Raw genomic sequence first — 44,787 nt, 5'->3', positions numbered from 1 at the left:
GGAAGACGTCCCGGTGAGCGGCCGCGCGGGCCTGCGCCGGGCGGCGTCCCGCCAGTGATCGCCCGGGCCTGCCCGGGAAGGCGTCCCGGTGAGCGGCCACCCGGGCCTGCGCGGGAAGACGTCCCGGTGAGCGGCCGCGCGGGCCTGCGCCGGGCGGCGTCCCGCCAGTGATCGCCCGGGCCTGCCCGGGAAGGCGTCCCGGTGAGCGGTCGCGCGGGCCTGCGCCGGGCGGCGTTCCGTCAGTGGTCGCCCAGCGAGTCCAGGAACGGCTCGATGGCGGCGCGCCAGGCCTCCGGCTGGTCGTAGTGCACCAGGTGGCCGGCGTCCGCCACTTCCGCGTACTGGCCGCGGGGCAGGACCCGGACCATCTCCTGGGCCTCGGCACGGCCCAGCTCGCCGTCCAGACCGCGCACGACCAGGGCGGGGCAGCGGACCTGGGCCAGTTCCTCCCAGTGCGCGTCGTACACCCACGTCTCGCGGGAGCGGAGCATCTGTTCCGGTTCGAAGACCGGGCGCCAGCCGTCCGGGGACTCGGCCATCACCTCGGCGTAGAACTCGCCACGGGCCGGATTGGGCCGCTCCACCCAGGGGTCGTCCTCGCCGAAGAACCTGCGGACGTCGGCGAGCGTGGCGAAGGGCAGCGGCCAGGAGTCGAACCACTGGCCCCACTCGCGCTGCGAGGCGGCTCCGAGCGCGGAGGCCCGCATGTCGCAGATGACCAGCCCGCGGACCAGGTCGGGACGCTTGGCGGCGAGCTGCCAGGCGGTCAGCGCGCCCATGGCGTGGCCGATGAGGACGACCGGGGCGAGGCCGAGCTGCTCCAGGGCGGCCTCCGCGTCGTCGACGTAGGCGTCACGGGTGAAGGCGCCCTGCGGGGGTTTGTCGCTGCGGCCGTGGCCGCGCTGGTCGAGGGCGACCGCGCGGTAGCGCGCGGACAGCCAGCGGGCGGTGGACGCCCAGTGCGAGGCGCGGCCCATGAGGCCGTGCAGTAACAGCACGCCAGGCGAGCCCTCCGGCGCGGTGTGCCCGTCGTGCGCCCCCTGTCCGTCCCGCACGTCCTGCGCCGGATCACTCTTGGGCGGGTCGCCGAACTCCCAGGCCGCCAGGCGTACGCCGCCCGTCCCGGTCACGTCGATGCGTCGCGCCATGTCTGGCACCCCCCAAGCTTCGCGCGGACCGCGGCTCCCTCGAGCCGGCCGGTCCTGTGAACCGTGTTCTGCCTGCTGTGCCTTCTGCCGTGCTGCCTGCCGTACCCGTCGGTGCAAGTGTGCCGTGCGCCGCCCGCAGACTATCGAATGCGCATTCGAGGATGAGGTTCTCGCGGGCAACACCCCTCGTTCGAGTGACCACCCTCGGGGATTGATCGCCGCTGTCGAGGGGAGATCTTCAGCGGGAGGCGGACCGCTCGGGGAAACCGGTCCGCAGGGGATGACCCTGAGAGCTCGGGGCTCCGGGTCAGCACAGGGGAGGACAGGCCCCGGCGCCACACGGCGCCGGGGCCCTCCGCGTCTTCACGGCACATCCTCCCGCCCCCTCCCCGGCCGGGCGGCATCGTTGTCGAGCCGCGGCCAAGAGCCCCTCAGGTCATATGCCTCACGCGACAGCGTCGCACGGGAAGCGGGCGAGCGCTGCGATTCGGCGGACTGGACGCCGGATTCGGCCCGGATCACGCCAAGAGACCACCACCGCCACAACAGACGCCCCCACATATGGAGTTGGCGACTGCCCCCGGCGCGACGGCGCGACGGCGCGACGGGCTCAGGGCTTGGCGACGAACACGTGGGAGGCGATGTCGGACTCCAGCTCGGCCGCCTCGCCGCCGCTGCCCACCAGCACCCCGCCCGCCGACTCGGTCACACTCACCACCGAGCCGGGCTGCACGCCCGCCCGCCGCAGCGTGTACATCAGCTGCGCGTCCGTCTGGATCGGCTCGCCGATCCGGCGCACCACGACCGTCTTGCCCTCGGCGCCCGGGTCGAGGCTGGCCAGCGACACCATGCCCTCGTCCAGGAACGGGTCGGCGCCGTCCTTCTCGCCCAGCTCCTCCAGACCCGGGATCGGGTTGCCGTACGGCGACTCCGTCGGGTGCCGCAGCAGCTCCAGGACGCGGCGCTCCACGGCCTCGCTCATCACGTGCTCCCAGCGGCACGCCTCCGCGTGGACCTGCTCCCACTCCAGACCGATCACGTCGACGAGCAGACACTCGGCGAGGCGGTGCTTGCGCATCACGCGCGTGGCCAGCCGACGGCCCTCGTCGGTCAGCTCCAGGTGCCGGTCGCTGGCGACGGACACCAGGCCGTCGCGCTCCATCCGCGCCACGGTCTGGCTGACGGTCGGCCCGCTCTGGTCCAGCCGCTCGGCGATACGGGCGCGCATGGGGACCACACCCTCTTCCTCCAGCTCGAGGATGGTGCGGAGATACATCTCCGTGGTGTCGATCAGTCCGGACATACGTGCCCCTCGAATGAGATCTGCCGGAGGCTGGACGGCTCACCGGCGTGTGCGCTGGCCCTGCACCCAATTCTGCCGGATACCACCGACAACCGTGCCGCGGGAGGCGAAGCGGAGGATTACCCGGCCGCGCGCCAGGGTACGGACCTCCCCTTCGGGGACGTCCCGGCGCTCGGCGCACGCGCCGCACGGCCGTATTGACACCGCACTGGTCCAGACCGCACCGTGATGCGCGACACAAGCCGCGAGGCCTGCCCGAAGGGACCCCGTATGAGCGACCGCGTGCCGGCCGGCCAGTTCCTCGACGCCGCGATCGGCCTGCTGGGGCGCCTCCGCGACGAGGAGACCGACAGCATCACCGCGGCCGGGACGCTCCTCGCCGACACCGTCGCGGCCGGCGGCAGGCTCTTCGCCTTCGGCGCCGGGCACTCCTCCCTCGCCGCCCAGGACCTCGTCTACCGTGCCGGCGGCCTCGCGCTGATGAACCTGCTCGCCGTGCCCGGCGTCGTCGGCGTCGACGTCATGCCCGCGCCGCTCGGCTCCGCGCTCGAACGCGTCGACGGCCTCGCGACCGCCGTCCTCGACAGCTCCCCGCTCCGCGAGGGCGACGCCCTGCTGATCATCTCCCTGTCCGGGCGCAACGCCCTGCCCGTGGAGATGGCCGTGAACGCCCGGGCCCTGGGCGTGAAGGTCATCGGCGTGACCTCGGTGGCCTACGCCTCGGAGACGACGTCACGGCACGCCTCCGGGACGTATCTGAAGGACCACTGCGACCTCGTCCTCGACTCGAAGATCGCGGTCGGCGACGCGGAACTCACCCACGACGCCATCCCGGCCCCCTTCGCCCCCGCCTCGACGGTCGTCACCTCCGCTCTCCTCCAGGCCGTCATGGCGACGACCGCCACCGCCCTCGCCGCCCGCGGCATCGAGCCGCCCCTGCTGCGCTCCGGAAACGTCGATGGCGGCCACGACTGGAACGCCCGGGTCATGGAGCAGTACCGCGACCGGATCTTCTACCGGCACTGAAGGCACAGCGGACCGTGTCCGCGTCGCCCACCGGCATCGATGAGGGGCGGCAGTATCGGGCCCGCGTCATCAACCGGCACCGCAACGGGCCGCCGGACCGGGTACGTCCGCCACCGGCACTCACCGGGCCCGCGCCGGGCCCCTCTCACTCCCCGCCCGGGCGGCCCGCTCACTCCCCGCCCGACAACCCCGCCAGATCCAGCGCAGCGGCGATCCGGACCGCCACGTCCTCCGCGTACAGGGCGTCGGAACGCTCGAAGGCGCTGCGGCCCGCGCCCCGCAGGAACGTCACGACGCCCAGGGTCCGGCCCCGGCTGCGCAGCACCGCGCACAGGGCGTGCACCGCGTCCGCGGGCCACTGGCGGGCCAGGGCCCACTCCCGGGCCGCCTCCGGCCGGGCCGCGCCCGCACTCGCGCGCAGCGCCCCCGCCCGCTCCACGCACTGCAGGGCCGGGTGCCCCTCGGCGTAGCGGACGGGCAGGCTCGCGTGTCCGGACAGCCGGGTCGGCCCGGGCGCGCCGGAGGGGGTGGCGGCGACCCGGACCAGCCGGACGGGCCCCTCGGCCTCCGCGTCGGTCAGTGCCCCGCCGGCGACCCGGTCGATCAGGCCGTGGTCGGCGAAACCGGCCAGGGCGAAGTCCAGGTGGACCGTCGCCGCCTCGGCCGGGTCCTCGCACTCGGCCGCCGCCCGCGACGCCCGGTGCAGCTGCTGTGTACGGAAACGCAGCAGGGAGGCCTCCTGCTCGGCCTGCTTGGCCTCCGTCACGTCCTGGAACAGCCAGCCCACACCCAGCGGAACGGGCTCCTCCGCGAGCGGCGAGGCCAGCCGCAGGAAGCCGCTGCGCCAGCACCGCCGCCGCTCCCCCTCCGGCGTCCGCACACTCACCCACACCTCGGCGGGCGCCGGGGGCGCACCCTCCGCCAGCACGTGCTGCAGCGCGCTCTCCAGCTCCTCCACGCCCTGCGACAGCAACTCCCCGAGCGGCCGTCCCAGCACCGCCGTACGCCCCGTGCCCAGCGCCCGGGCCGCGTGCGCGTTCACCACCGCCGGCCGCAGGTCCACGTCCACCAGCACGACACCCCAGCCGGCGTCCTCGAACAGCGCCTCGCTCAGCGCGATCGACCGCTCCAGATCGATCTGCGCGTGCACCTCGCTGAACGCGCAGTACACACCCGCCGGCTTCCCGTCGGGCCCGCGCACCGCCGCCGACTGCGTCCGCACGAGCACCCGGCCGCCGTCCTTCGTGAGCAGCGCGAACTCGTGCACCTGCCTGCCGGGGGCGTGCATCGACGACAGCAGGCGGCCCTCGACCTCCTCGGCGTCAGCGGTGCGCACGGCCCACCCGGCCAGCCCGCGCCGCCCCACGGCCTCGTCCGCACTCCACCCGAGGATCCGCTCGGCCTCGCGGTTCCAGTGCGTCACGACACCGTCGGCGTCGAACGCGCACAGCGCCGCGTCCATCCCGTCCAGCAAAGCGGCAAGCAGATCCGAACCATCCGAACCGTCCCGCTCGGGCTCGTCCGGCCCCAGCTCGTCGGTGGTCCCACTACGCCGGGAAGCACTCACCTGGACCCCCTGCAGGCTGCGTCCGCACGTACGGCACGTCGGTTCGCTCCTTGCAATCATTCAACTCGAACGTGACCCAGCACACACCGAGTTCCCACAACATTGAAGGAATCGTTGTACTGCGGCAATGCCCACGTCAACGCAACAGAAACGTTCATCCGACGAGGCCGGCGGCCCGTGGGGTCGAGGTCTCAGAAAACCGGTTGATCGGAGGCGGAACGGTTTCTTAGTGTTCAGGTACACGAGAGAGGAGGTGGTTCGGCAGATGTATGGAAACCGGACGCGTGAGGTGGCTGCGGGCTAGCGGCCCGTCACCACTCAGTGCGGTGCCGAGCCAGCGCGTGAGCGAGCGTGCAGCCGGCCCAATCTCAAGCAGTCACCCGACCCGCGAGTCGCCGGTACGTCCGGCCGGCTCCTCTCCGGAGGAACCAGACTCGCGGGTCGTCTGCGTTTTTCTGGAGCGCTCGGGGAGGGCGACGGCGGTGGGTGGGTGGCGTGAGGACCGGATCGGGAGCGCCCTGCGCGGTGAGAACCCGGCGGTGATGCGGCGGCTGGACTCCGGGTTCGCGGTGATCGGTGACGTGCAGTTCCTGCCCGGCTATTCGGTGCTGCTCACCGATGATCCCGGCGTCCAGCGGTTGTCGGAGCTGCCGCGGAGCGCCCGGCTGGCGTTCCTCGCCGACATGGACCGGCTCGGGGAGGCCGTCGAGCGGGCCTGCCGGCGGGTGGAGCCGGGGTTCCGGCGGGTCAATCTGGAGATCCTCGGGAACACCGACGCGTTCCTGCACGCGCATGTGTGGCCGCGCTACGACTGGGAGCCCGAGGAGCTCGTACGGCTGCCCGTGTGGCTCTACCCGCGGCAGCGGTGGAGCGAGGAGCGGTACGCGCTCGGGCCCCGGCACGACCGGCTGCGGGAGGCCGTCGGCGAGGAGCTGGACCGGCTGACGGGGTGAGGCACACGCCACGGCCCCACCCCGGGTCGGATGGGGCCGTGGGTCGGCCGCGTCAGTGGGCGATGTCCTCGTAGCCCTCGATCTCGCGGGGGTTGCGGGTGCCCGGGCCCACGTAGCGGGCCGAGGGGCGGACCAGGCGGCCCGTGCGCTTCTGCTCCAGGATGTGGGCCGACCAGCCGGCCGTGCGGGCGCAGGTGAACATGGACGTGAACATGTGGGCCGGGACCTCGGCGAAGTCCAGCACGATGGCCGCCCAGAACTCGACGTTCGTGGCGAGGACGCGGTCGGGGCGGCGGGCGTGGAGTTCCGCGAGGGCCGCCTTCTCCAGGGCCTCGGCGACCTCGAAGCGGGGGGCGCCCAGTTCGCGGGCGGTGCGGCGCAGGACCCGGGCGCGGGGGTCCTCGGCGCGGTAGACGCGGTGGCCGAAGCCCATCAGGCGCTCGCCCTTGTCGAGCGCGTTCTTCACGTAGGCCTCCGCGTCGCCCGTGCGCTCGATCTCCTCGATCATGCCGAGCACACGGGAGGGGGCGCCGCCGTGGAGCGGGCCGGACATCGCGCCCACCGCTCCGGAGAGCGCCGCTGCCACGTCCGCGCCGGTCGAGGCGATCACGCGGGCCGTGAACGTGGAGGCGTTCATGCCGTGCTCCGCGGCGCTCGTCCAGTACGCGTCGACCGCCGCCACATGCTTGGGGTCCGGCTCGCCGCGCCAGCGGATCATGAAGCGTTCGACGACGGACTGCGCCTTGTCGATCTCCCGCTGCGGAACCATCGGCAGGCCCTGCCCGCGGGCGGACTGGGCGACGTAGGACAGGGCCATGACGGCCGCGCGGGCGAGGTCCTCGCGGGCCTCCTCGGCGTCGATGTCGAGGAGGGGTTTCAGGCCCCAGACGGGCGCGAGCATGGCGAGGGCGGACTGGACGTCCACGCGGATGTCGCCGGAGTGCACGGGGATGGGGAAGGGCTCGGCGGGGGGCAGGCCGGGATTGAAGGCGCCGTCGACGAGGAGGCCCCAGACGTTGCCGAACGAGACGTGGCCGACGAGGTCCTCGATGTCGACGCCGCGGTACCGGAGCGCGCCGCCCTCCTTGTCGGGTTCGGCGATCTCCGTCTCGAACGCGACGATTCCCTCGAGCCCGGGTACGAAGTCGGACATCAGGCGGCTCCTCGTGATGTAAGTGACAGATGGTGTTGATGTGGTGTGGGGCGTACGACCATGTGTCGGTGAGCTGGCGAAGCGGGCGCCGTCCAGTGGATCCACGGTCGTGTACGGCGACTCGCGGTCCTGGCCGGTTGCCCCTGTGATGCCCCGTACGGCAGGCGGTCACCCAACCGGAACAGCACGGAAACGATATCCCCGAGTGCCACGCTTGGGGAGGGTTCACGGCACTCAGTGCCATGCAGTGACGAAGGACACCGTCGGTACGGCAAGATGACCGGGTGACCGACCGCGACGACGTCCCCTTCGATCTGGCCTCGATGCGCAAGCAGTACCGGGCCGAGGGGCTCTCCGAGACCGAGCTCGCCGCCACGCCCGTCGAGCAGTTCGCGCGCTGGTTCAAGCAGGCCGCGACGGACGGCGGGCTGTTCGAGCCGAACGCCATGATCGTGTCGACGGCCGACGCGGAGGGGCGGACGAGCGCCCGCACGGTGCTGCTGAAGCACTTCGACGAGCAGGGTTTCGTCTTCTACACGAACTACGACTCGCGCAAGGCGCGTGACCTGGCGGAGAACCCGTACGTCTCGCTGCTGTTCCCCTGGCATCCGATGGCACGGCAGGTCATCGTGACCGGGGTCGCCCGGCGGACCGGCCGGGACGAGACGGCGGCGTATTTCCGCACCCGGCCGCACGGCTCGCAGCTGGGGGCGTGGGCCAGTGCCCAGTCCTCGGTGATCTCCACCCGGGCCGACATCGACGCCGCGTACGCCGAGCTGGCAGCCCGCTACCCGGAGGGCGAGCAGGTGCCGGTGCCGCCGCACTGGGGTGGTTTCCGGGTGGCCCCGCAGGCGGTGGAGTTCTGGCAGGGCCGGGAGAACCGGCTGCACGACCGGTTGCGGTACGTGGAGCAGGCCGACGGGAGCTGGCGGGTGGAGCGGCTCAGTCCGTGAGGCTCACATGCCGATGAGCCGGACACGGTCGCCGCAGAGCCGCGCCATGTCGTCGACATCGGACGTCAGCACGGCCACCGGGCCCGGCTGCCGCAGTGCCACCTCGGCGACCGTCGCGTCGATCGCGTACGTGTGGCCGTGCAGCCCGGCGGCCTTCAGCAGTTCCGCGGATGCCTTCGCGGCGGCCTCGGTCACCGGCTCGACCTTGACCCGCGAGAGCGCCCACTGCAGTCGAGGCATGTTCACCCGCGCATGGCTGACTTCCACGATGGTGTTGGCGCCGATGACGAAATCGGCGCCCATGGCGTGCAGCACCTGGAACATCGCCAGGATCTTGCGGTCCTGGGCGATCCAGGCGGAGAGCCCCTGAGAGTCCAGGACGGCCGTCTCGACGTGGTCCATCACGCAGTACTCGCCGATCCGCCGGTATCCGTCGTGCCGAAGATCCTCGCGCGGGCCTCGGCCAGTTCCTCCTCGGTGAAGGCTCCGTACTCCTCCTGGTGACGCATCAGGTCGGCGCCGAGCAGCTGATGCCGCAGCTGGCGTGCCACCGCCTCGGCGACATAGCCGGAGATGTTGTCGGTGAGCTTCCTGAGTTCGGCGACCTGGTCGGCCGGCAGTGTCACCGTGATGCGTGTCGTGTCCGCCATGCTCCGAGCATACTGCGGTATGCGCATCCCGAGTCCGCGCTGACACCTGCTCTCTCAGCCCAGCGTCTCCTCCAGCAGCCCCGCCCACTGCGCCACCACCCGTTCCCGGCGGGCCGCGTCGTCCGTGAGGAGGTTGGCGAGGCCCAGGCCGCGGGCCATGTCGAGGAGGCCCTGGACGGTCTCGCGGACGCCGGGGAGGGATTCGTCCGCGGCGAGGAGGTCGACGGCTATGCGGTGGGTCTCGCGGCCGACGCGGGATTCGAGTTCGGTGACGCGGGGCCGGAGCTGCTCCTCGTTGGAGGCGGCGACCCAGAGGTGGAGGGCCGCGCGGAACAGCGGCCCCGTGTAGAGGTCGACGAGGGCGGCGACGACGGCGTGCCGGTCGCCCGCGGCGCCCTCGGGGAACAGGGCGCGCAGGGCCGTGGAGCGTTCCTCGGCGACGTATTCGACGGCCGCGGTGAAGAGGTCCTCGCGGGTCGGGAAGTGGTGCTGGGCGGCGCCCCGGGAGACGCCGGCGCGTTCGGCGACGACGGAGACGGTGGATCCCGCCCAGCCGTGTTCGGCGAGGCAGGACACGGCGGCTTCCAGGAGCCGCTGCCGGGTGGCCCGGCTGCGGTCCTGCTTGGGGACTCTCTCCGCACGGTCGACCGTGCTCACACCACCCATGCCGGATCCCGTCGTTCGAGGAAGGCCGTCATCCCCTCGCGGGCCTGCGGGGAGGAGAACAGCCGGGCCGAGAGCGCGGTCAGGTCGGCGGCGTCCCGGTCGAAGGCCTCCAGCACCTTAGCCGTGAGCAGCCGTTTCGTCTCGGCCAGGGCGTCGGGGGCGGAGCGGCGCAGACCGTCGAGGAGGGGGTCGAGGGCCTGGTCGACATCGCTGTCACATGTGGTGAGCAGGCCCGTTGCCACGGCCTGCGGGGCTGTGAAGCGTTCGCCGGTGAGGTAGTGGCGGGCGAGGGCGCGGGGGTCGGCGCGGGGCAGGATCGGCAGGGAGATGACGGCGGGGGCGACCCCGATGCGGACCTCGGTGAAGGCGAAGGTGGCGTCCGTGGAGGCGGCGGCGATGTCGCAGGCGGCCAGGAGGCCGAGGCCGCCCGCGCGGACGTGGCCGGTGACCCGGGCGAGGACCGGTTTGGGCAGCTCGATGATCTGCCGCAGCAGGGCGACCAGGGCCTGCGGCGACGGGGGGTCCTTGAGATCGGCGCCCGCGCTGAAGGTGTTGCCGGTGTGGGTGAGGACGATCGCGCGGACGCCGGGGTCCTTGCCGGCGGCGGTGAGAGCGTCGGCCAGGTCGCCGACGAGGGCCGCCGAGAGGGCGTTGCGGTTGTGCGGGGAGTCGAGGGTCAGGGTTTCCACGGCTCGCGCGCGGGTGCGGGCGATCAGCGTCATGCGCTCTCCCTGAGCTGTCGGCGGAGGATCTTGCCGGAGGCCGCGCGGGGGACGCCGACGATGAAGGTGACGCGGCGTATCCGCTTGTAGGGGGCGACGCGTTCGGCGACGTACATCATGATCTCGGCCTCGGTGAGGTCGGCGGCGGACGGCTGGCGGACGACGTAGGCGTGCGGGGCCTCGTTGCCGTCGTCGTCGTACCGGCCGATGACGGCGGCGTCGGCGATACCCGGGTGGGTGAGGAGCAGGGCCTCCAGTTCTGCGGGGGCCACCTGGAAGCCCTTGTACTTGATGAGTTCCTTGACGCGGTCGACGACGAACAGCCAGCCCTCGTCGTCCACATGCCCCACGTCCCCGGTGTGCAGCCAGCCGTCGGGGTCGATCATCGCGGTGGTGGCGTCGGGGCGGCCGAGGTAGCCCTTCATGATCTGGGGGCCGCGGATGAGGATCTCGCCGGATTCCCCGGCGGGGAGGTCCTTGCCGGGGTCGTCGAGGGAGACGATGCGCATCTCGGTGCCGGCGATGAGCTTGCCGACGGTTCCGGGCGGGGCGTCGTTCATGGCGTCCAGGGGGACGACGTGGGTGCCGGGTGACAGTTCCGTCATGCCGTAGGCCTGGCCGACGGGCGGCAGGCCGAGGCGCTGGGAGCAGGCGTCGGCGAGCCGGGCGTCCAGGGGTGCGGCGGCGCTGATGATGTACCGCAGGGACGACAGGTCGTACTGGGCGACGGCCGGGTGTTTGGCGAGGGCCAGGACGATCGGCGGGGCGACGTAGAGGGCCGTGATGCGGTGGTTCTGGATGGCCGCGAGGAACTGTTCCAGGTCGAAGCGGGGCAGGACGACGACGGTGGCGCCCTGCCGCAGGGGCGCGTTCATCAGGGCCGTGAGGCCGTATATGTGGAAGAAGGGGAGAACCGCCAGGACCCGGTCTCCCGGGCCCGCGGGTACCGCCGGGTGGAGTTGCGCGAGGTTGGTGGCGATCTGCCGGTGGGTGAGCATCACGCCCTTGGGGATGCCGGTGGTGCCGGAGGAGTACGGCAGGGCGGCGACGTCCTCGGCGGGGTCGATGGCGACCTGCGGCTCCGGGGCCGTGGAGGCCAGCATGTCGATCAGGGAGCGGTGGCCGCTCGCGCCGTCGCACACGAAGATCTCGCGTACGCCGCCCGCGAGTTCGGCGGCCCGGCGGGCGGCGTCCAGCAGCGGTGACACGGTGACGATCCAACGGGCCGCCGAGTCCCGCAGCTGTTTGGCGAACTCCTCGGCGGTGGCGAGCGGGTGCACGGTCGTGACGGTGGCGCCCGCGCGCGTGGCCGCGTAGAAGGCGGTCGGGAAGGCGACGGTGTTGGGGCTGTGCAGGGCGAGGACGTCGCCCTTGCGGACACCGGCCTCGGCGAGGGCGGCGGCGACGCGCCGGTGGAAGCGGTCGACCTGCTCGTAGGTGAGGGTGGTGCCGTCGGTGCCGTCGATCAGCGCCGGGATGTCGCCGAACTCGGCGGCCCGGGCCAGGACCGCGTCGTGGATGGGCAGGTCGACGGGCGGGACGTCTGCGTACTCGCTGCGGAACATGGCGGGTTCCTCCTCGCGGCGCGGGCCGTCTCAGGGTCCTCAGTACGACTTGGGCAGGCCCAGGGTCTGGTGGGAGACGTAGTTGAGAATCATCTCCCGGCTCACCGGGGCGATACGAGCCACGCGCGCGGCCGTTATCAGCCGGGCCAGGCCGTACTCGCGGGTGAGGCCGTTGCCGCCGAGGGTGTGCACGGCCTGGTCGACGGCCTTCACGCAGGCTTCCCCGGCGGCGTACTTGGCCATGTTGGCGGCCTCTCCGGCGGCCATGTCGTCACCCGCGTCGTAGAGGGCGGCGGCCTTCTGCATCATCAGGCGGGCGAGTTCGAGGTCGATGTGCGCCGCGGCCAGGGGGTGGGCGATGGCCTGGTGGGCGCCGATGGGGGCGTTCCAGACGGTGCGGTCGCGGGCGTACTCGACGGCCTTGGCGAGGGCGTGGCGGCCCATGCCGATCGCGAAGGCGGCGGTCATGACGCGTTCGGGGTTGAGGCCGGCGAAGAGCTGGAGGAGGCCCGCGTCCTCGTCGCCGACCAGGGCGTCGGCGGACAGCCGTACGTCGTCCAGGACCAGTTCGAACTGCTTCTCCGCGGCCTCCAGTTCCATGTCGATGGGGCGGCGGGTGAAGCCGGGGGTGTCGCGCGGGACGATGAAGAGGCAGGGCTTGAGGCGGCCGGTGCGGGCGTCCTCGGTGCGGCCGACGACGAGGGTCGCGTCCGCGATGTCCACGCCGGAGATGAAGACCTTGCGGCCGGTGAGGAGCCAGTCGGTGCCGTCCCTGCGGGCCGTGGTGGTGATGCGGTGGCTGTTGGAGCCGGCGTCGGGTTCGGTGATGCCGAAGGCCATCCGGCGGGTGCCGTCGGACAGGCCGGGGAGCCACTGTCGTTTCTGTTGTTCCGTGCCGAAGCGGGCTATGACGGTGCCGCAGATCGCCGGTGAGACGACCAGCATGAGGAGGGGGCAGCCGGCCGCGCCGAGCTCTTCGAGGACGATGGAGAGTTCGGAGATGCCGCCACCGCCTCCTCCGTGCTCCTCGGGGAGGTTGACTCCGAGGTAACCGAGTCTCCCGGCGTCGGACCAGAGTCGGGTGGGGTCGCTGCCGGGGCCGTGGCGTTTACCGAGGGCGGAGACGGCTTCTCGTAGGGCTTTGTGGTCTTCGGTGTCCATGGTCGTCCTCTCGGGTGCGGGCCGGATGTGGCGTGTCGCGCAGTTCCCCGCGCCCCTTACGGGGCTTCCTTCACCACCGCCAAGAGCACGCCCGGCTCCACCTGCTGCCCTGGTGCGACGCACAGGTCGGTCAGCGTTCCCGTCACCGGCGCCGTGACCTTGTGCTGCATCTTCATCGCCTCCAGCCAGAGGAGGGGGTCCCCCGCCTTCACGGGCACGCCCGTCGCCAGGCCGTCGGCGACCCGGACGACCGTGCCCGGCATGGGGGCCAGGAGGGAGCCGGGGGCGTGCTGGGCGGTGGGGTCGGGGAAGCGGGGCAGGGTGGTCAGGGCCGTGGTGTTGACGTAGACGTGGTGTCCGTAGCGGGCGACCTCGTACTTCCGCTGCACCCCGTCCACGTCGAGGATCACGAGACGCGCGTCGGCGTGCACCACCCGCACCCCGTCCGCCTCCAGGCCCTCCCTCGTGTGCCGGTAGCGGGCCTCGTACTCCTCGCCCGCCATCAGGTAGCGCTTGGTCTGCGGCTGTGAGGGGACGTTGCGCCAGCCGCCGAATCCGGGCCGGGAGCGGGCCCGGGCGTCGGCGAGGGCGGCGGCCAGAGGGGCGTGCGGGTCGGGGGACGGCTCGGTCAGGTCCGGCAGGTGGCGGTCGTAGAAGCCGGTGTCCATGCGGGCCGCGGTGAACTCGGGGTGGCGCAGGGAGCGGACCAGGAGGTCGCGGTTGGTGACGGGGCCGTGGATCTCGGCGCGTTCCAGGGCGGAGGCGAGTCGGCGGAGGGCCTCCGCGCGGGTCGGGGCGTGGGCCACCACCTTGGCGAGCATGGGGTCGTAGTGGACGCCGATGTCGTCGCCGTCCGTGTAGCCGGTGTCCAGGCGGACGGACCCGGGGACGGACAGGCGGTGCAGGGTGCCGGTCTGCGGGGACCAGTCGCGGGCGGGGTCCTCGGCGTACAGGCGGGCCTCGACGGCGTGACCACGCACGCGGGGCGGTTCGGCGGCCAGGGGGTGGCCCTCGGCGATCCGGATCTGTTCCGCGACCAGGTCGACGCCGAACACGGCCTCGGTGACGGGGTGTTCGACCTGGAGGCGGGTGTTCATCTCCAGGAAGTGCGCCCTGCCGTCGGCGACGAGGAACTCGACCGTGCCGGCGCCCGCGTAGTCGACGGCCCGGGCGGCCCGTACGGCGAGGGCGCGGACCTCCTCGTCGAGTTCCGGGGACAGGCCGGGAGCCGGGGCCTCCTCGATCACCTTCTGGTGGCGGCGCTGCAGGGAGCAGTCGCGGGTGCCGAGGGGCCAGACCGTTCCGTGGCTGTCGGCGAGGATCTGCACCTCGACGTGCCGGCCGTTCTCCACGTACGGCTCGACGAAGACCTCGCCGTCGCCGAAGGCGCTCGCGGCCTCGGCCCGGGCCGCGGCCAACTCGGCTTCCAGGTGAGCGAGTCGGCGCACGACCCGCATGCCGCGGCCGCCGCCGCCCGCCGCCGCCTTCACCAGCACGGGCAGGTCGGCCTCCGTGACGTCGGTGAGGGGCTCGATGCCCATGAGCTGCTTGGCGCGGGTCTTGGACGCCATGGCCTCGATGGCGGCCGGGGGCGGGCCGATCCAGCGCAGGCCCGCGTCCAGGACGGCCCGGGCGAAGCCGGCGTTCTCGGAGAGGAAGCCGTAACCGGGGTGCACGGCGTCCGCCCCGGCGGCCAGGGCGGCCTTCACGATCAGGTCGCCGCGCAGATAGGTGTCGGCGGGCGCCTCCCCCGGAAGTCGTACGCTCACGTCGGCCGTGCGCGTGTGGAGGGCGTTCGCGTCGGCGTCCGAGTGCACGGCGACGGTACGGATGCCCAGGTCGTGGCAGGTGCGGAAGACGCGGCAGGCGATCTCGCCCCGGTTGGCGACCAGCACAGAAGTGATCACGGAAGGTTCCTCACATCCGGAAGACGCCGAAGCCGCCGCGCGCGCCCTCGTAGGGGGCGGTGTGGATCGCGGAGAGGCACAGGCCGAGGACGGTGCGGGTGTCGCGCGGGTCGATGACGCCGTCGTCGTACAGCCGCCCGGACAGGAACATCGGCAGCGACTCGGACTCGATCTGCTGCTCGACCATGGCCCGCAGCGCCGCGTCCGCCTCCTCGTCGTAGGGCCGGCCCTTGGCGGCGGCCGACTGGCGGGCGACGATCGACAGCACGCCCGCGAGCTGCTGCGGGCCCATGACGGCCGATTTGGCGCTGGGCCAGGCGAAGAGGAAGCGGGGGTCGTAGGCGCGGCCGCACATGCCGTAGTGGCCGGCGCCGTAGGAGGCGCCCATGAGGACGGAGAGGTGGGGCACGCGGCTGTTGCTGACGGCGTTGATCATCATCGCGCCGTGTTTGATGATGCCGCCCTGCTCGTACTCCCTGCCGACCATGTAGCCGGTGGTGTTGTGCAGGAACAGCAGCGGGATGTCGCGCTGGTTGGCGAGCTGGATGAACTGGGCGGCCTTCTGGGACTCCTCGCTGAAGAGGACCCCTCGGGCGTTCGCCAGCACCCCCACGGGATAGCCGTGGAGCGTGGCCCAGCCGGTCGTCAGGCTCGTCCCGTAGAGCGGTTTGAACTCGTCGAAGTCGGAGGCGTCGACGATGCGGGCGATGACCTCGCGCGGGTCGAAGGGGCTCTTCAGGTCGCCGGGAACGATGCCCAGCAGCTCCTCCGCGTCATACTTGGGCGGCTCGGCGGGCCCCGGGTCCTGGTACGCCTTGCGGTGGTTGAGGCGGGCGACCACGCGCCGGGCCTGCCGGAGGGCGTCCGGCTCGTCGACGGCGAAGTAATCGGCGAGGCCCGAGGTGCGCGCGTGCATCTCGGCGCCGCCCAGGGACTCGTCGTCGCTCTCCTCCCCGGTGGCCATCTTCACCAGCGGCGGACCGCCGAGGAACACCTTCGCCCGCTCCTTGACCATGATCACGTGGTCGGACATGCCGGGGATGTAGGCGCCGCCGGCGGTGGAGTTGCCGAAGACGACGGCGACGGTGGGGATTCCGGCGGCCGACAGCCGGGTGAGGTCGCGGAAGATCGCGCCGCCGGGGATGAAGATCTCCTTCTGGGACGGCAGGTCGGCGCCCCCGGACTCCACCAGGCTGATGCAGGGCAGCCGGTTGGCGAGCGCGATGTCGTTGGCGCGCAGGGCCTTCTTCAGCGACCAGGGATTGCTCGCTCCGCCGCGCACGGTGGGGTCGTTGGCGGTGATCAGGCACTCCACGCCCCCGACGACCCCGATGCCGGTGACGAGGGACGCGCCGACGGTGTGGTCACTGCCCCAGGCGGCGAGCGGGGACAGCTCCAGGAAGGGCGTGTCGGGGTCGAGGAGCAGCTCGATGCGCTCGCGGGCGAGGAGCTTGCCGCGCGCCCGGTGGCGTGCGACGTACTTCTCGCCGCCGCCCGCGAGGGCTTTGGCGTGCTCGGCGTCGAGGGCGGCGAGCCTGGCGAGCATGGCCTCGCGGTTGGCCGCGTAGTCCGGGCCGTCGGTGTCGAGCCCGGAGGTCAGGACGGTCACAGCAGTGCCTCCGGTATGTCCAGGTGGCGGGAGCGCAGCCATTCGCCGAGGGCCTTGGCCTGCGGGTCGAAGCGGTGCCGCGCGGCGACACCGGCGCCGAGGATCCCCTCGACGACGAAGTCGAGGGCGCGCAGATTCGGCAGCACGTGCCGTACGACGGTCAGCTCGCGGCTCTCGGGGATCAGCTCCCGGAACCGGTCGGCGGTCAGCTCGTGCGCGAGCCATCGCCAGGCGTCGTCCGTGCGCGCCCACACCCCGACGTTGGCGTTGCCGCCCTTGTCCCCGCTGCGGGCGCCCGCCACGAGGCCGAGGGGAGCCCTGGTGACCGGTCCGGGCGGCAGCGGCTCGGGCAGCGGAGGCTCCGGGACGTCGTCGAGAGCGCGAGTGTCCTGGGGCGGCGGAACCGGAATCCGCCGCCCGTCGTGGAGGACCGCCCCATGGTCGACTCCCCCATGGGGGACGTACACATCCTCGAAGACCCCATACGGCGAACCCTTTCCGGGTGGGGCGAGCACATGGAAGCCGGGGTAGCTGGCCAGGGCCAGCTCCACCGCCGCCCCGCTCAGCGCCCGTCCGGCCACTTCCTGGTCGGGGTCCCGTACGACGAGCCGCAGCAACGCGCTCGCCGTCTCCTCGGTGGGCGCGTCGGGGCGGTCGGTGCGAGCCAGTTCCCAACGCACGTCGGACACTTCGGCGAGGGCCGGTTCCAGCTGCTCCCGCACCAGGGCGGCCTTGGCCTCGACGTCGAGGCCGGTGAGTACGAAGACCACCTCGTTGCGGAAGCCGCCGAGCCGGTTGAGGCCGACTTTGAGGGTGGGCGGCGGTGCCTCGCCGCGCACGCCCTCGATCCGCACCCGGTCGGGCCCCTCCTGGCTCAGCCGCACGGTGTCCAGCCGGGTCGTGACGTCCGGGCCCGCGTACCGGGCGCCGGCCGTCTCGTACAGCAGCTGCGCGGTGACCGTGCCGACGTCGACGAAGCCGCCGGTGCCGGGGTGCTTGGTGATGACGCAGCCGCCGTCCTCGTGCAGCTCGGCGAGCGGGAAGCCGGGGCGGCGGACGTCGCCGTCCCGGAAGAACGCGTAGTTGCCGCCGGTGGCCTGCGCCCCGCACTCCAGGACGTGCCCCGCGACCACCGCGCCCGCGAGCCGGTCGTGGTCCTGCGGCGTCCAGCCGAAGTGCGCGGCGGCGGGCCCGGTGACCAGGGCGGCGTCCGTCACCCGCCCCGTGACGACGACGTCGGCGCCCGCCCGCAGGCCCTCCGCGATGCCGAAGCCGCCGAGGTAGGCGTGGGCGGCGAGAGTACCGGGGTAGGCGGCGGTGAGGTCGTCGCCCGTCACATGGGCGACGCGTACGGGGATGCCCAGCCGGCCGGCCAACTGCGTCACGGCGTCGGCGAGTCCGGCCGGGTTGAGCCCTCCCGCGTTGGTGACGATCCTGACACCCCGCTCGTGTGCGAGCCCCAGGCACTCCTCCAACTGCCGCAGGAACGTACGGGCGTATCCGGCGGCCGGGTCCTTCAGTCGGTCCCGGCCGAGGATGAGCATGGTCAGCTCGGCGAGGTAGTCACCGGTGAGGACGTCGAGTTCGCCGCCGGTGAGCATCTCGCGCATCGCGTCGAAGCGGTCGCCGTAGAAGCCGGAGGCGTTGCCGATGCGGAGGGGCGTCACGAGACCGCCTCCGAGCCGCCGCGCCCGGGCGTCACGAGCCGGGCCCCGCCACCGCGCACGGGCGTCACGAGACCGGCCCCTTCGGCGGGCGTCCGTCGCCCGGCGGTCCCGCGAAGGCCTGCGCGAGGCCGAGCCAGCGGTCGGCGTCGGGGCCCTCGGCGCGCAGGGCGAGGTCGGAGCGGTGGGCGCGCTGGGTGACGAGGAGGCAGAAGTCGAGGGCGGGCCCGGTGACGCGCTGCTGAGCGTCCTCGGGGCCGTAGGTCCACAGGTCGCCGGAGGGGGCTTGGAGTTCGACGCGGAACGGGTCGGCCGGCGGGGTCAGGCCGTGCACGCCGTAGGCGAAGTCCCGGGTCCGGACCCCGAGCCGCACCACATGCCGCAGCCGGTCGGTGGGTGGGCGCACCACACCCAGGGTGTCGGCCACGTCCTGGCCGTGGGCCCAGGTCTCCATGAGGCGGGCCGTCGCCATGGAGGCGGCCGACATGGGTGGGCCGTACCAGGGGAAGCGTGCCTTCGGCGGAGCGGCCCGCAGCGCCTCCTCCAGTGCCGTACGCCCGTCACGCCACCGGGCGAGGAGCTCGCCGGGCGGGAGTACCGCGCCCTCCTCGGCGCCCTGGTCGACGAAGGAGTCCGGCGCGGCGAGGGCCTTCTCGACCAGCGTGCGGAAGCCGTCGGCGTCGGTGACGGCGAGCAGGGCCGAGCGGTCCGTCCAGGCGAGATGGGCGATCTGGTGGGCCACGGTCCAGCCGGGCGCGGGGGTCGCGAGCGACCATCGCTGTGGGGCCGACGCGGCCACGAGGCGGTCGAGTTCCTCGCTCTCCTCGCGCAGATCGTCGATCACGGGCATCGGATCGGACACGGGCGCTCCCCTCGGGGCACGGCGGTGTGCGGGGTGGTGCGGTGCGGGGTGGTGCGGCGTGCTGAGGAGCATGGCAGCGGCGCCAGAAACAATCAAGCGTGCTTGCATGATTTCTTCTTCGGGAGTGTGACGCAGTCGAGCGGCGCCCGGCCGACACTCCCGCGCGCGGCCCCTCGCTCCCGCCCGGCCCCGCCCGCCGCGCGGAGATTCAGGCGCCCCGGTCCGCCGCCCTCGCCGCCTCCTCCAGCCGGAGCCGATGGGCCTCCCACATCGCCCGGTCCCCCGGCGGCACGCTGTTCTTGCCCTGCGTCAGCCCGACCGAGCCGTCGATGAGTTCGCGCACGATGTCGGCGTGGCCGGCGTGACGGCTGGTGTCGGCGATCACGCGCACGAGGAGGTGGTGGAGCGTGGTCTCCCGCCGCTCCTCGGGCCACCAGGGGACGTGCCCGGTCGCGTCCAGCGGCAGCGCCGCGATCGTGCCGTCCGCGTGCCGCCACGCCCTGCGGTACAGGCCGGTGATGTCCTCGCGCGACTCGTCCGGGGTGGCCCACATGTCGGCGTTGGGTTCGGCGTCCTGCGTGTACCACCAGGGCGGCGGGTCCCCGGCGAAGAACGGCCGGCCGAACGCGTCCCCGAAGTACCCCAGCTCCACCCCGGCGGTGTGCTTGACCAGGCCCAGCAGATTCGTGCCGGTCGGAGTCAGGGGGCGGCGGACGTCGTACTCCGAGAGCCCGTCGAGCTTCCACAGCAGGGCCTCACGGGCGTCCTGCAGATAGCGGAGCAGGTCCGCCTTGGGGTCGGGTGCGGTCATGCGGGCAGTCTCGCACCCGGCTCCGACAACGGGGCCGGACGGCAACCGGCACCCCACCCGGCCCTCGGGCCCTACCCCTCCAGTCCCGTGCTCTCCAACGCCGCCTTCTTCCTCCGCCCCGGCCCCACCTGGGTGCGCACCGCCCCCATGCTCGCCGCGACGACGAGGGCGATCGCGGCGGCCTCGGCGGCGCTGAGGGCCTGGTCGAGGATGAGGAAACCGGCCGTCGCGGCGATGGCCGGTTCGAGGCTCATCAGGATCGCGAAGGTGGAGGCGGGCAGGCGGCGCAGGGCGAGGAGTTCGAGCGTGTAGGGCAGGACCGAGGAGAGCAGGGCGACCGCCGCGCCCAGACCCAGCGTCACCGGGTCGAGCAGCTTCGTGCCCGACTCGGCGATGCCCAGGGGCAGGAACAGCACCGCCCCCACCGCCATCGCGAGGGCCAGCCCGTCCGCCTGCGGGAAGCGGCGGCCCGTACGGGCGCTGAAGACGATGTAGGCCGCCCACATGGCGCCGGCCCCCAGGGCGAAGGCCGCTCCGGTGGGATCGAGGCCACTGAAGCCGCCCCCGCCCAGGAGGAAGACACCGGCCAGGGCCAGCGCCGCCCAGACGAGGTTGATCGCGCGGCGGGAGGCGAACACCGAGAGGGCGAGCGGGCCGAGGACCTCCAGCGTGACCGCGGGGCCCAGCGGGATGCGCGCGACGGCCTGGTAGAAGAGGCCGTTCATGGCGGCCATGGTGATGCCGAAGACGACCACCGTGCCCCAGTCGGTGCGCGAGTGGCCGCGCAGCCGCGGACGGCAGACCAGGAGCAGCACGACGGCCGCGACCAGCAGGCGCAGCGCCACGACCCCGAGGGCGCCCGCCCTGGGCATCAGCGTCACCGCCAGGGCGCCGCCGAACTGCACGGAGATGCCACCCGCGAGCACCAGGCCCACGGGCCCGAGCGAGCCGAGCCGGCCCGGGCCGGCCGCGGGTGCGGCGGCGCCGGTCGTGGGCTGGGGTGTGGCGGTGGTCTCCGGCGTGGTCACGGGCGGGTCCTGGGCTCGGGGGGCGGTGTCCGGGGTCGGACGGCGTGTGCGGTGCGCGCACCCGGACCTACGCGACGTACATCCCGATGCACTGCACAGTCCATGGTAATGGACTTGGCCAGGTGCGTGAACCCCTTTTGCCTCTGTCCCGCGGCGTGAGACGTCAGCGCCGGGAGAGGTAGAGCTCGAACGCCTTGTGGAGCAGCCGGTTGAGCGGGTAGTCCCATTCGCCGAGGTACTCCACGGCCTCGCCGCCGGTGCCCACCTTGAAGCGGAGCAGGCCCAGCAGGTGGCTGGACTCCTCCAGGGTGTCGGTGATGCCGCGCAGGTCGTAGACGGCGGCGCCCCCTTCGTGCGCGTCGGTCATCATGCGCCACTGCAGGGCGCTGCTCGGCTGGACCTCGCGGCGGCGGCTCGTGGAGGCGCCGTAGGAGTACCAGACGTGGTCCCCGACGGTCAGCATCGTGGCGGCGGCGAGCACCTCGCCGTCGTGGTGGGCGAGATAGAGCCGCATCCGGTCCGGGTGTTCGGCGGTCAGCGCGCTCCACATGCGCTGGAAGTACGGCAGGGGGCGCGGGACGAAGCGGTCCCGTTCGGCGGTCTCGCAGTACAGCTCGTGGAAGGCCGGCAGGTCCGCCAGGTCGCCGCGCACGACCTTCACCCCGGCTTTCTCCGCCTTCTTGATGTTGCGGCGCCATTGCTGATTGAGGCCGTTGTGGATGTCCTGGAGCGACCGGCCGGCGAAGGGCACCTGGAAGACGTAGCGGGGCTGCCCCGCGGCGAAGCCGTCCCCGCCGGAGACCTCCGACCGCCGCCAGCCCATCCGGCGCAGGCGGTCCGCGACCTGACCGGCCCGCGGTTCGTACGACGTCGCCCGCACGTCGCGCAGCCGCCGGGCGGCCGGGTCCGCGATCGCCGCCTTGACCGCGTCGGCGCTCCAGCGACGCACCACGACCGGCGGGCCCATGCGCACCGCGAAAGCGCCCCGGCGTCTCAAGTGCGCGATCATCGGCTCCAGCAGGCGGTCGAGGCCGGGCTCGTCCCAGTCGAGCAGCGGGCCCTCGGGCAGATAGGCGAAGCAGTGCGGCAGTCCGGGCAGCCGCGGCCCGGGCAGGGGACGCAGCAGCACCAGTCCCGCGCCGACGAGCTGCCCGCCGTCGTCGAACCAGCCGAGGCTCTCCGCCTTCCAGTCGGGCTTCACCTCGCCCCAGGACGGGACCTGGGTGTGGCTGGCGGAGGGGCGGGCCGTGACGAACGCGAGGTGCTCGTCACGGGTGATCGGCTGGACGCGGACGCTCATGCGCGGGCTCCTTCGAGCAGCGGCCCTGGACGGGCGGTGACTGGTCCCGCGAGCCTAGGAGCGGCGTCGGCCCTCCCCCGGTTCAGACACTCGGGGCACCCGCCCCATGGCCCGAACGCCCCACGCCGCGGGCCCGCCGACCCCACAGCCCGCAGCCCGCAGCCATCCGGCCGTCGGCCCGGCAGCCCGCAGCCACCCGGCCGCCGACCCCACAACCCACCGCCACCCGGCCCGCCGACCCCACACCCCACAGCCACCCAGCCGCCGACCCCACACCCCACAGCCACCCAGCCGCCGACCCCACAACCCACCGCCACCCGGCCCACCGACCCCACAACCCACAGCCACGGGCCCACCGACCCCACAACCCACAGCCACCCAGCCGCCGACCCCACAGCCCACCGCCACCCGGCCCACCGACCCCACAGCCATCCGGCCCACCGACCCCACAACCCACAGCCACCCGGCCCACCGACCCCACAACCCACAGCCACCCGGCCCACCGACCCCACAGCCATCCGGCCGTCGGCCACGCAGGCCGCAGCCCCCAGCCACCCGGCCGTCGGCCACGCAGGCCTCAGCCCACAGCCACCCGGCCCACCGACACGTGACCCGAACGCCTCACCCCCCGTCCCACCGGCCCTTCTCGCCCTCCGCTCCGTCCTCCGTTCCGTCCAGCGCCTCGGCCAGCACCTCCGCCAGGTGCCTGCCCCGTACACCCGCCAGCTGTTCCAGCTGGGTGCGGCAGGAGAAGCCGTCCGCCAGGACCACCGTGCCGTCCGGGGCGTCCCGCACCGAGGGCAGGAGCTGTTCCTCCGCGCAGGCGGTGGACACCTCCCAGTGGCCCTTCTCGAAGCCGAAGTTCCCCGCGAGGCCGCAGCAGCCGCCGCTCAGTTCACCGGTGAGCCGGGCCGCCTCCCGCAGCCGGCGGTCGGCGGCGTCGCCGAGCACCGCCTGCTGGTGGCAGTGGGTCTGCCCGGCCACCGGACGGTCCACGCGCGGCGGCGCCCAGCCGGGCGCGTGGCGCTCCAGCGTCTCCGCGAAGGTGAGCACACGCCCGGCGAGGCGGGCCGCGCGCGGGTCGTCGTGCAGCAGCTCGGGGACATCGGTGCGCAGGGCCGCGGCACAGCTCGGCTCCAGCACCACGACCGGCGCGTCCGTCTCCAGCACCGGTTCCATCAGATCCAGCGTGCGGCGCATGACGGTCCGGGCACGGTCCAGCTGGCCCGTCGACACGTACGTCAGCCCGCAGCAGACCCGGCCGCGGCCGCGCAACAGGGACAGCGGATCGAGGGCGACGGTCCTGCCGTCCCCCACGGGCGGTTTCGCCAGCCGCACGGTCGGCGGCAGCGCCACCCGCAGCCCGGCCGCCTCCAGGACCCGTACGGCGGCCTGCCCGACGGAGGGCGAGAGGTGCTCGGTGAAGGTGTCCGGCCACAGCACGACGAGGTCGCCGCGGACAGCGGCCCTCTCACCCCGCCGTCGCTCCCACCAGCGGCTGAACGTCCGCGACGCCACCCTGGGGATCTCCCGCTCGGGCGTGATCCCGCCCAGCCGCTTCGCCGCCCGGGCGAGCGGCCCTGCCGCGGACAGCGCGTTGACCAGCCATGCCGTGCGGGTGCGGGACACCGCCCGGAGCCACACCGGCAGCCGGCCCATCGAGTGGTGCGCGGCGGGCCGGCGCCGCCCGGCGTAGTGGTGGTGCAGGAACTCCGCCTTGTACGTGGCCATGTCGACCCCGACCGGGCAGTCCGACCGGCAGCCCTTGCAGGACAGGCACAGGTCGAGCGCGTCCCGGACCTCGGCCGAGCGCCAGCCGTCCGTCACCACCTCGCCGGCGAGCATCTCGTGCAGCAGCCGGGCCCGCCCGCGCGTGGAGTGCTCCTCCTCGCCCGTCGCCCGGAAGGACGGGCACATGACGCCCGAGCCGGACACCGACGCCGTACGGCACTTGGCCACGCCCACGCAGCGCCGCACCGCCGCCCGGAAGTCGCCGCCGTCGGTGGGATAACCGAAGGCCACGTCGACCGGTTCGCGGGGCAGGACCGAGAAACGCAGGCCGGCGTCGAGGGGCGCGGGGCGCACGAGCATCCCGGGGTTGAGCAGGTCGTCCGGGTCCCACACGCCCTTGACCCGCCCGAACAGACCGACCATCTCCGGGCCGTACATCCTCGGCAGCAGCTCCGCCCGCGCCTGCCCGTCGCCGTGCTCCCCGGACAGCGACCCGCCGTGCGCCACCACCAGCTCCGCGAGCTCCTCCGAGAAGCGGCGGAAGCGGGCGACACCGGCCTCGGTGAGGAGGTCGAAGTCGATGCGGACGTGGATGCAGCCGTCCCCGAAGTGCCCGTAGGGCGTGCCGCGCAGTCCGTGCGCCGCCATCAGGGCCCGGAAGTCCCGCAGGTACGCGCCGAGCCGGGCGGGCGGTACCGCGCAGTCCTCCCAGCCCGGCCACGCCTCGGTCCCGTCCGGCATGCGCGTGGCCGTACCGCTGGCGTCCTCCCGGATCCGCCACAGGGCACGCTGCCCCGCCGGGTCGGTGACCAGGAGCGCGTCCAGGACGTCGGCGGCCCGCACGATCGCCTCCGCACGCGCGCGTGCCTCGCCCGCCGACTCCCCGCCGGTCTCCACGAACAGCCAGGCCCCGCCCCGCGGCAGCGCCTCCGGGAACGGCACCAGGTCCGCCGCCATGCCCTCCACCGTCAGCGGGCCGAACGGCAGCAGCCCGGCCGCCGCCTCCGCCGCCGCGCTCTCGTCGGCGTAGCCGAGCACGGCCAGCGCACGCGCGCGTGGCGCCTCGACCAGACGTACGACCGCCTCGGTCAGCACACCGAGGGTGCCCTCGGAGCCGCAGAAGGAGCGGGCCACGTCGGCGCCGCGCTCGGGCAGCAGGGCGTCCAGCGCGTATCCGGAGATGCGGCGGGGCAGGTCGGGGAAGCCGGTGCGCAGGCGCGCCAGTTCCCCCTCGGCCAGGGCGCGCAGCCCGTCCGGCGCGCCGGCCCAGTCCTGCCCGAGCCGCAGGCGCTCGCCGCGTGCGGTGACGACGTCCAGTTCGCGCACACTGTCCGCGGTCGTGCCCCATGCCACGGAGTGCGAGCCGCACGAGTTGTTGCCGATCATGCCGCCGAGCGTGCAGCGGCTGTGGGTGGAGGGGTCGGGGCCGAACCGCAGGCCGTGCGGGGCGGCGGCCTCCTGGAGCCGGTCGAGGACGAGGCCGGGCTGGACGACGGCGGTGCGGGTCTCCGGATCGAGCGACAGCAGCCGGTTCATGTGCCGGGTGAAGTCCAGGACGACACCGGTGCCGGTGGCCTGTCCGGCGATGGAGGTGCCTCCGCCCCGGGCGACCACGGGCACCCCGTGCTCCCGGCACACCGCGAGCGCCGCCGCCACGTCGTCGGCGTCACGCGGAGCGACCACGCCCGCCGGGACCCGACGGTAGTTGGACGCGTCCATGGTCGTCAGCGCCCGGGAGGTGACGTCGAACCCGACGTCACCCCGGACGACGGCACGCAACCGCGCTTCGAGATCCGTCATGCGTCCAGCATGCCCCCGGGGAGTCTCAGCCCTTGACGGCGGAGCTGGCCACGCCCTCGACGAACCAGCGCTGGAAGAACGCGAACACGATCAGCACGGGCAGCACCAGCAGCACGCCGAAGGCGAGGATCTGGCCCCAGTCCGGCGGCTGCTGGCCCTGGAAGACGCTCATCTCCAGCGGCAGCGGGCGCACGGACGGGTCGGACACCATCAGCACCGGCCACAGGAAGGAGCCCCACTGGATGAGGAAGGTGAGGATCGCGACCGAGGCGAACACCGGCCGGGACATCGGCACGATGATCGCGAAGAAGGTGCGCCAGGGGCCCGCGCCGTCCAGCCGGGCCGCCTCCTCGATGCTCGGCGGGATCTTCTTGAAGAAGGTGTGGAACTGGTAGATCGCGAAGGCGTTGGCGACGAACGGCAGCGCCTGGATGAACAGGGTGTTGCGCTGGCCGTTGAACATGTAGAACAGCGGCACCGCCACCGACTCGAACGGGATCAGCATCAGCAGCAGGACGAGGGTGAACACCGCGTTCTGCCCCCGCCACTTCAGCCGCGTCAGCCCGTAGGCCGCCATCGAGTTGACGATCAGGCCGCCCGCCACCACCACGAACGACAGCAGCACCGACACGCCCATGAACTGCCAGAAGTAGCCGGTGCTGTCGGAGTTCAGGCTGTCGAGGACGGCCGCGTAGTTGTCGAAGGAGAGGTGGGTGGGCAGGAAGCCGGACAGGCCGTTCAGGACCTCGTCCGACGGCTTGAGGCTGCCGAGGAAGAGGTAGAGCGCGGGGAGGGCGAAGACGAACGCCAGGACGCTCAGGACGGTGTAGTCCAGGACGCGGCGCACGGGCGTACGGGTCATGGCCATGGGTGGGTCAGTCCTCGTTGTCGGGCCGGACGACGCGGCGCTGGACGATGGTCAGGGCGACGACGATCAGGAAGAACACCACGGTGACGGCCGAGGCCTGGCCGATGTTGTTCTGGTCGAAGGCCGTGGTGACGGCCTGGTACATCACCGTGCGGGTGGCGTCCTCGTCCAGGCCGCCGCCGCGGATGAGGATGTACACCTGGTCGAAGACCCGGAAGGACAGCACCGAGGTCAGCATCGCGACGAAGACGAGGGTGCCGCGGATGCCGGGCAGGGTGACGTGCCGGAACTGCTGCCAACGGGAGGCCCGGTCCAGCTGGGAGGCCTCGTAGAGCTCGCCGGGGATCTGCTGGAGGCCGGCCAGCAGGATGACCATCTGGAAGCCGACGCCCTGCCACACCGACAGCACGATGATCGAGCCCATCGCGGTGAGGCCGTCGCCGAGCCAGTCGAAGGCGCCCCAGTTGCCGAACGTGACCATGTCCAGCGCGGAGTTGAGCATGCCCTGCTCGCTGCGGGCGAGGATCAGCCGCCAGATCACGGCGACCAGCGCCATCGGGAAGACCACCGGCATGAAGAAGAAGGACCGGAACACGCCGATGGCCTTCAGCTTGCGGTTGAGCAGGATCGCCAGCGCCAGCGCCAGACCCGTCTGGAGCGGTACGACGACCACGGCGAAGGTCAGGTTGTTCAGCAGCGCCCGCAGGAACGGGCCGGACAGGTCGGGGTCGGTGAACAGCCGCCGGTAGTGCTCCACGCCGAAGAAGGTGGGCTCCAGCGGCGATCCGAGACGGACGTTGTAGAAGGAGAGCACCACGGCGTAGCCGAACGGGATGCCGACGAAGGCGATCAGCCCGCTGACGGCCGGGGCGGCCATGAGCAGCCCGTGCAGCCGGTCACGGTTACCGCGCGCGGGACGCGGGGGCTTCGCGGGGGGTGCGGACGAGACGGCCTGCGCCCGGTCTCGGGCCGCGGCGTGCGCGGGTTCCACGGTTTTCACGGGAGGGTCCTCTTCCCGGCGGGGCGGGCGCGGTCGGTACGTGGCGGTGTCACCACGTCGACGGCGGCCGCCCGGGCCGATGCGTCCTGCGGGTTACGGGATCTCGTAACCGGCGTTGTCGGTGAAGTCCCGGTCGATGGCGCGGGCGGCCTTCTTCAGGGCTTCCTCGGGGTCGGCGCCGCCGTAGACCGAGTTGAGGGCCGTGCTGAACTTGGCGGTGACGGTGGGGTATCCGGCGGTCACCGGGCGGGTGACGGCGACGCAGGAGCTGCTGATGTCGCTGTCGCCGCACGGCTTGGCCAGCTGGTCGGCGAAGAGCTGGAGCGGGCCGCCCTTCTTGTACAGCTCGCTCTTGGCGAGCGCGGTCTTGGTGGCGGGCACCGCGCCGTTGGCCTTCGTCATCGCGCCGACGTTGGTGTCGTTCAGCAGGTAGTCCAGGAAGACGCCCGCGGCCTTGCCGTTCTTGCTCTTGGCGCCGATGCCCCAGGCCCACGAGCCCTGGCCGGCCTTGGGGCCGTTGCCGAAGTCCGGCAGCGGCACGACGGCGAGGTCGTCACCGAGGGCCTCGCTGTAGGCGGGGTAGTTCCAGTGGCCGACCCAGCTCAGCGCCACCTTGCCCTGGGCGAAGGCGTTGCCGTCGGTGTTGGGGTCGACGTAGGGCTTCCAGGACTGGAAGGTCTTCATCGCGGAGACGACCTTCGGGCTGTCCAGGGCGCCCTCTGCCTTGCCGTCCTTCAGCAGGCCGCCGCCGGCCGAGAAGACGATCGGGGAGAAGCCGAAGGTGCCCCACTCGGAGGCCAGGCCGTACTGCTCCGATATGTCGAGGACCTTGCCGTCGGAGTCCTTGCCCTTCAGCGCCTTGAGGGCCTTGCCGAACTCCTCGGCCGTCCAGGCGTCTTCCAGGCCTGTCGGGTACTTCACACCGGCCGCGTCCAGCAGCTTCTTGTTGGCGTACAGGCCGAGCCCGGCGTCGAACATGCCGAGGCCGTAGTGCTTGCCGTCGATCTCGCCCTGCGCCTTGATCGCGTCGGTGGCGTTGCCGAGGGTCTTGGCGGAGACGTGGCCGTCGACCGGGGCGAGCTTGCTGTTGTAGACGAAGTTCGCCATCGTCGGGCCGTCGAACTCCAGCACGTCCGGCAGCTCGGAGGCGTTCGTGGCGGTGATGGTCTTCGTGTAGTCCTTCTCCGGTATGAGCTTCAGCTCGGCCTTGACGTCGCTCTGCGAGGAGTTGAAGGACTTCACCGCGTTCTGCAGCGCGGTCGCCTCGCCCGCCTGGCCCTGGTGGGCCCAGACGCTGATGGTGCCCTTGCCGCTGCCCTGTTCGGCTGAGGTGTCGCTGCCGCCGCCCCCGCCGCCGCAGGCGGCCAGCGCGGCCAGGGGCAGCAGGGCGAGGGCCGTCAGGCCCGTACGGCGGTGTCGTCCGTGGCCGGTGATCATGGTGGTGCCTCCGAGCGGGTGTGCGGTGGGTACGCGGGCGAGGGGAAGAGCGGGGGGGACGGAACGGGTGGGAGAGCTATCGCTGCCGACCGGTGTGCGGCGGAGCGGTGGTCTCGCGCAGGACGAGGCGGATGGGCATCTCGACGGGCTCCGGTGACCCGGCGTCCGGTTCGTCGAGGTGCGTCAGCAGCAGCCGGGCCGCCTCCCGGCCCTGGGCCGCGACCGGCTGGGCCACGGTGGTCAGCCCGACCACCTCGGACAGCTCGTGATCGTCGAAGCCGACCACGGACACGTCCTCGGGAACCCTCAGCCGGTGGCGGCGCAGGGCGCGCAGCGCGCCCATCGCCATCTCGTCGGACTGGGCGAACACGGCGGTCGGCGGGTGGCGCAGCGCCAGCAGTTCGGTCATGGCCCGCTCGCCGCCCTCGACCGTGTAGCCGCCGTCCGCCTCCAGGGCGGGGTCGGGCTCGATCCCGGAGTCGGCCAGCACGTCCAGGTAGCCCTGCCGGCGGTCGAGGGGGGTGGTCCAGTGCAGCGGCTCGCTGGCGCCGGAGATCATGCCGATCCGCCGGTGGCCGAGGTTCACCAGGTGCCGTACGGCGCTTTGCGCCCCGCCCCGGTCGTCGATGCCGACCACCGTGAAACCGGGCCGGGCGCCGCCGACCGTCGTCGCCAGCGGCACGCCGAGGGAGCACAGGGCGGCCGCCTCCTCGGGGTCCGGGATCAGCAGGGACAGCACGGCGTCGACCCGCTTGCGGATCGGCAGCTTGGTGAAGAAACGCTTGCGCGCCTCCGGTGAGCCGAGGTTGTACAGCAGGACGTCGTACCCGGCGGCGCTGAAGACCTTCTCGGCGGCGTCCAGCACCGTGCCGAAGAACCAGCGGCCGACGTACGGGACGACGACGCCGATGGTGTAGGTGCGTCCGCTGGCCAGGCTGGAGGCCGAGCGCGAGGCGGTGTAGCCGAGTTCGGCGGCGGCCGCGACGATCCGGGCCCGCATCTCCTCCGACACTCCCGAACGGCCGCGCAGGGCGCGGGACACGGTGGACGCCGAGACGCCGGTTGCCTCGGCGACATCGGTGATGCTGACCGTCACGGGACGCTCCTTGATCGGGTGCACGCCGCGCGGCGGGGGTCCGGAGCACGTCGGCGGGAGGGGGAGTGACGAGACCGTAAACCCGCACACCTGGTTGCGCAAGCGTTTGCGTTCAGATTTACTTCGGCTGACTCCCAGAGGAACTCCCCCCAGCAAGATCACAGCGCACGCGTTTGAGTGCCGCTGTCGGCAGACAGGACCTGTCCATGCGATACGCGCCGCCCGGCCTCTGCGTGAACGACTTCGACCTCCTGCGCCACGCGGACGGCACCTACACCGCGCTGCACCTGCAGGGGCCGTGGACGGCCGAGTTCGACCACCTGCGCATGGAGACCTCCTACGGCCGGGCCACCTCCACCGACCTGGTCCGCTGGGAGCCGCAGGGCACGGCCTTCGGCAACGGCCTGCCGGGCCGCTTCGACCAGCAGGCGGTGTGGACCATGCACGCCTTCCCGCACGGGTCCGGCATGGCGATGCTCTACACCGCCGTCTCCGGGCTCACCGCGGGCGGCTGGCCCCTGCAGTCGATCGGCCTGGCCCGCTCCGAGCGCACCGACGGCACCGGCTGGCGCCGCCACGGCACGGGTCCGGTCGTCGAGGCGGACGGGCGCTGGTACCGCACGGCCGAGCGCATGGGCTGGCGCGACCCCTTCGTCGTACGCGACGACGAGTCCGACGGCTGGGTGATGGTGGTCTGCGCCGCCGACGCCTCCCTGCCCGTCGAGGTCGGCGGGTGCGTCGCCTGGGCGACCTCCGACGACCTGGAGCACTGGACGGTCCACCCGCCGCTGCTCTCCCCCGGCGACGTCGACGAGTTCGAGTGCCCGGTCCTCGAACGCCTCGACGACGGCAGCTGGCTGCTGCTCGGCTCGATCGGCGCCACCCGGGGCTTCGAGGCGTGGACCGCCCCGCGCCTGCGCGGCCCGTGGACCCGCCGCGGCCCGCTCGGCCCGACCGGCGCGTACGCCCCGCGCGTGGTGGCAGCCCCCGACGGCTCCCGGGTCGTGCTGCACACCACCCCGCGCCGCGTCGGCCTCAGCGACACCGGCGAGCGCTGCCGCGGCATGCTCACCCAGCCCAAGTCCCTCGTGGTACCCGAGGATTCCGCGCCCCGCCTGGAATGGTGGCCGGGCCTGGACCCCTGGCTCGGCGAGGAGACGTACGACGCCCCGCTGCACGCGGTCGGTGACGTCGGCCTCCGCGGCCGCACCGAGATCACCCTGCGCACACACGTCGCCGACGGGGACCGGCCCGCGCTCACGGTCGGCTGCGACGGCAAGAACCTCCGGGTCACCGGCCCGGACGGCGACCTGCTCGGCGAGACCCTCCTGAGGGAACCCGCCGCCTCACTGCGCATCCTCACCGTCGGTGAGTACGTCGAGGTCTACGCCGACGGCGTCTTCGTCCTCACCACCCTGTGCTACTCCGGCCGCCCCGCCCCCTGGACGGCCACCACCGAGGGCGGGGCCCGGCCGGTCGCCGTCCGCCCCCTCCTGCTGCCGGACCCCCACCGCGACGACGCCTCGGCCGTCTGGCCCGGCCCGCAGCCGCACTGACCCGTCCACGCCCCGTCTCACCCGACGGACGACGTTTCGCCCACGTTTCCGGAAACGGCTACGCTCCCCTTCGTGGCTGAGATCCAGATTCCTGCTGACATCAAGCCCGCCGACGGTCGATTCGGCGCTGGCCCCTCCAAGGTGCGGGTGGAGGCGCTGGACGCCCTGGCCGCCACCGGCACGTCCCTGCTCGGCACCTCCCACCGTCAGGCCCCCGTCAAGAACCTGGTCGGCCAGGTGCGCGAGGGCATCAGCGAGCTGTTCCAGCTCCCCGACGGCTACGAGGTGGTCCTGGGCAACGGCGGCTCGACCGCGTTCTGGGACATCGCGACGCACGGCCTGATCGAGAACAGGTCGCAGCACCTCACCTTCGGCGAGTTCTCGTCCAAGTTCGCCAAGGCCGCCAAGCTCGCGCCCTGGCTGGCCGAGCCGGACGTCATCTCCGCCGACCCGGGCACCCACCCGGAGGCGGTCGCCGAGGCAGGTGTGGACGTCTACGCGTTCACCCACAACGAGACCTCGACCGGTGTCGCCATGCCGATCAAGCGCGTGGCCGGTGCCGACGAGGGCGCGCTGGTCCTGGTGGACGCCACCTCCGGCGCGGGCGGCCTGCCGGTCGACATCGCCGAGACGGACGTCTACTACTTCGCCCCGCAGAAGTCCTTCGCCTCCGACGGCGGCCTGTGGATCGGCGTCTTCTCCCCGGCCGCGATCGAGCGCGCCGAGCGGGTCCACGCCTCCGGCCGCCACGTCCCGGAGTTCTTCTCGCTCCCGACGGCGATCGACAACTCCCGCAAGAACCAGACGTACAACACCCCGGCGCTGGCCACCCTCTTCCTGCTGAACCAGCAGCTGGAGTGGATCAACGGCCAGGGCGGCCTGGACTGGTCGGTCCGGCGCACCGCCACCTCCGCCCGGACCCTCTACGGCTGGGCCGAGGACATCAAGTACGCCAACCCGTTCGTCACCGACCCGGCCAAGCGCTCGCAGGTCATCGGGACGATCGACTTCACCGACGAGGTCGACGCGGCCGCCGTCGCCAAGGTGCTGCGCGCCAACGGCATCGTCGACACCGAGCCCTACCGCAAGCTCGGCCGCAACCAGCTGCGCGTCGCGATGTTCCCGGCGATCGACCCGGCGGACATCGAGGCGCTCACGAAGTGCGTCGACTACGTGATCGAGAAGCTCTGACCTTCTCGCGTACGTGAGTGTCGAGGGCGTCCCGCCCGTGCGGGGCGCCCTCTCGCGTGCTCAGGCCCGCATCGTTCGCACGGCCCCCGGAACCGAGCGCGCCACCCGGAACCCCACGTCGTCGATCCGGAACGTCGGATGGCTCCGGCGGCGTACCGAGGCGCGGCAGCTCCAGTGCTCGTCGGACCAGCCGCCGCCCCGCAGCACCCGGTAGGTGCCGTAGACCTCGGCGTCGTAGAGGTCCCAGCACCAGTCCCAGGTGTTGCCCAGCATGTCGTACAGGCCCCAGGCGTTGGGCTGCTTGCCGCCCACCGGGTGGATACGGTCGTCCGCGTTGCCGCGGTACCAGGCGATCTCGTCGAGCGGGCCGTAGCGCGGGCCGGTGCTGCCTGCGCGGCAGGCGTGCTCCCACTCCGCCTCGGTCGGCAGCCGGTACCCGTCGGCGGTGGTGTCCCAGCGGGCCTCCCCGTCCCCGGGCCGCACCTCGTACGAGGGGGTCAGGCCCTCGCGCACGGACAGGGCGTTGCAGAACCGGATCGCGTCCCACCAGGACACGCCCTCGACGGGCAGCCGGTCGCCCCGGGCCGAGCTCGGGCACTCGCCGGTGACCTCGGCGTACCAGGCCTGCGTGACCGGGAACGCCGACATCCAAAACGAGCCGACCTCCACCGCCCAACTGCGCTCGGTCCGCCGGTCGGACAGCGTGACGCGCCCCGCCGGGACGGCCACCATCTCGTCGTGCACGCTCTCCCCCATGACCGGACACCCTAGCCCCGGCCGCCGACCGGGTCTTCGGCGAACGGCGAAGGGCGCCCGGCGAGTTGGGCCGGGCGCCCTTCGTGTCCTGTCAGGCCTTGGTCACCGACGCGCTCAGCGTCCGGACCCCAGGATCCCGCGCAGGCTGTCACCGGCCGCCGCGACGGCAGGCCGCAGCATGCTCGACGCCTTCTGCGCCGCCGACTGCGGCTTGGGGTCGGGGTTCTTCTTGCACACGGCGTCGGCCACACCGCTGCCGTGCGGGACCTTGCCGTCGGTGAGGTACGTCGCGAGGTACTTGTCGAGGCAGGCGTTGCCGCTGAGCGTGATGCCGTGGTTGCCGCCGCCCTGCTCCACCACCAGGCTGGACTTCTTCAGCAGCCGGTGCATGGTGACACCGCCCTGGTAGGGGGTGGCCGCGTCGTCCGTCGCCTGGAACAGCAGGACCGGCGGGAGCTTGCTGTTGGAGACGTTCACCGGCTTCAGCGACTTCGTCGGCCAGAACGCGCACGGCGCGTTGTACCAGGCGTTGTTCCAGGCCATGAACGGAGCCTTCTCGTACACCGCCCAGTTGTCCTTGCGCCACTGCTTCCAGTCGCGCGGCCAGGACGCGTCGCGGCACTGCACCGAGGTGTAGACGCTGTAGCCGTTGTCGCCGGAGGCGTCGATGGCGGCGATGGTGTCGTACGCCTTGACCAGTGCGGCGGTGTCGTCGTTGTTGACGTACGCGGCGAACGTCTGGGCGAGCGTGGGCCAGTAGGCGTTGTTGTAGCCGCCGGGTATGAAGATGTCCTCCAGCTCGGAGGCGCCCACCTTGCCGCCGGCCGGCTTCTTGGCGAGGGCCGCCCGCATGGCGTACCACTTGGCCTCGATCTTCTTCGGGTCGGTGCCGAGGTGGTAGGTGGAGTCGTACGTGGCGATCCACGCCATGAGCGCCTTGTGGCGCTTGTCGAAGGCGTAGTCCTGCTGCAGGTTGTCGTCGTACCAGACGCCGGTCGGGTCGACGATCGAGTCCAGCACCAGGCGCCGCACCCGCTCGGGGAACAGCTTGGCGTAGACCGCGCCGAGGTAGGTGCCGTACGAGTAACCGAAGTAGTTGATCTTCGATGCGCCGAGGGCCTTGCGGATCGAGTCCATGTCCTTCACGGCACTGACCGTGTCGATGTAGGGCAGGACGTCCTTGTACTTCCGGCCGCAGGCCTGCGCGAAGGCCTTGGCGCGGGAGAGGTTGGCCTTCTCGATCGCCGGCGTGCTGGGTACGGAGTCGGGGCGGACCGGGTCGAAGTGGCCCGGCTTGCAGTCCAGGGCGGGCTGGCTCTTGCCGACGCCGCGCGGGTCGAAACCGATGACGTCGTACTGGGCGGCGACCGCCTTGGGCAGGGAGGACGCGACGAATTCGGCCAGCGACAGACCGCTGCCGCCGGGACCGCCGGGGTTGACGAGCAGCGGGCCCTGGGACTTCGACGCGGTGTGCGGCACACGGGACAGAGCCAGGCTGATCTGCTTGCCTCGCGGCTTCGCGTGGTCGAGCGGCACCTTCACCGACGCGCACTGGAGCGTCGGGGTGTCGTCCGTCCCGCACTTCTTCCAGGTGATCTTCGCGGCGGCGGTCCGGGCCGTGTGCGCGGACTGCGACGCGGTGGCGTTGGCGGGGACGGCGGTGAGGGTCCCGGCCAGTACGACGGTCGCGCCACACAGTACGGCTGCGCTTCTTCTCATGGAGTCTCTCGCAACGGTGAGGGGGGTCGGGCCCGCGGGTGACGGGCCGTGCCGCATCGTTCCGGAAGAGCGCACCGCGCATGCACGGGTTCAACCAAGACTTGACCAAATCGAGTCACAGCCTGCCCCAAAAAACCCCTCACGACGGGGTGTTCTGACAATTCCGGACAGGCCGTCAGATCGGAGGGACAGGCCGGGGTTCAGCCCGAGGGGTGGATCTGTCAGGCAGGACAGGGGGCGCCCGGGGCACACCGGACGCCCCGACTCACCCCGTACTCACGTCGCCGTGCACGTCACGGCCGGCACACCTCCGCCCCCGGGCGCGCCGCCGAAGCCGAAGCCCGCCGAACCGCCCGGTGCCACAGTGCCGTTGTGCGCCGCGTTCACCGCGGTGACGGTCGCGCCGGTCTGGGTGTGGGTCGCGTTCCACATGTTCGTGACCTTCTGCGATCCGCTCCACGTCCACGTCACCTTCCACGACTTCAGCGGCAGCGTGCCCGTGTTGGTCACCTTCACCTCGGCGTTGAAGCCGCCGCCCCAGTCGCTGCCGACGGTGTAGGCGGCGGTGCAGGTGGGTGTTCCGTTACCGGGGTCGCCCGGGCCGGGACCGGGGGTTCCGGAGCCGAAGCCCGGGGCCTTGATGGGCGCCAGGTAGGCGTCCTTCGCCGTGTCGACCGTCTGCCAGTCGTCCTTGAGGATGCCGCCCGTGTCACCGGAGTTGGGGTTCCACGACCAGAAGGTCCAGTGGAAGCTGTCGGTGCCGTACGCCGACGTCGAGCGCAGGTACTTCACCAGCTCGGCCAGCCACTTCTGGTCCACCGAGGGCTTCAGCGTCGTACCGAACTCGCCGAGCCACACCGGGGCGATGTTCTGCTTGAAGATGTAGCCCCAGTGCTTGTCCCAGATGCCCGGCATGTTGGCGGGGAAGGACGGGTCCGTGAACCAGGACTGGTCCGCCACCGATGTCGCGTAGTCGTGCGCCGAGTACACCAGCCGGTTCGGGACGTCCAGCCGGACCGGGTACTGGGCCACGCCCGCGAGGTTGCCGCCCCACCAGATGTTCGTGCCGTTGAACGACTGCACGCCCTCGACCATGATCAGCAGCTCAGGGTTGACCGACAGCACCGCGTTGCCCGCGCGCTCGGCGGCCAGGCGCCAGTCCCTGGAGGTGTCGCCGCAGCCCCAGCAGGCCGGGTCGTGGGGCTCGTTGTGGAGGTCGATGCCGATCACCGTGGAGTTGCCCTTGTAGCGGGCCGCCAGGGCCTTGAGGTTGGTGATCCACGTCGACTCGGGGACCGACGCCGTGTACCAGAGGGCCGACTGGCCCGCCGCGTCCGGGCGGTGGCGGTCCAGGACGACCTTGAGGCCGGACTGGCCCGCGTAGGCCACGATCTTGTCCAGGACCTGGAGCGAGGTCAGCCCGCGCAGGTCCGTGTTCTTGCCGTCGAAGGTGATGCCGTCCGGCATGGCGCCGGGCTTGAGGATGTCGTCGCTGTAGGGCATGCGGAGGGTGTTGTAGCCCAGCGACCTGATCTGGTCGATCATGCTCTTGTAGTCGCGTGTCCACAGGCCGTGGGCGACGCGGTTGGCGGTCTCGAAGCCGAACCAGTTGATGCCGGCGATACGGACCGGCTGCCCGGCCGCGTCCAGGATCTGCCGGCCGCTGGTGTGCCAGTAACCGGCGCCGGCGGCCTCGGCGGTGACATCGGCTCGTGCCGACTGCACGCCCGCCAGCGGTAACAGGAGCGCCGCGGCAACACACAGCGCTCTGCGCAGAGTGCGGAACATGTGGCTGCTTCCTCTCGGGTTCCTCGGGGAGGGGAGGCACGGCACCCGGAATCGATGGGAGCGCTCCCATCATGCCGCACACCTCCCAGAGAACTGACGCAACATGAGCACGTCAAGACTCTGGGAGGTGTGCGATCGCTTCGGCGGCTACCGGCTCAGCTTCCTGAACCTCCGTACGGCCAGCGGCAGGAAGATCGCCGTCAGGATCACCGGCCACACCCCCGCCATCAGCAGCGCGTGCTGCTCCACCCAGGTGTCGCCGATGACCGGCTCGCCGAACAGCTCGCGGGTCGCCGCCGCGGTGGACGAGATCGGGTTCCAGACCGCCAGCCACCCCAGCCAGTCGGGCATGAGCTGCGGCGCGACGAAGATGCTGGAGATCATCGTCAGCGGGAAGGCGACCGCGAACAGACCGCCCGCCGCCTCCGGGTTGGGTACCAGCAGACCGAGCCACACGCCGATCCAGATCAGCGCGAACCGCAGCCAGAGCAGCAGACCGAAGGCGGCGAGGAAGCCGAAGCCGCCGTCCGGGCGCCACCCCATGGCGAGGGCCGTGAGCATCATGATCGCCAACTCGGCGCAGGCCACGATCAGATCGGTGATCCCGCGCCCGGCCACCACGGCCGAGGACGCCATCGGCATCGAGCGGAACCGGTCGATGACGCCCTTGGTGGAGTCGTACACCACGACCGTCGCCGTGTTGATGAAGCCGAACGCCATGGTCATCACGAACATGCCCGGCATCAGGAAGTCCTTGTAGTCCCCGCCGCCCGGCACCTTCATCGCGCTGCCGAAGACATAGCCGTACATCAGCACCGACAGGATCGGGAAGCCCAGCTGCCAGGCGATGTTCACAGGCTGGCGCTGGTAGTGGGTCAGGCCGCGGCGGACGATGTTCCAGCAGTCGGCGAGCAGCCAGTACGCACCGCCCCGGGTGCTCGGCATGCTCAGGTCGGTGGCACTCATGCCGCGGCCTCCTTCTCGGTGCGGTGTCCGGTCAGGCGCAGGAACACGTCGTCGAGGCTGGGCCTGCGCAGCCCGATGTCCTCGACGCGGACGCCCTCGTCCTGGAGGGTCCGTGCGACCTCGGTGAGCGCGGTGACCCGGTCGGTGACCGGGGCGTGCACCCGCAACTCCGTCTCGTCCGCCTCGGGTTCGCCGTCCGTGACCCGGGCGACGACCTTCACCACCCGCGGGATCTCGGACCGCTCGGCGACCACGACCTCGATGCGGTCGCCGCCGACCAGGTTCTTCAGTCCGTCCGGGGTGTCGTCGGCGATGGCCCGCCCCTGGTCGATGACGGTGATGCGGGAGGCGAGCTTGTCGGCCTCCTCCAGGTACTGCGTGGTGAGCAGCACGGTCGTACCGCCCGCCACCAACGCCCTGACGGACTCCCAGACCTCGCCCCGGCTGCGCGGGTCGAGACCGGTCGTCGGCTCGTCGAGGAAGAGGACGGCCGGGGCGAGGATCATCGACGCGGCGAGGTCGAGGCGGCGCCGCATGCCGCCGCTGTACTTGCCGACGCCCCGGTCGGCGGCGTCGGTCAGGTCGAACTGCTCCAGCAGTTCGGTCGCCCGGAGCCGGGCCCGCCTGCCGCCCAGGTGGAACAGCCGGCCGAACATCTCCAGGTTCTGCCGGCCGGTGAGCACCTCGTCGACCGCCGCGTACTGGCCGGTGAGGCCGATCCGGGCCCGCACCTCGCGCGCCTGCCGGACGACGTCCAGACCGGCGACCGTCGCGCTGCCCCCGTCCAGGCGGATCAGCGTGGTCAGGATGCGGACGGCGGTGGTCTTGCCCGCCCCGTTCGGCCCGAGCAGGCCGTGCACCGTGCCCTCGCGCACCTCCAGGTCGAAGCCGTCGAGGGCGCGTTTGTCGCCGTACCTCTTCTCCAGCGCCTCGGCCCGCACCGCGTATCCGTCCATGCCGCCCCCTCCCGCACGTCCGTGCCCCGTCGGCACCGAACTGAGTACACCGTACCCGATGACGCGTACGCCGTACCCAGTTTTTTCGCGGGGATCTAAGCTGGGCTCCATGACGAGCGGTTCGAGGGGCACGGGCGGTACGGAGACCAGCGGCAGCGGCGACATCGCCCGCACGCTCGAACTGCTGTGGGACACCGGCCGCCGCCCGACCCGCGGCCCCAAACCGACCCTGACGCTGGACCGGATCGTGGAAGCAGCGATCCAGGTGGCGGACAGCGAAGGGCTGGAGGGCCTCTCCATGCGCCGTGTCGCGGCCGAACTCGGCACCGGCACCATGTCGCTGTACCGGTACGTGCCCGGCAAGGGCGAACTGCTCGACCTGATGCTGGACCGGGTGCAGCGGCCCTCCGAGAACCCGGCCGACCTCGGCGACGGCGGCTGGCGGGCGGCCCTGGAGGCACTGGCCCGCGCCACCCTCGCCCTCTACCGCGGCCACCCCTGGCTGCTCCAGGTCAACCAGTCCCGCCCGATCCTCGGCCCGAGCGCCCTGGACGGCATGGAAAAGGTGCTGACCCTGATCCGCCCGATGGGGCTGAGCGACCCCGAGCTCGTCTCCGCGATCATCATGATCGACGGCTACGTCGTAGGGGCCGCGCGCACGCAGCTGTACCAGTTGGAGGCGGAGCGCAGGACCGGGCTGACGGACGCCGAGTTCTGGCAGGCGCAGGTGCCGGTCCTGGAGAAGGCCATGGCCTCGGGCCGCTACCCGGTCATGGCCTCGCTCTCCGAGGACGCCTTCGGCACGGACTTCGACCACTTCGAGTTCGGGCTGCAGCGGATCCTGGACGGGTTGGACATGCTGGTGGAGACCCGCGGAAGCACTCGGTGACGAGCACCGCGGAGGCAGGATCGCGACCTCGACGTCCCGCCCGCCCCACGCCCTTCACGGAGACGGCCTAGCGCCGACGCCTCAGCCCCCGCACGGCCAGCACCGCCACCAGAACCGCACCCGCGGCGATCGCCCCCGTCTTCAGGTTGCCGCTCAGGCCCTCTCCCCCGCCGTCGGACGCGGTCGAACTCCCACTTCCGGAGGACGCGCTGGAGGCGTCACCGCCCGGGGCGTCCTGCGGCTCCACCGGACTGTCCGCGCCTTCGGCGCCGTACATCAGCGTCTTGCCGTCGGCGGTGTAGGTGACGGACTCCCCCTGCCCCAGGAACGGCACGCCGAGCCGTTCCCTCTTCTTGATCTTCCCGCCGTTCCAGTCGTAGGCGATCGCCCCGAAGTAGCTGCGCACGACCAGCTGTTCGCCGTCCGGGGAGAGCGTGGCGTCGGTGGCCTCCAGGTCGGGGACCGCGGCGATCGGACGGAAGACGTTCGTCCCGGACGGAGCGAGCCGCGCCGGGCCCTCGTACAGGTGCCCGCCCTTCTCGTTCTTGTCGACGATGTAGACGCGGCCGGTCTTCGGGTGCACCACGAGGGACTCCGCGTCCCGCGCGCCGTCGGAGTACTTCACGACGTACTGCGTGGCCTTGATCGTCTCGTCGCGCAGCTTCTTCGGCTCGGGCAGCCGGTAGATCCAGACGTACGGCCAGCTGCCGCCGAGGTTGTCGCCGATGTCGCCGACGTAGATCTGGTCGTCCGGCCCGATGGAGATGGCCTCGACGTCGCGCGGGCTGCCCACGCCGGACATGGTGATCGTGGCGACCGTCTCGCCCGTCGCGCTGTCCACGGCGTACAGGTACGCCCCGTCGTCGCTGTCGTTGTGCGTCCAGTAGATGCCGGGGTGCTGCCGCGAGGCGGCCAGGCCGCTGGACTCGGTGATGCGCGGGTCCTTGATCGTGAACTTCTCGTCGCCGTCGGCGGCGGAGGCGGGCACGGCGAGGGCGCCCGTGAGGAGGGCCGCGGCGAGGAGTGCGAACGGTCTGCGCATGCCCCAAGCCTGCCATCCCGCCGCGCGGTTCACCGGCCCGATGGATCACAGCCCGACGGCCGTCCGAAGGGCGTGTCCCGACTCACATCCCGTCGGCCGCCGAGATCGTTCATCATGAGCGGATGCTCAGGTTCATGCCCGTCGGTGACTCCATGACGATCGGAAGCACGGGCGAACACACATGGCGCTACCGGCTGTGGCAGCACCTGTGCCGTTCCTACGGCGGCCCCTTCACTCTCGTCGGCCCCCGCGAGACGCTCTACGACAAGGTCGCGCAGGCCCCGGTGTCCAACGGGTACGCCGATCCGGACTTCCCGCGTGCCCACCTGGCCGGCTGGGGCGAGGGCTGGCAGCACATGGCCCCGCTGATCGGCGACGCGGTGCGGTCGTGCCGCGCGGACGTGCTCCTGGTCTCCCTGGGCCTGATCGACCTGGGCTTCTACACGAACGCCGAGCAGACCGCCGAGAACGTCCGGGCGTTCGTGTCCGAAGCGCGGGCGGCGAACCGGCGGGTGGGCATGGTGTGGCTGCCCGTCACCCCGAACGTGCGCGCCCGGTCGGACGAGCCCTTCGCCGCCGAGGTCACCCGCTTCAACGAACTCCTCGCCAAGACGGCCGCCGACCTCGACGAACCCGGCTCCCCCGTCCTCCTGGCCTCACCCCCGCCCTCGTACGACGTCGCCACCGACACCTACGACGGCACCCACCCCAACGCGAGCGGCGAACACAAGATCGCGGCGGCCTTCGCGGAGGCGATGCACCAGGGCTGGGGCCTGGCGGGTCCGTACGAGGAATAGCCCCTCACGAACGGGAGGCGGGCACGCGCACCCGAGTTCGTGCTTGCTTGGAGCGCACTTCAAGACGTTGGCTTGTGCCCCATGGAGTACACGCAGCTCGGACGCACGGGACTCAAGGTCAGCCGGCTCGTCCTCGGCACCATGAACTTCGGCCCGCAGACCGACGAGGCCGACAGCCACGCCATCATGGACGCGGCGCTGGACGCGGGCATAAACCTCTTCGACACGGCCAATGTGTATGGGTGGGGCGAGAACAAGGGCCGCACCGAAAGCATCATCGGCAACTGGTTCGCCAAGGGCGGGGGACGGCGCGACAAGGTCGTCCTCGCCACGAAGGTCTACGGCAACATGGGCGCCGACGGTGCGGCCTGGCCCAACCACGACAAGCTCTCCGCGGTCAACATCCGGCGGGCCGTGGACGCCAGCCTCAAGCGGCTGCAGACGGACCACATCGACGTCTACCAGTTCCACCACGTCGACCGGAACACCCCCTTCGAGGAGATCTGGCAGGCGATCGACGTCCTGGTCCAGCAGGGCAAGATCCTCTACGTCGGCTCGTCGAACTTCCCCGGCTACAAGATCGCCCAGGCCAACGAGATCGCCGCGCGGCGCGGCGGGACCATCGGCCTGGTCAGTGAGCAGTGCCTGTACAACCTCGCCGAGCGGCGCGCGGAGATGGAGGTCGTCCCGGCCGCCCAGGAGTACGGGCTCGGCGTCATCCCCTGGTCGCCGCTGCACGGCGGTCTGCTGGGCGGTGTGCTCAAGAAGGAGGTCGAGGGCAAGCGCCGTACCTCCGGCCGCGCGGCCGACGCGCTCGCCGATCCCGCCACCCGGGCGCAGATCCAGTCCTACGAGGACCTGCTCGACAAGCACGGCATCGAGCCCGGCGAGGCCGCCCTGGCCTGGCTGCTCACCCGCCCGGGTGTGACCGGCCCGATCGTCGGCCCGCGTACCGCCGAGCAGCTCGCCTCCGCGGTCCGCGCGTCGGAGCTGGAACTGTCCGAGGAGCTCCTGACCGGCCTGGACGAGATCTTCCCGGGCCCGGGCCCGAGCCCGGAGGCTTTCGCCTGGTAATCGGTGATGGGCCGGCGCCCTGCTTCCGGGGGCGCCGGCTGTGTGTCGACGTCCCGCAGTTCCCCCGGCGCCCCCAAGGGGCGCGGGGAACTGCGCGACAAGCCCCCACCGGCCCGCAGCCGGAACACGACCGACCGCGCGGCCCCGCCCCGGCTACTTTCCGATCACGGAAGCGAGGGCGACGACGAGAAACATCAGCACGAGCACACCGGCCATGATCCGGTTGCGGGTTTTCGGGTCCACGGCATCGAGCCTAACCGGCACCCCCGAGTGCCCAGCGCCCGACCGCCTCGTACCGGGGCTGCTCCCCCGGGACACCGGACGTCGGCAGATTGCTCCGTACCAGGCAGAGCTCCCGCACGGTCCAGGTTCGGCCCGAGAACCCCGCGAGGGTGTCCACAAAGGCCCGCACGTCCCCCGCCGCCCGGCTCCGCGCCACGGTCATATGGGGCTTGTACCGCCGGTGCTCCCCCATCGGCACCCCCGCCTTGCGCGCCGCCGCCTCGGCCCGCTCGGCCAGCAGCCGGAGAGTGGCCAGGTCCCCCTCGGCCCCGGCCCACAGCGCCTTCCCGTGCCCGAACTGCCCGCCTCCCCGTACGGCCAGGGCGAACGGCTCGGTGCGGCGCGCGGCCCGCTCCAGCCGCTCCGTCAGCTCCGGGACGAGACCGTCGTCGACCTCACCGTAGAAGGCGAGCGTGAAGTGCCAGCCGGGACGGCCGGTCCATCGCATGCCGTCGGCGCCGGGCAGCCCGCGCAACTCGTCGACCACGGAGCCGAGTTCACGACACACCTCGTCAGGGGGCAGCACGGCCGCGAAGAGTCTCATGGAACCAGCCTGGCACCATGAGGCCATGCGGATCACCATCCGGGACGGCGGGCCCGACGACATTCCCGCGATACTCGGCATGCTCGACAGCGGTGTGGAGTGGCTGGTGTCCCAGGGGCGCACGGGGCAGTGGGGGACGCGGCCGCTGTCGCAGAACCCGAAGACGGTGGAGTCGGTCCGCCGGTACATGGCGGAGGGCAGCGTGTTCATGGCCGACGCCGACGGCGTCCCCGCCGGCACCCTCACCCTCACCGACTCGGCGGGCGCCTCCCTGTCCCACCTCCCCCAGCCCGGTGAACCCGAGCGCTACATCCACTGGCTGGCCTCCGACCGCCGCTACAAGGGGCACGGCGTGGGCAGCGCCCTGCTGGACCACGCCGCCCAGGAGACCCGCCGGGCCGGGGTCTCCCTCCTCCGCGTCGACTGCTACGCCGGTGACGACGGCAAGCTCGTCCGTTACTACGAGGCCAACGGCTTCACCCGCACCCTTGCCTTCACGGTGGGCGAGAACAAGTGGCCGGGACAGTTGCTGGCCCGCAGGGTGTAGGCACGGGCTCCGCGGACCCGGGCGTGTCCAGGTCACCGTGCGTATCGTTGTACTGCGCGGCCGGCTCCATCCGCGAGTGCGGCCGGGGAGGAGCGCCACGATGACCGTCCTTGACGACAGGATCGAGATGGCCGACAGCAGCGGTGAACTCACCCTCGACACGATGTTCGAGTGGGTGGAGACCATGCCGGTCCCCGAGGGCTACAAGGTCGAGATCGTCGGGGGGAACATCTTCATGGCGCCTCAGCGGGACACCCACTGGGACATCATCGCGGACATCTACGACCAGTTGCGCACCAAGTACCCGCGCAAGCGCGTGAAGTCCGACGTCCGTGTCGACTACCCGGGCCATCTCAACGGCTTCGCCTCCGACATCACGGTGATGACGGAGGGTGCGGCGAAGAACGCCAAGGGCCTGTGGCGCTACCAGGACGTCGAGTTCGTCGCCGAGGTGATCTCCAGGAAGACCGGCGCCAACGACTACGGCCCCAAGAAGGACGCCTACGCCGCCGCCGGTGTGCCGGTGTACCTGATCGTGGATCCGTACACCGGCCGCTGGCACCTGCACACCAAGCCCAAGGACGGCGAGTACCGGGGCGAGCTCAGCCTGGACTTCGGGGACGAGATCGACCTGACGGGCACCGCGGTCGGGCTCGTCCTCGAAACCGGCGAGTTCCCCCGGGACTGACGGCGCCCTACG

The 44,787-nt window shown here is 72.1% G+C and carries 40 protein-coding genes (1 of these 40 only partly in view); 10 read left to right on the top strand and 30 right to left on the bottom strand.

All coding sequences use genetic code 11. The features are described from left to right. Nucleotides 1-239: 239 nt before the first annotated feature. Both AB0F04_RS14570 and AB0F04_RS14565 read right to left on the bottom strand, forming a co-directional pair. Complete coding sequence (locus AB0F04_RS14570) at nt 240-1,148, bottom strand: alpha/beta hydrolase (RefSeq protein WP_362041266.1); 909 nt, start codon at nt 1,146-1,148, stop codon at nt 240-242. Between the two features lie 610 nt (nt 1,149-1,758). After that, nucleotides 1,759-2,451 (bottom strand): metal-dependent transcriptional regulator, encoded by a 693-nt coding sequence (locus AB0F04_RS14565; RefSeq protein WP_053671441.1) that lies wholly within the window; start codon nt 2,449-2,451, stop codon nt 1,759-1,761. Nucleotides 2,452-2,721: 270 nt separating this feature from the next. Here AB0F04_RS14565 and AB0F04_RS14560 point away from each other — a divergent pair, with 270 nt between their 5' ends. Next, on the top strand, nt 2,722-3,477 hold the full coding sequence (locus tag AB0F04_RS14560; RefSeq protein WP_362041265.1) for an SIS domain-containing protein: 756 nt from the start codon (nt 2,722-2,724) through the stop codon (nt 3,475-3,477). A gap of 169 nt (nt 3,478-3,646) precedes the next feature. Here the strand turns inward: AB0F04_RS14560 and AB0F04_RS14555 are convergent, their stop codons facing one another. After that, a complete protein-coding gene (locus AB0F04_RS14555) occupies nt 3,647-5,044 on the bottom strand; it encodes a PAS domain-containing protein (RefSeq protein WP_362041263.1) in 1,398 nt (465 codons plus the stop codon). Between the two features lie 542 nt (nt 5,045-5,586). On the opposite strand from AB0F04_RS14555, the gene AB0F04_RS14550 reads away from it, so the two are divergent. Further along, nucleotides 5,587-5,997 carry a diadenosine tetraphosphate hydrolase gene (locus AB0F04_RS14550; protein WP_362041941.1) on the top strand — a complete coding sequence of 137 codons (411 nt, stop codon included), beginning with the start codon at nt 5,587-5,589 and terminating at the stop codon, nt 5,995-5,997. 52 nt (nt 5,998-6,049) lie between these two features. Here the strand turns inward: AB0F04_RS14550 and AB0F04_RS14545 are convergent, their stop codons facing one another. Continuing rightward, a complete protein-coding gene (locus tag AB0F04_RS14545) occupies nt 6,050-7,150 on the bottom strand; it encodes a citrate synthase 2 (protein WP_362041261.1) in 1,101 nt (366 codons plus the stop codon). A gap of 284 nt (nt 7,151-7,434) precedes the next feature. Between AB0F04_RS14545 and pdxH the strand changes: the two genes are divergently transcribed. Next, a complete protein-coding gene (pdxH, locus tag AB0F04_RS14540; protein WP_362041259.1) occupies nt 7,435-8,103 on the top strand; it encodes a pyridoxamine 5'-phosphate oxidase in 669 nt (222 codons plus the stop codon). A 3-nt stretch (nt 8,104-8,106) separates the two neighbouring features. Here the strand turns inward: pdxH and AB0F04_RS14535 are convergent, their stop codons facing one another. The 18 genes from AB0F04_RS14535 to AB0F04_RS14450 all read right to left on the bottom strand — a co-directional run bounded on the left by AB0F04_RS14535 (nt 8,107) and on the right by AB0F04_RS14450 (nt 29,980). Continuing rightward, nucleotides 8,107-8,508, bottom strand: a complete 402-nt coding sequence (locus tag AB0F04_RS14535; protein ID WP_362041258.1) for a DNA-binding protein — start codon at nt 8,506-8,508, stop codon at nt 8,107-8,109. After that, the gene (locus AB0F04_RS14530) at nt 8,505-8,753 is read right to left on the bottom strand and encodes a type II toxin-antitoxin system CcdA family antitoxin (RefSeq protein WP_362041257.1); all 249 of its coding nucleotides are present in this window, start codon (nt 8,751-8,753) and stop codon (nt 8,505-8,507) included. The genes AB0F04_RS14535 and AB0F04_RS14530 overlap by 4 nt, the downstream gene beginning before the upstream one ends. Before the next feature lie 54 nt (nt 8,754-8,807). Continuing rightward, nucleotides 8,808-9,419, bottom strand: coding sequence for a TetR/AcrR family transcriptional regulator (locus AB0F04_RS14525; protein ID WP_351631164.1), 612 nt, complete (start codon nt 9,417-9,419; stop codon nt 8,808-8,810). Continuing rightward, nucleotides 9,407-10,141: an enoyl-CoA hydratase family protein gene (locus AB0F04_RS14520; protein ID WP_362041254.1), complete on the bottom strand. Its 735-nt coding sequence runs from the start codon at nt 10,139-10,141 to the stop codon at nt 9,407-9,409. Before AB0F04_RS14520 ends, AB0F04_RS14525 begins: the two co-directional genes overlap by 13 nt. Then, nucleotides 10,138-11,706 (bottom strand): 4-coumarate--CoA ligase family protein, encoded by a 1,569-nt coding sequence (locus tag AB0F04_RS14515; RefSeq protein ID WP_362041251.1) that lies wholly within the window; start codon nt 11,704-11,706, stop codon nt 10,138-10,140. Before AB0F04_RS14515 ends, AB0F04_RS14520 begins: the two co-directional genes overlap by 4 nt. 39 nt (nt 11,707-11,745) lie before the next feature. Further along, on the bottom strand, nt 11,746-12,867 hold the full coding sequence (locus AB0F04_RS14510) for an acyl-CoA dehydrogenase family protein (RefSeq protein WP_362041249.1): 1,122 nt from the start codon (nt 12,865-12,867) through the stop codon (nt 11,746-11,748). A 56-nt stretch (nt 12,868-12,923) separates the two neighbouring features. Further along, nucleotides 12,924-14,774, bottom strand: coding sequence for a biotin carboxylase N-terminal domain-containing protein (locus AB0F04_RS14505; RefSeq protein WP_362041247.1), 1,851 nt, complete (start codon nt 14,772-14,774; stop codon nt 12,924-12,926). 10 nt (nt 14,775-14,784) lie between these two features. Then, on the bottom strand, nt 14,785-16,383 hold the full coding sequence (locus AB0F04_RS14500; protein ID WP_362041245.1) for a carboxyl transferase domain-containing protein: 1,599 nt from the start codon (nt 16,381-16,383) through the stop codon (nt 14,785-14,787). Next, nucleotides 16,380-18,050 (bottom strand): acyclic terpene utilization AtuA family protein, encoded by a 1,671-nt coding sequence (locus AB0F04_RS14495; RefSeq protein WP_362041244.1) that lies wholly within the window; start codon nt 18,048-18,050, stop codon nt 16,380-16,382. Before AB0F04_RS14495 ends, AB0F04_RS14500 begins: the two co-directional genes overlap by 4 nt. Before the next feature lie 64 nt (nt 18,051-18,114). Beyond that, complete coding sequence (locus AB0F04_RS14490) at nt 18,115-18,909, bottom strand: TIGR03084 family metal-binding protein (RefSeq protein ID WP_362041242.1); 795 nt, start codon at nt 18,907-18,909, stop codon at nt 18,115-18,117. A gap of 208 nt (nt 18,910-19,117) precedes the next feature. After that, nucleotides 19,118-19,720: a DinB family protein gene (locus AB0F04_RS14485; protein ID WP_362041240.1), complete on the bottom strand. Its 603-nt coding sequence runs from the start codon at nt 19,718-19,720 to the stop codon at nt 19,118-19,120. 71 nt (nt 19,721-19,791) lie between these two features. Further along, entirely contained in the window at nt 19,792-20,748 is a 957-nt protein-coding gene (locus tag AB0F04_RS14480; RefSeq protein ID WP_362041238.1) for an EamA family transporter, read from the bottom strand. Between the two features lie 163 nt (nt 20,749-20,911). Next, on the bottom strand, nt 20,912-22,048 hold the full coding sequence (locus tag AB0F04_RS14475) for a peptidoglycan bridge formation glycyltransferase FemA/FemB family protein (protein ID WP_362041236.1): 1,137 nt from the start codon (nt 22,046-22,048) through the stop codon (nt 20,912-20,914). A 621-nt stretch (nt 22,049-22,669) separates the two neighbouring features. Further along, nucleotides 22,670-25,579 carry an FAD-binding and (Fe-S)-binding domain-containing protein gene (locus AB0F04_RS14470; RefSeq protein WP_362041235.1) on the bottom strand — a complete coding sequence of 970 codons (2,910 nt, stop codon included), beginning with the start codon at nt 25,577-25,579 and terminating at the stop codon, nt 22,670-22,672. A gap of 25 nt (nt 25,580-25,604) precedes the next feature. Then, nucleotides 25,605-26,447, bottom strand: a complete 843-nt coding sequence (locus AB0F04_RS14465; protein WP_362041233.1) for a carbohydrate ABC transporter permease — start codon at nt 26,445-26,447, stop codon at nt 25,605-25,607. Between the two features lie 7 nt (nt 26,448-26,454). Next, complete coding sequence (locus AB0F04_RS14460) at nt 26,455-27,447, bottom strand: sugar ABC transporter permease (protein ID WP_362041231.1); 993 nt, start codon at nt 27,445-27,447, stop codon at nt 26,455-26,457. 93 nt (nt 27,448-27,540) lie between these two features. Then, nucleotides 27,541-28,884: a sugar ABC transporter substrate-binding protein gene (locus tag AB0F04_RS14455; protein ID WP_362041229.1), complete on the bottom strand. Its 1,344-nt coding sequence runs from the start codon at nt 28,882-28,884 to the stop codon at nt 27,541-27,543. Nucleotides 28,885-28,960: 76 nt separating this feature from the next. Beyond that, nucleotides 28,961-29,980, bottom strand: coding sequence for a LacI family DNA-binding transcriptional regulator (locus tag AB0F04_RS14450; protein ID WP_362041227.1), 1,020 nt, complete (start codon nt 29,978-29,980; stop codon nt 28,961-28,963). A 206-nt stretch (nt 29,981-30,186) separates the two neighbouring features. On the opposite strand from AB0F04_RS14450, the gene AB0F04_RS14445 reads away from it, so the two are divergent. Then, complete coding sequence (locus AB0F04_RS14445) at nt 30,187-31,536, top strand: mucin-1 (protein WP_362041226.1); 1,350 nt, start codon at nt 30,187-30,189, stop codon at nt 31,534-31,536. Nucleotides 31,537-31,608: 72 nt separating this feature from the next. After that, complete coding sequence (gene serC, locus AB0F04_RS14440) at nt 31,609-32,727, top strand: phosphoserine transaminase (protein WP_361921320.1); 1,119 nt, start codon at nt 31,609-31,611, stop codon at nt 32,725-32,727. A gap of 60 nt (nt 32,728-32,787) precedes the next feature. Here serC and AB0F04_RS14435 read toward each other — a convergent pair whose 3' ends face one another. The 5 genes from AB0F04_RS14435 to AB0F04_RS14415 all read right to left on the bottom strand — a co-directional run bounded on the left by AB0F04_RS14435 (nt 32,788) and on the right by AB0F04_RS14415 (nt 38,912). Beyond that, complete coding sequence (locus AB0F04_RS14435) at nt 32,788-33,483, bottom strand: formylglycine-generating enzyme family protein (protein ID WP_362041223.1); 696 nt, start codon at nt 33,481-33,483, stop codon at nt 32,788-32,790. Nucleotides 33,484-33,597: 114 nt separating this feature from the next. Continuing rightward, nucleotides 33,598-35,202 (bottom strand): alpha/beta hydrolase, encoded by a 1,605-nt coding sequence (locus AB0F04_RS14430; RefSeq protein WP_362041221.1) that lies wholly within the window; start codon nt 35,200-35,202, stop codon nt 33,598-33,600. 276 nt (nt 35,203-35,478) lie between these two features. After that, nucleotides 35,479-36,990, bottom strand: a complete 1,512-nt coding sequence (locus tag AB0F04_RS14425) for a cellulase family glycosylhydrolase (protein WP_362041219.1) — start codon at nt 36,988-36,990, stop codon at nt 35,479-35,481. Between the two features lie 147 nt (nt 36,991-37,137). Then, nucleotides 37,138-37,956, bottom strand: a complete 819-nt coding sequence (locus AB0F04_RS14420; RefSeq protein ID WP_362041217.1) for an ABC transporter permease — start codon at nt 37,954-37,956, stop codon at nt 37,138-37,140. Continuing rightward, entirely contained in the window at nt 37,953-38,912 is a 960-nt protein-coding gene (locus tag AB0F04_RS14415) for an ATP-binding cassette domain-containing protein (protein WP_362041215.1), read from the bottom strand. The genes AB0F04_RS14420 and AB0F04_RS14415 overlap by 4 nt, the downstream gene beginning before the upstream one ends. 109 nt (nt 38,913-39,021) lie before the next feature. On the opposite strand from AB0F04_RS14415, the gene AB0F04_RS14410 reads away from it, so the two are divergent. After that, entirely contained in the window at nt 39,022-39,801 is a 780-nt protein-coding gene (locus tag AB0F04_RS14410; protein ID WP_362041213.1) for a TetR/AcrR family transcriptional regulator, read from the top strand. A gap of 67 nt (nt 39,802-39,868) precedes the next feature. Here AB0F04_RS14410 and AB0F04_RS14405 read toward each other — a convergent pair whose 3' ends face one another. Then, nucleotides 39,869-40,843 (bottom strand): WD40 repeat domain-containing protein, encoded by a 975-nt coding sequence (locus AB0F04_RS14405; RefSeq protein WP_362041212.1) that lies wholly within the window; start codon nt 40,841-40,843, stop codon nt 39,869-39,871. Between the two features lie 122 nt (nt 40,844-40,965). On the opposite strand from AB0F04_RS14405, the gene AB0F04_RS14400 reads away from it, so the two are divergent. Together AB0F04_RS14400 and AB0F04_RS14395 are read left to right on the top strand one after the other, a co-directional pair. Next, nucleotides 40,966-41,640: an SGNH/GDSL hydrolase family protein gene (locus AB0F04_RS14400; protein WP_362041210.1), complete on the top strand. Its 675-nt coding sequence runs from the start codon at nt 40,966-40,968 to the stop codon at nt 41,638-41,640. Between the two features lie 81 nt (nt 41,641-41,721). Beyond that, nucleotides 41,722-42,714, top strand: coding sequence for an aldo/keto reductase (locus tag AB0F04_RS14395; protein ID WP_362041209.1), 993 nt, complete (start codon nt 41,722-41,724; stop codon nt 42,712-42,714). Nucleotides 42,715-42,967: 253 nt separating this feature from the next. Here AB0F04_RS14395 and thpR read toward each other — a convergent pair whose 3' ends face one another. Further along, nucleotides 42,968-43,540 (bottom strand): RNA 2',3'-cyclic phosphodiesterase, encoded by a 573-nt coding sequence (thpR, locus tag AB0F04_RS14390; protein WP_362041207.1) that lies wholly within the window; start codon nt 43,538-43,540, stop codon nt 42,968-42,970. 25 nt (nt 43,541-43,565) lie between these two features. On the opposite strand from thpR, the gene AB0F04_RS14385 reads away from it, so the two are divergent. Then, a complete protein-coding gene (locus tag AB0F04_RS14385) occupies nt 43,566-44,087 on the top strand; it encodes a GNAT family N-acetyltransferase (protein ID WP_362041206.1) in 522 nt (173 codons plus the stop codon). A 100-nt stretch (nt 44,088-44,187) separates the two neighbouring features. Further along, nucleotides 44,188-44,775: a Uma2 family endonuclease gene (locus AB0F04_RS14380; RefSeq protein WP_362041203.1), complete on the top strand. Its 588-nt coding sequence runs from the start codon at nt 44,188-44,190 to the stop codon at nt 44,773-44,775. Nucleotides 44,776-44,782: 7 nt separating this feature from the next. On the opposite strand, the gene AB0F04_RS14375 is transcribed toward AB0F04_RS14380, so the two are convergent. Then, on the bottom strand, nt 44,783-44,787 hold the 3' portion of the coding sequence (locus tag AB0F04_RS14375) for an MFS transporter (protein WP_362041201.1). It continues 1,360 nt past the right edge of the window; the window shows 5 of its 1,365 coding nt (coding positions 1,361-1,365); its start codon lies beyond the right edge, outside the window; its stop codon occupies nt 44,783-44,785.

Origin of the sequence: Streptomyces sp. NPDC029041, assembly GCF_040637515.1 — a bacterium.
In the GTDB taxonomy this organism is placed as follows: Bacteria; Actinomycetota; Actinomycetes; order Streptomycetales; family Streptomycetaceae; genus Streptomyces.
The sequence above is the reverse complement of the archived record's forward strand: the minus strand, read 5'-3'. Positions and strand labels throughout refer to the sequence as shown.

Bases quoted from the DNA above. Each gene is read 5' to 3' on its own strand.
- AB0F04_RS14530 (WP_362041257.1), bottom strand. From the start codon at position 8,753: ATGGCGGACACGACACGCATCACGGTGACACTGCCGGCCGACCAGGTC.
- AB0F04_RS14395 (WP_362041209.1), top strand. From the start codon at position 41,722: ATGGAGTACACGCAGCTCGGACGCACGGGACTCAAGGTCAGCCGGCTC.
- AB0F04_RS14420 (WP_362041217.1), bottom strand. From the start codon at position 37,956: ATGAGTGCCACCGACCTGAGCATGCCGAGCACCCGGGGCGGTGCGTAC.
- AB0F04_RS14445 (WP_362041226.1), top strand. From the start codon at position 30,187: ATGCGATACGCGCCGCCCGGCCTCTGCGTGAACGACTTCGACCTCCTG.
- thpR (WP_362041207.1), bottom strand. From the start codon at position 43,540: ATGAGACTCTTCGCGGCCGTGCTGCCCCCTGACGAGGTGTGTCGTGAA.
- AB0F04_RS14415 (WP_362041215.1), bottom strand. From the start codon at position 38,912: ATGGACGGATACGCGGTGCGGGCCGAGGCGCTGGAGAAGAGGTACGGC.
- AB0F04_RS14475 (WP_362041236.1), bottom strand. From the start codon at position 22,048: ATGAGCGTCCGCGTCCAGCCGATCACCCGTGACGAGCACCTCGCGTTC.
- AB0F04_RS14570 (WP_362041266.1), bottom strand. From the start codon at position 1,148: ATGGCGCGACGCATCGACGTGACCGGGACGGGCGGCGTACGCCTGGCG.
- AB0F04_RS14455 (WP_362041229.1), bottom strand. From the start codon at position 28,884: ATGATCACCGGCCACGGACGACACCGCCGTACGGGCCTGACGGCCCTC.
- AB0F04_RS14410 (WP_362041213.1), top strand. From the start codon at position 39,022: ATGACGAGCGGTTCGAGGGGCACGGGCGGTACGGAGACCAGCGGCAGC.
- AB0F04_RS14560 (WP_362041265.1), top strand. From the start codon at position 2,722: ATGAGCGACCGCGTGCCGGCCGGCCAGTTCCTCGACGCCGCGATCGGC.
- AB0F04_RS14510 (WP_362041249.1), bottom strand. From the start codon at position 12,867: ATGGACACCGAAGACCACAAAGCCCTACGAGAAGCCGTCTCCGCCCTC.
- AB0F04_RS14525 (WP_351631164.1), bottom strand. From the start codon at position 9,419: ATGGGTGGTGTGAGCACGGTCGACCGTGCGGAGAGAGTCCCCAAGCAG.
- AB0F04_RS14470 (WP_362041235.1), bottom strand. From the start codon at position 25,579: ATGACGGATCTCGAAGCGCGGTTGCGTGCCGTCGTCCGGGGTGACGTC.
- AB0F04_RS14565 (WP_053671441.1), bottom strand. From the start codon at position 2,451: ATGTCCGGACTGATCGACACCACGGAGATGTATCTCCGCACCATCCTC.
- AB0F04_RS14465 (WP_362041233.1), bottom strand. From the start codon at position 26,447: ATGGCCATGACCCGTACGCCCGTGCGCCGCGTCCTGGACTACACCGTC.
- AB0F04_RS14430 (WP_362041221.1), bottom strand. From the start codon at position 35,202: ATGAGAAGAAGCGCAGCCGTACTGTGTGGCGCGACCGTCGTACTGGCC.
- AB0F04_RS14385 (WP_362041206.1), top strand. From the start codon at position 43,566: ATGCGGATCACCATCCGGGACGGCGGGCCCGACGACATTCCCGCGATA.
- AB0F04_RS14545 (WP_362041261.1), bottom strand. From the start codon at position 7,150: ATGTCCGACTTCGTACCCGGGCTCGAGGGAATCGTCGCGTTCGAGACG.
- AB0F04_RS14405 (WP_362041212.1), bottom strand. From the start codon at position 40,843: ATGCGCAGACCGTTCGCACTCCTCGCCGCGGCCCTCCTCACGGGCGCC.
- AB0F04_RS14550 (WP_362041941.1), top strand. From the start codon at position 5,587: ATGCGGCGGCTGGACTCCGGGTTCGCGGTGATCGGTGACGTGCAGTTC.
- AB0F04_RS14435 (WP_362041223.1), bottom strand. From the start codon at position 33,483: ATGGGGGAGAGCGTGCACGACGAGATGGTGGCCGTCCCGGCGGGGCGC.
- AB0F04_RS14520 (WP_362041254.1), bottom strand. From the start codon at position 10,141: ATGACGCTGATCGCCCGCACCCGCGCGCGAGCCGTGGAAACCCTGACC.
- AB0F04_RS14400 (WP_362041210.1), top strand. From the start codon at position 40,966: ATGCTCAGGTTCATGCCCGTCGGTGACTCCATGACGATCGGAAGCACG.
- AB0F04_RS14380 (WP_362041203.1), top strand. From the start codon at position 44,188: ATGACCGTCCTTGACGACAGGATCGAGATGGCCGACAGCAGCGGTGAA.
- AB0F04_RS14485 (WP_362041240.1), bottom strand. From the start codon at position 19,720: ATGACCGCACCCGACCCCAAGGCGGACCTGCTCCGCTATCTGCAGGAC.
- AB0F04_RS14515 (WP_362041251.1), bottom strand. From the start codon at position 11,706: ATGTTCCGCAGCGAGTACGCAGACGTCCCGCCCGTCGACCTGCCCATC.
- AB0F04_RS14425 (WP_362041219.1), bottom strand. From the start codon at position 36,990: ATGTTCCGCACTCTGCGCAGAGCGCTGTGTGTTGCCGCGGCGCTCCTG.